We start from the raw sequence: 57671 nt of genomic DNA on the forward strand, positions 1-57671 counted from the left end.
ACCTTCCGATACGGCTACCTTGTTACGACTTCACCCCAATCATCTGCCCCACCTTCGGCGGCTGGCTCCCGTAAGGGTTACCTCACCGACTTCGGGTGTTGCAAACTCTCGTGGTGTGACGGGCGGTGTGTACAAGGCCCGGGAACGTATTCACCGCGGCATGCTGATCCGCGATTACTAGCGATTCCGGCTTCATGCAGGCGAGTTGCAGCCTGCAATCCGAACTGAGAATGGTTTTTTGGGATTGGCTCCACCTCGCGGTTTCGCGACCCTTTGTACCATCCATTGTAGCACGTGTGTAGCCCAGGTCATAAGGGGCATGATGATTTGACGTCATCCCCACCTTCCTCCGGTTTGTCACCGGCAGTCACCTTAGAGTGCCCAACTGAATGCTGGCAACTAAGGTCAAGGGTTGCGCTCGTTGCGGGACTTAACCCAACATCTCACGACACGAGCTGACGACAACCATGCACCACCTGTCACTCCGTCCCCCGAAGGGGAACCCTCTATCTCTAGAGGTAGCGAAGGATGTCAAGACCTGGTAAGGTTCTTCGCGTTGCTTCGAATTAAACCACATGCTCCACCGCTTGTGCGGGCCCCCGTCAATTCCTTTGAGTTTCAGCCTTGCGGCCGTACTCCCCAGGCGGAGTGCTTAATGCGTTAGCTGCAGCACTAAAGGGTGGAAGCCCTCTAACACTTAGCACTCATCGTTTACGGCGTGGACTACCAGGGTATCTAATCCTGTTCGCTCCCCACGCTTTCGCGCCTCAGCGTCAGTTACAGACCAGAGAGCCGCCTTCGCCACTGGTGTTCCTCCACATCTCTACGCATTTCACCGCTACACGTGGAATTCCGCTCTCCTCTTCTGCACTCAAGTCTCCCAGTTTCCAATGACCCTCCACGGTTGAGCCGTGGGCTTTCACATCAGACTTAAGAGACCGCCTGCGCGCGCTTTACGCCCAATAATTCCGGACAACGCTTGCCACCTACGTATTACCGCGGCTGCTGGCACGTAGTTAGCCGTGGCTTTCTGGTCAGGTACCGTCAAGGTACCGCCCTGTTCGAACGGTACTTGTTCTTCCCTGACAACAGAGCTTTACGATCCGAAGACCTTCTTCGCTCACGCGGCGTTGCTCCGTCAGACTTTCGTCCATTGCGGAAGATTCCCTACTGCTGCCTCCCGTAGGAGTCTGGGCCGTGTCTCAGTCCCAGTGTGGCCGATCACCCTCTCAGGTCGGCTACGCATCGTCGCCTTGGTGAGCCGTTACCTCACCAACTAGCTAATGCGCCGCGGGCCCATCTGCAAGCGGCAGCTTGCGCCGCCTTTCAACCTTCCTTCATGCGAAGGAAGATATTATCCGGTATTAGCCCCGGTTTCCCGGAGTTATCCCCGTCTTGCAGGCAGGTTGCCCACGTGTTACTCACCCGTCCGCCGCTAACTTTCAAAAAGCAAGCTTCTTGAAAGTCCGCTCGACTTGCATGTATTAGGCACGCCGCCAGCGTTCGTCCTGAGCCAGGATCAAACTCTCCAAAAAGAAATTTGACTTGGCTTGTTTCAATTGAAACATTGGTTTACGCTTCGTTTTGTTCAGTTTTCAAGGAGCCATCTATTGTATTGGAGCGGGTGATGGGAATCGAACCCACGACAACAGCTTGGAAGGCTGTGGTTTTACCACTAAACTACACCCGCATCTCCAAATCGGGAAGACAGGATTCGAACCTGCGACCCCATGGTCCCAAACCATGTGCTCTACCAAGCTGAGCTACTTCCCGATGCGACATTTTTTAATTGTACATGGCGCGCCCAAGAGGAGTCGAACCCCTAACCTTCTGATCCGTAGTCAGACGCTCTATCCAATTGAGCTATGGGCGCATTTGCCGATGCGGTCGAGAGGACTCGAACCTCCACGGGGTCGCCCCCACTAGGCCCTCAACCTAGCGCGTCTGCCATTCCGCCACGACCGCATTTTAAAGAACGTTTCTTATTATACTATTTTTTTAGAATAAGTCAATAATTTTTTTGGTGCGGGTGAAGGGATTCGAACCCCCACGCCCGAAGGCGCCAGATCCTAAGTCTGGTGCGTCTGCCAATTCCGCCACACCCGCAAAATGTGAGCCATGGAGGATTCGAACCTCCGACCCTCTGATTAAAAGTCAGATGCTCTACCGACTGAGCTAATGGCTCATTTAGAAGTTGGCTGGGCTAGCTGGATTCGAACCAGCGCATCACGGAGTCAAAGTCCGTTGCCTTACCGCTTGGCTATAGCCCAACAAACAATGGCGGTCCCGACGGGAATCGAACCCGCGATCTCCTGCGTGACAGGCAGGCGTGATAACCGCTACACTACGGGACCGTAGATAGCAACAGCCAGTCCAACTGTTGCCGATTATAGATGGAAGTGACCCGTACGGGATTCGAACCCGTGTTACCGCCGTGAAAGGGCGGTGTCTTAACCACTTGACCAACGGGCCACGGTGGCGGAGAAGGCGGGATTCGAACCCGCGCGCCACATATTTGTGACCTAACGGTTTAGCAAACCGTCCTCTTCAGCCACTTGAGTACTTCTCCTTCATAAAGTGGCTCCGCAGGTAGGATTCGAACCTACGACCGATCGGTTAACAGCCGATTGCTCTACCACTGAGCTACTGCGGAACAATTGAAATAACTTATTAGCTTGTCGACTCTTCATATTATAATGACCTATATTTAACAAGTCAAGCATAAAATGAAAAATTTTTTTATTACCATGTTCTTCAAATGGGCATTCTATTTAGGATCCCACCATCACTTTGCAACAAATTTTATGTAGGTTCCATTACACCCTGTCACTTACTGTCTCCATTCCCGCCTCAGGTTATTTCAAAATAACAAAAATGATATAAAAAACTTTTGAACAGTCAATGGAAAGTCGTCTTCTGTTTAATGCCTTACAAAATGACTTTCCATTAAAGAGAGTCGCCCTTTACATTTTCCGCAAACAAATTTCTTAGTATCCATCCTTCTCATACGCTTGAAAATTTGTTTGCACGATTGACATTGATAAATATATTGTTTTGTCGAGCGCTTTTTCTGAACAGTGGTCAAGGTGGAACAAAAACGAGGCGCTTTCACGCGATGCATTAATTCTTTAAAATCCCTGTCACGATGACGGTAGCCTTTCCCCTCTAGATGTAAATGATAATGGCAAAGCTCGTGCTTTATAATTCCTATTAATTCTTCTAAGCCATACTCTTCATAATGCTTCTTATTCACCTCTATATTGTGAGAATTCAACAAATACCTTCCGCCGGTAGTTCTAAGCCTCGGGTTAAAAAGCGCTTTATGAGTAAATGCTTTACCAAACCATTGTTGCGAAATAGTCTCTACTAGAGACTGCAATTCTTTGTTATCCAACCTCAACACCCCTCTGGAAACTTGACAAACCTATTCAGCATACTTATTAGTATCCGGATTTTTCTTTTGATTTTAAGCTTGGCATATTCTGTCACAACATCCGGCGCCTTCGTTTGATCGCTTCATACAAACTGTATTTCGTGCCACTCGGTAAAAAAACGTGCTCATCCTTCGACCGCAAAAGAATCCTGTGCTTATGGCATCAAGAAAGCCGCAGCACCCGCCTTCAAAGCTAGAGTCCTGCGGCCCGTTTAGACGGTTGATTATCAACACTGGGAGGGTTTGATATGCCTAATTGGCTAAAAAATCAAATGCGAATGGCGTTTTTGCAAAAAGACCGAAGCCAAATCAAGTTATTGAACCAATGCTGGTTTTTTTACACGGAAAGAGAATTGAAGCAAAACGTAAAACCGCTCAAGTCAGTATAGACTGATGACATCCCACACTGCGATAATGCACTCTGGTGCATGTCTACTCATTAGGAGCAATCATCGTTAATGAAACTCTTCCTTTATTTAAGTCAACCTGATCGACCCAGACAGTGACCAAGTCGCCCACTGACACTACATCGAGAGGATGTTTCACAAACTCTTTTTTCATTTTGGAAATATGAACAAGTCCATCTTCTTTCACTCCGATGTCCACAAAAGCTCCAAAATCTACTACATTGCGAACCGTTCCCTCGAGCTCCATGCCCGGTTTGAGGTCTTCCATTTTCAAAATATCTTTCTTTAAAAGCGGTTTAGGCAGTTCATCACGAGGATCTCTTTCCGGTTGAATAAGAGCATCGACAATGTCTTTCAGAGTCAGTTCACCGATGCCTAACGATTCAGCTGCATCTTTAATGGAAAGCCGTTCCAACGCTTCCCGCAATTCAGACGTGCCAAGATCAGCTGTCGTAAATCCTAGTTTTTCAAGCAATTGGCGGACTTGCGGATAGCTTTCCGGATGAATAGGAGTCCGGTCCAATGGCTCTTCCCCATCTAAAATTCTTAAAAAGCCAATAGACTGTTCAAACGTTTTTGCTCCTAACCTCGGAATGTCTTTTAGCTGCATCCGATTAGTAAACCGGCCATTTTCATTTCTATACTTCACAATATTGTTGGCAACGGATTTAGAAAGTCCAGAAACATATTGAAGCAAAGAGGCTGAAGCCGTGTTGACATTTACCCCCACTGAATTCACAACCGTCTCCACCACAAAATTAAGGGATTCCTGCAATTTTTTCTGTGAAACATCGTGCTGATATTGTCCTACGCCAATGGATTTCGGGTCGATTTTGACTAGTTCCGCCAAAGGATCTTGAAGCCTTCTGGCAATCGATACGGCGCTTCTTTCCTCCACTTGAAGATCGGGAAACTCCTCGCGTGCCAAATCAGAAGCAGAGTAAACACTCGCGCCGGCCTCGTTTACAATGAGGTAAAAAATATCTTTTTCCATATTTTTTAAAATGTCTGCCACAAATTGTTCTGTTTCCCGAGAAGCCGTTCCATTGCCAATGGCTACTACTTCAATTGGAAAACGTTCCAAGAGATCAATAAAAAGGCGTTTCGCTTCTTCTTTCTTTGCTTTCGGAGGATGGGGATAAATCACTCCGATATGAAGCACTTTTCCCGTTTCATCGACTACGGCCAGTTTGCATCCCGTACGATAAGCCGGATCCACTCCAAGAACGGTTTTTCCTTTTAAAGGTGGTTGCATTAACAACCTTTTCAGATTTTCTGAAAAAATATGGATCGCCCTGTCTTCCGCTTTTTCCGTCAATTGATTGCGAATTTCCCTCTCAATAGAAGGTTGTATGAGCCGTTTGTAGCTGTCTTCCAGCGCTTCTTGAACAAAACGGGCAGATATGCTTTCCTTATTTTGAATGACCTTTTTCTGTAAAAAGCGTAAAATGTTTTCCGCATCTGTTTGAATTGACACCCGCAAAATCTCTTCTTTTTCTCCGCGGTTCACGGCCAATACACGGTGGGAAGCTGCTTTAATGACCGGTTCTTCATATTCGTAGTACATTTCATAAACCTTTTTTTCATCTTTTTCCGCATCTTTCACCGTACACTTTAACGTTCCATTTCGAAATGTTTCTTTTCGAATCCAGTCTCTTATAGAAGCATCATCCGAGATCATTTCCGCAATAATGTCTTTGGCACCCTGGATGACTTCTTCTATCGAGAAAAGTTCTTTTTCGTCTGATAAATAGTTCGTTGCTTCTTCTTCAACAGACCCCGTCACCGGGAAACTTAGCAGCCAAAGAGCGAAAGGTTCCAGGCCTTTTTCCTTGGCAATGGTCGCTTTTGTCCGTCTTTTTTGTTTATACGGGCGGTAATAGTCTTCTACCTCTTGCAGTTTATCAGCAGCTAAAATCTTTTGCTGCAATTCTTCCGTCAGCTTGCCTTGTCCTTCAATGCTGCGCAAAACTTCTTCTTTTCGTTTCTCCAAGTTCTGAAGGTAGTCCCATCTTTCCATAATCGAACGAATTTGAACTTCGTCGAGCGCTCCGGTTGCTTCTTTTCGGTAACGAGCGATAAACGGGACTGTATTGCCCTCTTCCAACATGGAAATAACCGTTTGTACTTGTTTCCATTTTAGTGATTGTTCTTCAGCTATCTTTTTTAGTAAATTCATTTCTCTGTCAGTCGATTGTTCAATCATATTCGTTCCGTTCAAAACGGAGTTCACTCCTTTTCCTAAACTTCTAGAAAAAGCAAAAAAGTCTTCCAAATGGAGAATCGAGGAAGTCCTTTTCAATCGATACACTATCGATGAGCAGCAAAAGCTTCTTCTTATCCGTTGAGTGATTAAGCTGCCCTCTAGTCGGATGATTCAACAACCCTCAGGTTGAGCTAATACATGCTCTCATAGACATTCGATTGATCATATATGTGTTCTCCCATTTTATCATAATTTCCTCTTTAGCAGATAAGGTGAGACGGAATGAGGAAGAAAGTAGGGGGTTGGTTGGGACTCTGGCAGCTCATTGATTCAATTTTTTCCAAAAAAAATGACGAGAGAACCCTTCTCGCCCGTGATCGCCATCGTCATTCTTTTTTAGAAAAAATCAACCAAACTGCTAATTCCTCTCAAAAAATACTTTCTTATCATTGGTTTCAAACGAAAAATTATGCTTTTTTGGTTTCACCAATCTCTATGTTCAAAAAAACTGTCTATGCCCAATTTTTTAAGAGATTGGGAAGCAGCAAATGACACACCAATTATGGATCGGTTTCATTTTTCCGAATTCATCGTTTCGGATCGAATGGCTTTTTTTAATTTTTGAACGGCGCGACGTTGAAGACGGGACACATGCATTTGGGAAATTCCCAGCTTTTCGCCTGCATCTTTTTGGCTCATATTTTTCAAATACGTATACTGTATAATTTTCCATTCTCTTTCGCTCAGCACAGGAAGAACCTTTTCCAAGTCGAGACGCTGATCCACTTTTTCATATCCTTTTTCCTCATTGCCCACCATATCAAGGAGTGTCATAGTGCCACCTTCAGAATCAGCTTCAATTGTACGATCTACGGATAACGTCTGGTAGCTTTTCCCCATTTCCATCGCTTCCAAAACTTCTTCTTCCGAGATATCCAAGTAATCAGCGATTTCCTTTATTTGCGGTGATCTTTGCATTTCACTTGTCAGTTTTTCGACTGTTGATTGAATTTTAGGGCTCAGCTCTTTAATTCTGCGGGGAACATGAACACTCCATGTCTTATCCCGCAAATATCGTTTGATCTCGCCGACAATAGTTGGTACCGCAAACGCTTCAAAGCTTTTGCCAAAAGATCGGTCATAGCGGCGGATGGCCCCTAAAAGCCCGATCATTCCAACTTGTACGATGTCCTCATGGTAAGATTTTCCCTTGGAATACTTTCGTGCAATCGATTCAACCAAATGATGATAATGCGTCACGATTTTTTCCTGCGATTCTTGGCATTTATGACGCTGAAACTCTTCGATCCATTTCATAACCTTTTGTTTAAAAGGACATTCATTAGGTTGAGATGGTTTTCGCATCCCTCTCCACCTGCTCTCTTTTAAGGTATTTTGTCATAAAGACGGATACCCCTTCTTGGTGATGGATTTTCACATCATCCATAAGCGTTTCAATCAAATATAATCCTAATCCTCCTTCACGAAAAAATTCTCCTTCCCTTTGTTCAAGATGGCACATCTCCTTTTTCAAATCAGATGATTGGAAACTTTGACCTCTATAGGCCACCATTAATTCCAATCGATCATGATATAGAGAAAATCCAATGACCATTTCTCCTTTTCCTTGTTTTTGGTACGCATACGGTATTGCATTGAGAATCGCTTCGCTGACAACAATTTTCAAGTCCTCAATAGCCTCATACATAAAACCCATTCGACTTGCGATCCCAGATAGCGTTAAACGGATTACTCCTATATACTCCGGCTTGGCAGGTATTTTCATCTCGATATAATCAAAAGGCTGCCCCATGACACTCCATCCTCTGCTTTCTTGTTAAATGTTCAAGATATCCACAAAATCTGATGATGTCAAATCATCTATTGAATCGTTCTGTAAGCCCCATTCAATAAAATTTCTTATGAATCTGCCATTTGTAAAAAGAATAACAAATACTTCGAGGTATGTACTATTCAATTATTTCAAGTCGAACCAATCCACAACTACCTAATTCTCCTTTTCCTCCGCATAAGAATCGTAATTTTCTTAACTCATGGAAAACGCAATCTTTTCTTAATCGCTGCTCTTTTTCCATACCGTTCTTTATTCGGCTATATCTCATAGGTTTAGATATTAAAATGATCGAAGTACAATGAATGGTATAACTGGTTGCCAAGGTAGACGCCTGTCTCAATAAAAAACCAAAAACCGAATTGGAGAATTTCTATCAGTTAGTCCTATAACCCGTGTTAGGCAGCTGCAAAACTGGGTGTTTAAAAGGCTGTATCTATTGCGGCCCAACTTGCGTACTATTTGATGAAATGTAATGATGAGGCACACAGCATACGGGGGTAAAAATAAAAACCTTGATATTAATCCCCTAATTGTTAAGAGATCAAGTTTTTTGCTTTTTTTCCGTCTAAAAACCACATAAACAATCTAAAAAATACTACAAAAAACAAAGATTGTATCATGTTTTCAGTCCAATTGAATGTATGATTTTCAACATAATCAAAAATAACTAAAACAAAATATAATACGATGGATAATATGAAATTCTTATAAAAGACGTTCATATCATTCCTCCTTGAAGTGTTTAAAAACGAAAAACCATTTCTCTCCCACCCTAAAATTCCAACACAAATAGAGAATCCCCCATTCCATTCCATTTTACCTCAAATTTTCTATATTTTCAGATAATTACATCCGCTTATAAACATAAAACGAGTCATTTTAGTACTATTGAAAGTTTGCTGATTTCTGTCATGTAAACCACTTTAGTCAATCATAAACTATTCTCAGTCATATTTCTAATTTTCAGAATAACGGTTTTCCTTTTTCAAACAAGGCTGACTGAAATGCGTGCATCGGGTAAATAGATCAAAACAAACGGAAGTAAAAGGCGGGTTCATGTTGAATGCTATCCTTGCAAATCCGCAGAGTATGCTTTGCTTGACGGCAATCACACACCTACACGAAGGTTAAGGTGAAGATTTTTGAAGCAGATAGGCAGTCCAAAGAAAAAATCTTTTTTCTCTAAAGATAAGAGCCAATTTATTAAAGTAGACTTTCCGACAAATAAACGGCTTTTTTTGCATTTACACGCAACCGCAAACGTTTTTAAATGTGAGTAAATAACAACGCCCCTTTAGACAACCAAGGAGCGTTCATTTAAAAGTCTATTAGACCTAAACTGATTTGCAAGGCTTCGTCCACTTTTTCCATCATTTCTTCATCTAAATGGGAAATTTTATCCGTTAAGCGTTGTTTGTCAATTGTGCGTATTTGTTCCAGCAAGATAACGGAATCCCGCTCAAAACCATATCGCTTTGCGTCAATTTCTACGTGTGTAGGCAGTTTGGCTTTTTGGATTTGCGCTGTGATAGCAGCAACAATTACAGTGGGACTAAACCGGTTCCCTATGTCGTTTTGAAGGACTAGTACTGGACGCACTCCGCCTTGCTCCGAGCCGACAACAGGGGAAAGGTCTGCAAAATACACATCACCACGCTTAACAATCAAAGGATTAGCCCCCACTTACTAATCGTTCTACCGTATTCTCTGCCTCATATTCCGCTTGAATAGCCTCGGAGGCAATAGCAAGATTGATTTTTGCCATTTCCATATAGCCTCGTCTCATCGTTTCCCTTATTTGACGCTTTTTGCGTTCTCGAAGATACGCTTTTGTGGCGCGATAAATAAATTCATTGCGATTCACATTTTCCTGCTCAGCAAATCCGTCTAATTCGTTTAAAAATTGCTGCGGCAATCGAATTAAGATTTCTGTCGTTGTGCTGGATTCAGACACGAACTACACCTCCACCGTTCACTGCAATAACCGTCTCTTTACACTACCAAATCCATGATACCATCAATTGAGTCGCCCGAAAAGATAAATTATGAATTCTTCACCTATTATCGTCATAAAAACACGAAAATTATGCATTTATATTGACAAAGAAAAAAATTCACTGCTTACATTTTCCGGTGAGAAGACAAAAGCGGGTTGGAAACGTCCACAATCTTTCCGGATTCTATATAGACACGGGGAACGCGATGGGAAATCATACAACCAATTTCATAATGAATCGTTTCAAGCTTTGCCGCAATTTCATCCATCGTGATTTCATCCCGGCCTTGTTTACCGATCAAAACGACTTCCGTTCCTACGGGCACTTCCTCATCTAAGCGGATCATGCATTGATCCATGCAAATTCGGCCTACGATAGGAGCTCTTTTCCCGCCAACCAGCACTTCTTGGCCTTGAAGCTTGCGAATCCAGCCGTCTGCATAGCCGATTGGCAAAGTAGCGATCCATTCATCTTCCTTTGCTTCATATACACCCCCGTAGCTGATTCTTTCTCCCTTCTTCACCTTTTTCACATGAACAATTTTTGTATGCAGAGATAATGCCGGTTTTAATTCAAAAGGAAGAAGGGATTGGATGTCGGCAGAAGGCGACAGCCCATACATCGAAATTCCATAGCGAACGAGATTAAAAGCATGAGATGTTTCTTTAAACCTTAAAGTAGCTGCACTATTCGCGCAATGAATATATTTTGGTTTTTGTTTCAGAAGTTGCACCATCACTTGAAATTTTTCAAATTGTTTCCGGAAATAATCTGTATCTACTTCGTCGGCTGTCGCAAAATGAGTGAAAATCCCTTCTAATCGAAAGGCAGAGGAACGCATAATTCGTTTTTCCAATGCTTTCAACTCTTTTTCGGTCCTTACACCAATTCGGCCCATTCCCGTATCTACTTTCATATGCACATTTAACGAGGAGCCATTCAAAAATGGTTCCGCTCTTTCCAACCATTCTTCCTGAAACACTGTCAACGATATACGATGATCTGCTGCCAACTTGGCGTCTTCCGGCCTGGAAGCTCCTAATACTAAAATCGGCACTTCGATTCCGCTGTTCCTTAATTTCAAAGCTTCATCTAAAAAGGCCACAGCCAAACCTTTGGCTCCCGCCTTTATAGCGGTGTTGGCAACTTGAACATCACCGTGACCGTATGCATTGGCTTTTACCACAGCAAATAAATCCGTTGTAGACGGCAAAAGTTGCAAAGCCTCTTTTACATTATAAGCAATGTGATCCAAATTAATTTCAACCCATGTATCCCTGTAAAACTGAGATGTATCCACTCATGACCCTTCTTTCCACTAAACTCCCCTTCATTATGACAAATATTGTCGAATTTTTAAATGCAAAAAAAGAACTGGCCTAAAAGTAAAATGACTTTTGAGCCAGCCTTTTCTGTATCATATGAGTTTCCGTTGTTTAAATAGGGTAAAATTACCAATTAAAAAAGTATTCCCTCTTATTTTTCGGGATTTCCTTGCATGGAACTCGCAATTCTGATCATTTCTTGCTTCGTGAGGTTCTTCGATGCCAACGTATAGTCAACCCCTTGATACGTCCAAGAGAGCGAGTGATCCGTTATGGACCCGATGGCAAAGCCTAGATCCGCCACTTCACCATCCAAATCAATTGGTTCGGAAGCCTCAACAGCGTGAGCTTTTTCTTGAACAATCGTAAACGATTTTTTCCCGCCATAGGTAAGAACAACCCGTTTCCCATTATCAGATGACAACTCATTTTCTTCCACCAGCTTTGTTCCTTCTAAATCAGCAAGAGGATATTGAACGGAAAAATCTTGATCACCCGAGTTTGCAGCAACCGGTACTTCAAGCTGAGCTCCTGTCATATTCTTTTTCATATCAAAGGACGACGAATCAAAATTGGCATGTAGATCCAAATTTTTGAATTTGACGGTGACTAATGGATTGTGGTCGGTGTCCATTACTTTTACGGAGACAGGTGTTAAGTCTTTTTTGTTAAAAACGATTTCTTGGTAAGGAAGGATTTGCTTGTTTTGATAGCGGGTTTTGGTTTCAAATACATAGTGGTTTTTCGTTTCTTTAAAATTCGCCTCTTTATCTTCTAAAATGTCTTTCACTAACGACTCATATAAGTATGCTTGACTGCTGTTCTTAGGCCAATCACTTTGGAATCGAAAGCTTTTATTAAGGGCAGGAGTTAATACGTACACACCGGTATCATTTCGCAAAATCATTTGGCTCTGGTCTCTTTTGGCCGCCTTTAGTTCTACCCGGTAATATTGATGTTCTTTATTCCATACTTCCACATTATACGTTTGTTTTTCTTCTCCCACTTTTAAGGTCATTTGCGCTTCTGCTTTATACCCTTTTAATTTGCCGATTTTTTCATTTAGATCGGAAACAACCTCCTCTTTTGTCTTAGAACCGCAGGCAGCGAGAACAATCATTGTCAATAAGCCAATGAATAAGAGCGCCACATTCTTTTTCATTCTTTTCACTTCCCCTTTGTCTCATTTAAACATGAAAGGGAGAGAGAAGATGTTCAATAACCTAAGATGAACAGGCACTTATGCCTCTTTCGTCCAGCGCTGTTGCCTGCAATCTCGGCTTTTCGATCTTGTCTCTCCTGCTGTTATCCAATATATGAGACAACCATAGGGAATATGTACTTTAAAAATCTTTTCCCATTTTTTCGATGATCACTTGAGCAGCAGCAAATTCCCGGCTATGCGTAATAGTTAAATGAACTCCTTCTTTAAAAGGCTTGACGATCATCGGTTTTCCGTTCTCATTATATTGAATTTCGATGTCGTGAAACGTCAACTCTTTTCCGATTCCCGTTCCGTAGGCCTTGGAAAAAGCTTCTTTTGCCGCAAATCGCCCTGCCAAATATTCAGCTTGCCGTTTTGGCGATAAAGATTGAAATATATTCATTTCATTTGCAGTCAGTATTCTACATGGAAATTTCGGTTGACGACGAATCAGCGTTTCAATCCTTTCCATTTCCACAATATCTAAACCAATGCCAATAATCATCACAGTTCGTCCCTTCTAAATGATTTCCGGCCGCATATAAATGGAGGTAGCATGTGGGAATCTTGCACCGAAATGCTTTTGGAACGCAGGATCGAAAAGCATTTCGTTGTTGCCCCAACTTCATCATTCCCTTAACCAGAGGTGAAGTCCATGTTTCAGCGCGGTGAACGAATGGCAGATTTTATCCGTTATTATCCTTGCGTTTCCACATTAGCCGGTATTCAGACTCTACTTTATTTGGCGACATGGATTCCTTTTTTCCCTGCTGTCGCTTTCTACCAATCTTTTTCCGGAACCAATATCGCGATTGCGAATGGAGAATGGTGGCGACTCATTTCCTCCATTTTCATTCATAGAGGATTCTCCCATTTTTTCTTCAACACGATCACACTGGTTTTATTCGCTCCTCCTTTAGAGATCATGTTAAAAAAAATCAAGTTTTTATTACTCTACTTATTATCCGGGATTTTCGCAAATGCCGCCACCTTTCTATTTATGCCTTTAACCTACACTCATATCGGTTCAAGCGGAGCCATTTTCGGGTTATTCGGGTCCTTTGCCGCTTTCTTGCTGGTAAAGCCCCCTTTGCTAGCCGATCATCATCAAAAAATCATTTTTCCGGTTGTACTCATCGCTCTATTGATGACGTTTATTCAAACCGAAGTGAATATCGTTTCCCACCTGGCAGGTTTTGCTTGCGGATTCTTCATGGGCATCCTGTATCGAAAGAAACTCCTTGTTGAATGATCATCCTATTAAGAACGACAATGGCGGAAAGCAACCAGCCGTTTTCGCATTTCTCGCTCCAGATATTTGCAAACAAAAAAGCATAGGAATTCCTATGCTTTTGGAACGGATTTTCTTCGGCTCACGCGCGATCTTTGATTTTTGCGTTGATTTCCTTGTGTTTTATTAAAAGAACGTCTGCTCTCTTTTTTCATTGGCAGCGGCCCTTCCTCCGTAATATGGACAGGAGTGCGGTTCGGTTCTTTTGTAAGGAGTTTAAGGGCAGCGGCCACCACTTGACTTGGCGGGAACTGTGCCAGCAACTCGTTCGCTAATTCTTGATAGTCCTCTAAATTTTCATTATTTAAGCATGTCTCAATTTCATTCACGGCTGCTTTTTGTTGTCCGATGAGCGCTTCCGTCCATGTCGGCGGCTGCATCGGCGTCATCCGTTTTTTCGTCGTTCGTTCTACTTCTCTTAAATAGCCCATTTCCCTAGGGGATACGAACGTAATGGCAATTCCTTCTTTTCCGGCTCGTCCGGTCCTGCCAATACGGTGAACATAGCTTTCCGGATCTTGCGGAATATCATAGTTATAAACATGAGTAACCCCGGAAATATCCAATCCCCGTGCCGCAACGTCGGTCGCCACAAGAACATCGACTTTTCCTTCTTTAAACTTTTTCAGGACGTTCAAGCGTTTCATTTGGCTTAGGTCCCCGTGAATCCCTTCAGCAGAATACCCGCGCAAAGTAAGCGCCCTTGTCAATTCATCCACTCTACGCTTCGTTCTGCCGAATACAATCGCAAGCTCAGGAGATTGTACGTCCAGAAGCCGGGAAAGAACGTCAAATTTTTCTCTTTCTTGAATCTTGATAAAATATTGTTCAATTTGCGGAACCGTCATTTCTTTTGCTTTCACTTGAACTAATTCCGGATTTTTCATAAATTTTTCGGCAATAGCACGGATCGGTTCCGGCATTGTTGCAGAAAAAAGAAGGGTTTGCCGCTCTTTCGGCATATGGGAAAGGATGGTTTCAATATCTTGAATAAAACCCATATTGAGCATTTCATCCGCTTCGTCAAGAACGAGCGTATGAAGATGGTCTAATTTTAATGTCTGTCTATTGATGTGATCAAGAATTCTTCCCGGAGTCCCCACAATCACATGCGGCTGTTTTTTCAAAGCGCGGATTTGTCTTTGAATATCTTGGCCGCCGTACACTGCAAGAATGCGCACCCGTTTATGATAGCCGATCTTATATAATTCCTCTGATACTTGGATGGCCAATTCCCGTGTAGGGGCTATGATCATTCCTTGAATATGATGATTTTTCGTATCGATTTTTTCCATTAACGGAATACCGAAAGCGGCGGTTTTCCCTGTACCCGTTTGAGCTTGTCCGATCAAATCCTTTCCGTCTAAGCTTTTTGGAATCGTGGCCGCTTGGATCGGAGTCGCCTCCTCGAAACCCAGTTGGTCAATCGATTTCAATAGAGCTGGACTCAAACCTAATTCTACAAATTTTGTCAATTCTCTCTTCTCCTTCTTAAACCTAAATAAATGTTTGTTACACAATATGCAGTTTTTTTCGTCTTACTTTTCAAAAAGGCCTTCATTGTTTCACGATAAATTCCTTTTATTTATATTTTTCCTTTTGATGAAAATGATATGGATGAGAACAGTCAATCAAGAAAAAATATGGAAGTTTCAATCACATGAAACGGTCTTAAAATTAGTTTTTCAAAAAAACATGAATAAAACACCTTAAACAAAAAAATACTCTTCCCACTGAAGAGCGATATTTAGCGTCACTTTTATCCGCTAACTCAGTTTCCTACACACGGATACGAGTAAAGATATCGAAAAGCAATGAGCTTGAACTTTCCATTATAGTCTAGAAGTACACAATCGCTAACCCTCTTAATGGTAGAAATGAAAGGAGGCCTCCGGTTGGTATGCCGACTCCTTTGGCGGATTGATATGAAAGATGAATAACAAAGTGAAACTCCCACTAGCGGCAGCCTTTTTCGCTGAAACAATCGGCCTTTTGCGGGCAACTGACGTGCAACTACATTTTATGCCTGGCCTCATGGGCAGGGGCTGCCCATGAAAGCGTAATAAACAATTTACGGTAATCGTACCATTTCATTGAATAAAATTCAATTCCATCATCCTGATAACTTTATCCTTCTTAGTGGAAAAAAGCAAGGACTTTATTCCGTAAAGCAAATAAAAGCGTTCCGTTTTCATCGAAAAACAGCATTACGCTTGTAAAAGATGGACGACCTCTTCCAATTTCATACCTCGTGATGCCTTCACTAAAATCAGTTCATTTCCCGTTAACAAGGATTTCAGCTTTTCCACGAGTTTCTCTTTTTCCACAAAAGCGAAAACGCGGTGTTCCGGCAATACGGTTTTCGCACCTTTCGCAATATATTGGCCTAATGCACCAATGGTGAACACATAGTCAATAGCATGTGGATTGATTTCTTTTCCAATCTCTTCATGGTATTGCTTTTCTTTCGGACCGAGTTCAAGCATATCGCCCAGAACCAAAATTTTCCGTTCGTAGCCTTGAAGTTCGGAAACCAAATCAATCGCTGCTCTTACCGAGGTAGGACTTGCATTATATGCATCATTGATAATTTTTTCTCCTTTGCTTCCCTCTACAAGCTCCAATCTCATTTTAGTTAATTCGATCTTTTTTAAGCCGTCTTCAATCTCATCGTAAGAGATCCCCAATTCACGAGCAACGAGAATAGCAGCCAATGCATTAAACACATTATGCTTACCGAGCACTGAAAGAAAGAATTCTCGTTCCGGTTCTGTATTAATGGAAAACCGGCTTCCCTCATTGGTCTGACGGATTTTCGTCGGGTATAAATCATTTTTTGCCGATTCCCCAAACGTTTTCACCGTCAAATGAGGCGTATTTTGGACTAGTTGCTCCAAAAGCGGTTCATCGCCGTGGTAAACAAGCACACCATTTTTGTCTAAGCCGTTAATAATTTCAAATTTTGCTTCTGCGATCGCTTCTCTTGAACCTAAATCTAACAGATGAGCTTCTCCAATATTGGTAATAACGGCTATATCCGGTCGAGCCATCCGCGTCAAAAAATCAATTTCCCCTTTTGAACTCATTCCCATCTCTAAAATCGCTGCTTCTGTATCTTGTTTTAAGGAAAGCAGCGTCAAAGGCAATCCGATATGATTATTGTAGTTTCCTTCCGTTTTTTGAACGCGGTATCGACTCGACAAAAGGCTGCTGATGATATCCTTTGTAGTCGTTTTTCCGTTGCTTCCGGTTACACCTACCACTTTGATCGACAGTTCATCACGATATGCTTTGGCAAGACGTTGGAGCGCTTCCAATGTATCGTCCACCATAATGATCGGGAAATGTTCCGGTGGATTGGGAACATCTTTTTGCCAAAGGGAAGCAGCTGCCCCATTTTGAAACGCTGTTTCGACGTAACGGTGCCCATCCGTATGGTCTCCCTTTAAAGGGACAAACAAATTCCCTTTTTCGATTTTTCGGGAATCAATACTCACTCCTTGAATCACAATGTCTTTATGGGAAAGTTCATATGGTGCTCCCATCATTTCAGCAACTTGTTGAATCGTTTTGACAATCATTTCCCTTCACCTTTTCTTCCTCGGAATAAACAGACGCGGCATTTTGAAAAACCGCGTCCACTCTATGAAACTGTGTATTTGATCTTTTAAACGGTGTATTTGATCTTTTGTTTTTCCTCATGCCTTTTTATGGCCAAATCAATTAATGTTTCAATCAGCTGAGGGTAATCTAAACCGCTATGTTTCCAAAGAAGCGGAAACATGCTGACGGGGGTAAATCCCGGCATCGTATTGACCTCATTAATCAGAACTCGGCCGTCTTCTGTCAAAAAGAAATCGGCACGAACCAGTCCGGAACAATCTAAAGCTTGGAAAGCTTTGATCGCTATTTGCTCCATCTCTGCCTTAACTTTCTCAGAAATTTCTGCCGGTATAATCAATTGCGTACTATTATCTTGATATTTCGCTTTATAATCATAAAATTCCTTTTTAGGAACGATTTCTCCCGGTACGGAACATTTCGGATCATCGTTCCCGAGCACTCCCATTTCTATTTCTCTCGCTTTTACTCCCTGTTCCACAATGATTTTACGGTCATATTGAAAAGCTTCCTTAAAGGCCTTTTCCAATTCATCTCGATTGGAACATTTGTTAATTCCCACGCTGGAACCGAGGTTGGCCGGTTTCACAAAACAAGGATAGCCGATTTCTTTTTCCGTTAATTCGTATGTTACTTCTTGATTTTTTTCCCAATGGCTGCGCGTAAACCAAACATAATCGACTTGGGCAAGGCCTGCTTCTGCAAATATATGTTTCATGATCACTTTGTCCATTCCCGCCGCCGAGGCTAAGACTCCATTTCCGACATAAGGAATGTTTAAAAGTTCAAGCATCCCTTGAACTGTGCCGTCTTCACCATTTGGTCCGTGCAAAAGCGGGAAGACCACATCAAACTCTTCACCGCCTTCCAGGAAAGCCGCTAACGGATGAGTGGATTCTTGGTTTTGAGGCGAAAACTGCAAATCTTCCACGCTTTCTGCCGGTCTTTCCAATTTCGGTCCTTTAATCCATTGTCCTTCTTTATTTATATGAACCGGATACACGTCGAATTTTTCCAAATCCAACGCTTCCGTCACCGCTTTGGCTGTCTGAAGGGAAACTTCATGTTCCGCTGATTTCCCGCCATATAATAAACAAACTTTCGTTTTCATCACGAACCTCCAATATTGTTGATTTTCATTAAGAAAAATCATTCTATTCCTGTTCATTGAATAACATTTCTATTTTATCATTTCTTTACATGCCGGAAAAACGTTTCTTCATATGATTATATGCAATCACACTATGAAATTTTAAGAAAATCTGGATAATACATGGCTTTTCGTTCTTTATTCAAGATTTCCTGTTTACTAAAGAAAGGCAGAAAGGTTCCATTTGGAATGGTCAGCCTCACTTTCCTGAAATGGTCATAGTCTGGAAAAAATTTCTTTAAAAGCTCCCCATTGCTTTTTCCACAAGAAACCGGAAATCAAGGGTCAATCCGAAAATAGATTAGAAAGTGGAGATCGTTTTTATTCTTATATTCGCATTATAAAAACGCCAGCCTTAAAAAGAACAGCCCATGAATGCAAAAATAATGGAAACAAATAAGCCTTTTGATTTTTTTATCATTGACAAAATATAACCTTGACGTTAACGTTAAATGTAAATTGATGCCATATTGGATGAATACATGATTTTTTACAAGGAATAAACGGCAAAAAACGATCTTGGGCAACATCATTCCAGCGCCGGAAAGGACGTGAAAAAAGAAGCTGTTTGTTTTTCGGCAAAAAAGGAGGCTTGTTTTTTCCCGCATGCGTTTCGTTTCAAAAAACGATGGAACAAGCAAGTGCAAACGTCTGGCCACTCTCAATGAAAAACGAGCGAGCGAACGAGTGAATCGACCTAAAAACGAGCCTGATTTTGTTTGGTCCATCGTTTTAAACCAATACAGAAAGGAAGGATTTTTCATGGAAGAAAGAAACTTTGCACGCGCGCGATTGATTACCGTATTTGCGTCATTTTTAGCGTTTATGGGGATAGGAGTTGTGGACCCGATCCTGCCGGTTATTGCCGAGCAAATCGGGGCTTCTCATTGGCAAGTAGAAATGCTGTTTACCGCCTATATTTTCATCATGTCCGTTATGATGATTCCCGCTGGCATTTTGGCCAGCCGCGCCGGAGATAAAAGGCTTATGGTTGCTGGTCTTATCGTGGTAACGATTTTTTCATTGTTATGCGGACTTTCCCAAAATATCCCGGAATTGTCCATTTTCCGAGGCGGCTGGGGACTTGGCAATTCGATGTTTTTCGCTACCGCTATGACATTATTAATCGCTCTGTCCGACGATGCCCAAAAAGCGGTTGGTTTATATGAGGCCGCCATCGGTTTAGGTATGGCCGGCGGTCCTTTAGTGGGCGGTCTGCTTGGGGATTTTTCCTGGCGGTTTCCTTTCATTGCGACCGGCATTTTGATTTTTACTGCATTTTTGCTTGTGGCGTTCTTTGTATTTGAACCGTCGTCTAAACAAACGCGTAAACCGGCCGGATTGAAAGACCTTAAAAACTTGTTTACGTTCCCGCCTTTTTTGATTGCCTCGCTTTCGGGAATGCTCTATTATTATGGATTTTTCGTTGTTCTGGCTTATACGCCGCTTACTCTTGGACTTTCAGCCATTCAAATCGGCTTGGTGTTTTGTGGATGGGGGCTTTTCCTTGCATACGGATCTGCCGGTTTAGCTCACAAATTAGAAGAAAAATATTCTCCAAAACAAATTTTGCCGTTTAGTTTACTTGTTTTTGCAATGTTAGTCGGGGCCTTATTCTTTGTGCATTCCAGCATCGCATTGATTACCATCGTCATCGTCTCCGGTTTAGCATGCGGGTTAAACAACGCCTTGTTTACAAGCTACGTGGTGGAAGTATCTCCTTATGAACGTGGGGTTACATCCGGTACTTACAATTGCATCCGCTGGATCGGGGCAGCCGTTGCTCCTGTGTTGTCAGGATATCTAGGAGAATCCATTTCTGCCCACACGCCATTTATCATTGCCTGTACCCTTGCGATTATTTCCATCTTGTTAATGATGATTAAGCCAAAGCAAGCAAAAGTTTCTGTCCGCAAAACCATCGCCAAATAATAAAGTTCGCTCAGAAAATTGCTTAAACTTGTATACGAATTCCAAGCCGAAAAAGGACTTGCCATAAAAGCCTCTTACAGTCTTCGTAAGAGGCTTTTACACTCATTTAGGAAAACGCATATTTTTCCGTCAGAAAATACTAGCAGTTCAGATCTTTTTTCGTCTTAAGGAGAATTCGGAGCTCTTCTCTTTCCAGTATTGGCTTTCACCATTCTATTGCTCTACTGTCTTGGTCAAAACATCATTTGGCCATGGTGGTTCACAAAGATCGCAAGCCAAGTGCTGCTTAACCTTCGCCTGGTATACAGAGTTCCTTCGTTTGTTTTGTCGGCTTCTCTATTTAAATAAAGCGCTCCATTCCCGCATTTTTTTATCATAGACCAGCTGCCCGTCCGGAGTCTCTCCCGTTTTATCCAAATAGTCATCCACCATTTCATCCATATTGATATAATCCCCTATTACCCAAACGGGAATTTCAATTTTATGTCGAGTTTGATTCGCTCTAGATATGGAGATGACCATGCCTTCTTTCATCTTGTCTTTGAAGGAAGCGATCACATCCCTCGGAACCGAAGGAAATTCTCTCCCTCTTTTCAGATTAAACAGCCCCTTTTCTCCTCTTATATGGCTCATTTTCAAAGCAATCACATGTCCGAGCATATAATAAAAATCGGTTAAAAATCGATAATAGGTTTTATTGAACCAGCCATCATCATGGGATAAATATACGTAGCGGTTATTCAGTTTGCTGTAAAAAGGATCGCTTAAATGCTGTTTGCTGTGCCCTAAATAAAGGAGCTCGGCGATTTCCTGCCCCTCCAATTCATTCAGCCCGTCCGTGTCTTCAAAGTCAAGCCAGCAAAAGTCGCCATATTCATACACATCTTCTTTCAGCAGCCGATCCAAATTGTCTTTTTCCACATAATCTAAAAGAGTGTGCATGTTAAAATCGCTGTAGTCAAAGTTATGCTTCAAAAGCAAAACATTATTCAGTTCCTTGGGGAGACATTTTACAAACTCGCGGAACTCAATTCCATATGACATCGTATATTGATGAACCGCATTTAAATGAATATAAATAAGCTCCTTCATAATCCCATGATTTCTCAATCTTATGACCTCCGAATCTTCCCAATCTCCTTTTTCCATCCGATACACATATTCTCATTACTATTTTAGCAAAATTAGGTGAAAAGACGTATGATAAAATATGATTGAAGCAATAAAAATTCGTTCTGTCATTAGATTTATTCTATTTCTATTGTGATTTGGAATATAGGCCATTCTTCCTCCGCATTTCATCACGCCGGAGAACAGAAAGAGCCGGGAATTCCAAAACATACGACTCCATTTTTTATGTTTCGATTTATAATAAGGACTTAGCCCATTAAAGGAGGGAATGACGGTGATTCAAAATTTGACAGAAGATCAAATGACGCTTCTTGTCATTAAAGCCTTAAAAGAAGGGAAAAAAACAGACTTTCAAAAGCTTTTGGAAGAATTGCATCCCTACGATATGGCTACGATCTATAAAAATTTACCGGAAAAACATAAACTGCGTTTTCTTTTACAGCTAAACATTCCCGTCCTAACCGATATGATTCAAGAGCTGGGTCATGAAGAACAGCTTGAAGTTTTGAAAAAGCTCGGGAGAGAAAAATCACGAAAGGTCTTAGACGATATGGACAACGACGACCTTGCGTCCTTGCTCGACGACATGTCTCCCGAAAGAATCAAATCGTTTTTGTCCGGAATGAAAAAAGAAGAGTCCACCATCATTAAAAACATGATGAATTATCCTTCTGAAACGGCCGGCCGTCTCATGACGAACCGTTTCGTATGGATTCGCAATTATTATACGGTGAGAGAAGCCGTAGATAAGTTAAAGACGTTTGCAGAATATGCTGAAACCATCAACTATTTATACGTAATTGATGAAAACCGAAAACTGGTGGGCGTTGTTTCCTACCGCGATCTTCTTCTCGCTGATATAAACGCCAAAATCAAGGATATCATGTATGAGCGTGTCATTTCAGTATCCGTTCTAACCGACCAAGAAGAAATTGCCAGGCTCATTGAACGTTACGACTTTTTGGCGATACCGGTTGTCGACGAAGAAGGGGTTTTGCAAGGAATCGTCACGTTCGACGACATTATCGACGTTGTCATACAAGAAGCGAATGAAGACATCGAAAAACTTTCCGCTTCAGGGAAAGCGATCGATTTTGATACAAAAGCGCCTGTAGCGGCCTTTCGACGGCTTCCATGGCTGATCTTGCTGCTGTTTATCGGCCTCGTTTCCGGAAGCATCATTTCAGGATTCCAAGCAACATTGCAAAAAGTAGTCGCTTTAGCTTTTTTCATGCCTATGATTGCAGGCATGACCGGAAATACAGGAACACAATCATTGGCAGTGGTGGTGAGGGGCCTTGCTTCTAAAGACATTAATATGAAAACAGCTTTAAAATTAGTCGGACGTGAATTCGTTGTCGGCGTCATTATCGGTGCGATTTGTTCTGTTCTTTTGTTTGCGATCGCTTTTTTCTGGCAAGGAAGCGCCATTCTCGGATTGGTGGTCAGCCTCTCCATTCTTCTCACGCTCATCATTGGAACTTTGGCCGGAACGGTGATCCCTCTGATCTTGTACAAATTAAAAGTTGACCCGGCAGTAGCATCCGGTCCGCTGATTACGACCATTAACGATATTTTTTCACTTCTCATTTATTTTACGATCGCTTCCTGGTTCCTGGATCGGTTAATTTAAACAGGTGTGAAAGTTTGCTATTTGGGAAAGATAAAGAGAACCTATATATAGAGCTCTCGTTACTCTATATTTTTCCATTAATCGATGAAGTTTACCAATTTGGTGCTCTCACTGCTGATCTAAATCGGAATTATGATACAATAGGACAATAGATATAGACATGAAAATTATTATAGGAGGTGTGGAAGGCTATTTTCAAAAAGAGCCGATCTTCCCTTTGTTAATGGCTTCCGTTGAATCGGAACGCTAAGATTCAAGAGGTGGATCGCCCTCAGGAACTAGCCTCACGCTTTGATTACCGTCAAAATCATAGCTATTCTTGCGCTCATCGCTTTCGCAGCGTTTTTCGTAGTAGCAGAATTTTCCATCGTAAAAGTGCGATCCTCTAGAATTGATCAACTCGTATCAGAAGGAAACAACAAAGCAGTGGCCGTAAAACGAATTATTACCCATATGGATTCCTATTTATCCGCCACTCAATTAGGGATTACCATTACCTCTTTAGGACTTGGTTGGCTTGGAGAGCCTACAGTAAAGGCTCTCATCCATCCATTGTTCCGCGCGATGCATTTGCCAAACAACATCGCTCATGTACTTTCGTTTTTGATTTCTTTTTCCGTTATCACGTTTTTGAGCGTGGTTTTAGGAGAACTTGCTCCTAAATCGGTAGCCATTCAAAAAGCCGAAGCGATTACGCTGGCGATTGCAAAGCCATTGATTGGTTTTTATCGGTTGATGTTCCCTTTTATATGGGTATTAAATCAGTCTGCACGGCTTGTTACTCATTTATTTGGTTTAAAGCCTGCGACGGAAACCGACATCGCTCACTCTGAAGAAGAATTGCGGATCATTTTGTCAGAAAGCTATAAAAGCGGTGAAATCAACCAATCGGAGTACCGATATGTCAATAAAATTTTTGAATTCGACAACCGCCTGGCAAAAGAAATTATGGTGCCGCGGATGGAAATTGTCAGTTTTGATCAATCCGATACGTTAGAGGATATTTTAGAAACGCTTTTAGCGGAAAAGTATACCCGATATCCGATTACGGACGGAGACAAAGATAACATTATCGGCATGATTAACATGAAGGAAGTATTGACAGACTGTGTGTCTAATTTAAACAATAAGAAAAAGCCGCTTATACACTATGTCAAGCCGATCATCCGCGTCATAGAAACGATCCCTGTTCAGAGCCTTTTGGTAAAAATGCAAAAGGAAAGGACGCATATGGCCGTCCTTCTGGATGAATACGGCGGCACTGCCGGAATTGTAACGGTTGAAGATATCCTGGAAGAAATCGTAGGCGAAATTCGGGACGAGTTTGATACAGACGAGGTTCCTCTTATCCGCAAAATTGGAGATAACCATTACCTCTTAGATGCCAAAGTGCTGATCGAAGACGTGAACGATCTTCTCGGAACCGCTTTGGACGAAGAAGATGTTGATACTATCGGAGGATGGCTCCTCACACAAAAATATGATTTAGCCGAAGGAGATATTATTGAATATCTTCCGTACCAATTTAAGATTGCAGAAATGGACGGACACCATATTTTGTATGTAGAAATTTCTAAAGTCAGCACCACTCCCTCAAGGGTTTAACTTTTCATCAGACTTTAAGCATCCATGCCTCCCCATCCTTTCAAAGGCGAAGATGCTTAAAGTCGCTCATTTCACCAGTCTCCTCTCTCCAATGAGTTCATAGGCGATAATCTCCTGTTTTCAAAAAGACGCCAATACTTTTTTAGATAAAAGTGTATAAATCTTGAAAACCATCTTAAGATGACTTAGAATAAAACCATTTTCCCCGCCATAAAATAGGGAAATAAAGCCTCCAATTGACGGGAGTTCAAGTATTTTTTATAATATTGTTAATTTAAACACGAATTTGGGGTGATAAAATGGGACATTGATGCTTTTTTTCTTGACGTCCGTTCACCTGTTTCTTTCGACTTAAGAACTATTTGTTATTCACAATAAAGAAAAAATATAACAATAAAGCCATTCAAATACTTTAGGAGGTGACTCCTTACTCGCCGTCTCAGCGAGATAAGGAAATTTATTTGGACATATTTAGTCTGGTTCTTGTCGTTATGTTAATTGCAATAACGGCGTTTTTCGTAGCTTCTGAATTTGCCATTGTAAAGATTAGAAGCTCGCGGATCGACCAATTGATTGAGGAAGGCAGCAAACGAGCCGTTGCCGCCAAAACTCTCATTACGCACCTGGATGAATATTTGTCGGCTTGCCAATTGGGAATTACGATTACCGCACTTGGGCTTGGATGGTTAGGCGAACCTGCTGTAGGCCGCATGCTTCACCCGATATTTGAAAGCATGAATTTAGCCGATTCCGTTCAACACATTTTGTCAGTGGGAATTGCTTTTGCCTTGATTACCTTCATCCACGTAGTGGTAGGAGAATTAGCGCCAAAGTCATTCGCCATTCAAAAAGCAGAAGCTATCACTCTATTTGTGGCGCAGCCGCTCATTTGGTTTTATCGGATCATGTTCCCATTTATATGGTTGTTAAACGGTTCATCCCGACTCGTAACGAGAATCTTTGGTTTAAATCCGACATCGGAAAGTGAACTGGCCCATTCGGAAGAAGAACTGCGCATTCTTCTTTCTGAAAGCTATAAAAGCGGCGAAATTAACCAGTCCGAATATAAATATGTCAACAACATTTTTGAATTCGGTGATCGAATTGCAAAAGAGATAATGGTTCCCCGTACCGAAATCATTTCTCTTTCCAAAGATGAAACAATAGAATCCTTTATAAAGACCGTCAAAGAAGAAAAATTTACCCGTTACCCTATTATTGATGGGGATAAAGACCACATTATCGGATTAGTAAACTTAAAAGAAATCCTTACAGATTACGTGCAAAACCAAGAAAACATCCAACAAACGCTCGAATCCTATGTCCGCCCCATTATAAGAGTGATCGATACCATTCCTATTCATGATTTGTTAATCAAAATGCAAAAGGAACAAATCCATATGGCCGTTTTAATGGATGAGTACGGAGGAACGGCGGGTTTGGTTACGGTAGAAGATATTCTTGAGGAAATTGTCGGCGAAATTCGCGACGAATTTGATTTGGATGAAGTTCCCTTGATTCGGAAGATCAACGAGCATCATTTTATATTGGATGCGAAGGTGCTGGTCAGCGAAGTAAATGATCTGCTTGGACTGGAAATTGAAGAGGAAGACGTCGACACGATTGGCGGCTGGGTTTTAACGAAAAACTATGATGCCAGCCAAGGGGATGTTATTTTTTATGAAAACTATGAATTTCGTATTTTAGATATGGAGGATCACCATATCAAATATATTGAAGTTCTAAAAAAAGAATCACCTGAAGAGCAAATAGCACCGACCAAACAAATTTCGCTCGCGGAAAATGAAGCCATCTCTTAACGAAAAAGGCGCCAGGAATTCATCCCGGCGCCTTTTTCACGATTCTTACGGTGTCTTTACCCTGAATTCTCAGACAACGAATGACCTTCAACATCCATTCAATCATAAGGTGGATTTTTTTATACGCGCATACTAAACTATGTAAACACCTTTACAACTTTACAATTCCTCTGATATCTTTATATCCTTGTAGAGCTCGGAACAAATCCAAGCGAGACTTCGTTTTCGTTACTTTAACGCCCAAACTGGAAAGCTTGTTGATTACTCTTGCGATCCGCTCACTGTCCTTCACCACAACAGACACCTCTTCATTTTGAAGTTTATACTTTTTCTACGAATCAAACGGCAAACAGTTTCATCTTTTTTTTGAAAAAATATTGACCTTTATCTCCTCTTCTTAACAGCCCATCATCCCTCCCCCATCCTTGCATTTAAAGCGGCGGTCCTCTTGCAAACCATGATAGTACAGTTTCCTTAATAAATTCTTATCATTTAATGAAAAATCATCGAATCCTTTCCTAAACAAAAAGAAAAATAAGGTATCGTTATAGCAAACAAAGGAATATACTGATAAAATATGCTAAGTATAAAGTGTCCCCTTCTTTATACAAGATGGCTGCTGCTATTTCCATTTAAAACAGGGATGAAGAATAACCAATTCAATAGCTGGAAGTTGGCGGGGATGAATATGGAAATATTGGCAATTTTATTAATTCTCTTGTTTCTTCTGAATATCCTTTTTGCTGGCGTCATTATTTTCTTGGAAAGGAAGGAACCAAGCGCTACGTGGGGATGGCTGTTAGTATTGTTTTTTATCCCTCTCGTAGGATTTATTCTGTACTTAATCTTTGGACAAAATTTAACAAGACGCCGATTGTTTGATTGGGATGATATTAAAAAAATCGGGATAGAAAAAATGATTGACCAGCAAATCGCTGCTTTAAAAGAAGACCGATTTGATTTTTGCGATCCACATGCCGCAAAAAACCGCGATTTAATTTACATGCATCTTATCAACAATGACGCGGTGCTCACTCAAGACAACGATATAGACATATTTGTTGACGGCCAAGAAAAATTTGAGGCATTACTAAAAGACATCGCCAAAGCAAAAGACCACATTCATCTTCAATATTACATTTTCCGTGCCGATCACATCGGAAAACAGCTGATTCAGCTTTTAACAAAAAAAGCGAAAGAAGGAGTCGAAGTTAGAATTCTTTATGATGCAATGGGGTCTAGGCGGTTGTCGAAAAGATCATTCCGTCATTTAATAGCCGCCGGAGGCCGAGTGGAAGTGTTTTTCCCGTCCCGCATACCTTTAATTAATTTACGATTAAATTACCGCAATCATAGAAAATTGGTCATTATCGATGGGAAAATTGGGTATGTCGGCGGGTTTAACGTGGGGGATGAATACTTAGGATTGAATCCCAAATTTGGCTACTGGCGTGACACACATTTACGAATTACCGGAAAAGCAGTTCATGCGATTCAAACACGCTTCATCCTGGATTGGAATCAAGCGGCGCCGACACGCTACGATATCCAATATTCAGACCGGTATTTTCCGGAATCCCGTCCGGCCGGACAAATCCCCATTCAAATCGTGACAAGCGGTCCTGATTCGGAATGGGAAGCCATTAAAAACGGCTATATCAAAATGATTTCCAATGCCGAAAAATCAATCTACATTCAGACTCCTTATTTTATTCCTGATGCCAGTTTACTCGACGCTCTTAGAATCGCCGCTTTGTCTGGCAAAGACATTCGCATCATGATTCCTAACAAACCTGACCATATTTTTGTTTATTGGGCGACCCTTTCTTATATCGGGGAGCTATTGAAAGTTGGAGCAAAAGTCTACATTTACGAAAATGGCTTTATTCATGCTAAAACGATTATCGTAGACGAAAAGATCAGCTCCGTTGGAACAGCGAACATTGACGTCCGAAGTTTCCGGTTAAATTTCGAAGTCAATGCCTTTATTTATCATGAAGAAACAGCTCAAAACCTATCGGAATTTTTCAAGCAAGATTTAACGAAATGCCAAGAATTAACGATTGATCGTTATCAATTACGTCCTCTCAGAATTCGCTTTAAAGAATCGATTTCGCGCCTGCTCTCACCAATTTTATAAGGCTGTTGTTTTCTGTTGTCGTCCGCTTCCATCTCTGCCGTGTTTGGCCTATTTGATAAAAAAATAAAGATAGCAATCTCATCTCAATTTCTATATAATGGGAATAACGATTGATCGGGAGGGGCGACATTGAAACGGGCCGACATTGAATATGCCATAAAAGAAATCAAGATGGATTATATCCGTATTCAAGGCGATATAGAAAAACTGGAATCTACAGGCCAAAGCGTCTCCAATGCGGAAAAGATGTTAAAACAAATGGAAGACCAGCTTAAATATTTGAATGAACAGTTGTTAAAATGCGAAGAATGACAAAAAGTTGACCCCTAGTGGAGTCAACTTTTTTATTTCGACGATTTTAATACATCGTGGTCGACATAGCGCTCGCCGTTCATCTCGCTCAAGACATTAATCGCCACATTGGCTCCGTCGCCTGCAGTGATAATTGTATGAACGCTTGTCCCTGCCGCAACTCCGGCTGCCCAGACACCTTCCATGCTAGTCCGCCCTTGACCGTCCGTCTCAATGATCTGTTTGACGCGTGGTTCCGTTCCTGCTTTCACCTTTAATCCAAGCGTTTCGGCAATCTTCGTCAGCATTCCGGTAGCAATAATCAATTGTTTCGCTTCGTAGCGGCCTTTCTCTGTCACAATTTCAAAACCATTGTCTGTTTTCTTCACGTCTGTTACTTCCGCTTCCACCCATTCCGCACCAAATTTTTCTGATTGTTTTCGACCGATTTCTACTAAATCCGGTCCCGTTATTTCCGCAACACCGTAATGGTTTTCAATCCACGCTCTTTTGGTTACACTTTTCCCGTTATCAATAACCAACGTCCTTTTTCCGGCTTTGCTGGTAAAAAGAGCAGCACTTCCGCCGGCAGGGCCTCCGCCGATAATGGCAATTTCAAACATGTTTTCATCCCCTTTTCCTTTCATTCCTCCATTTTTATTATGACATTGCCGGTGGTATTTTTCAAAATTTCTAAACTTTTCATCCGAACGAAAACGATTCCGTTTTTTTTCGGGAAAATGGGTGTGGAATGTTTTGTTTGCAGTCGAAAATTCCATACTAATGAAATAAACACTTATGGACTTTTTCTATCATCAATCGCTTACTTTTACGGAAATCAACGAGAAGATGATGGAGCCAAGCAGCACAAAATCGTTGGTTATACATGTTTCACCAATGCTTTCTCCAAACATGATCCCTTGCTGTCAGAGCCAATATTTATGACAAAAATCGTTCTACAGCAAGTTGGATGGTCCACACTGAATAATCATTCTATTGTACTTTTTGGAAAAGTTTGTGTATGTTCAAAGTAGACCTTGTATTTCTTACAGAAGAAAGGTGAATACGCATTGGATAGGATATGGACTTCCATGATCATCATTTTATTGCTCATTTTCATGAACGGAATTTTGTCCATGATGGAAACGGCCATTGTCGCTTTACGCAAATCGGAATTGGAAGAAAAAGCGAAATCAGGTGCAAAAAAAGCGAAGAGGGCCTTTCGGATAGCAAAAGAACCAAATCAGCTGTTATCTTCGATTCAAATTTGTCTGACCTTGATTGAGATGACGATTGGCGCCATCAGCAGCATATCTATTGCTAAAGAGCTTTCTCGCTGGCTTTTCGCCGTTTTCCCGTCTATGCCATATATCGATCTCATCAGTTATGTTCTCGTGATCGTTTTGATTGCATTGCTGACCATTATTTTTGGAGAAATGGTTCCGAAAAGAGTCGCATTAAATCATCCTGAAAAAACGGCCATTGCTCTTGCCAACGGAATGTATTGGCTAGCACTAATAACCAAACCGATTGTGCGCTGTTTTACTTTTCTGTCTCGTTTTGTTCTAAAGATGTTTCACATTCAATTGATGCCGACCCGTTCGGTTACGGAAGAGGAAATTCGGCACATGATTGAACAAGGTGTATCAAGCGGAATCGTAGAAGAAGTAGAACATGAAATTGTGGAGCAAGTATTTAATTTAGGCGATTTGCGTTTAAATGATATTTTTACGCCCCGCACTCAGTTGACTTGGATCGACTTGGAAGATCCGTTAGAAATCAATTTGAGAAAAATCATTGAAGGAGGCCATTCCATTTATCCGGCAGGAAACGGAGATTTAGATAACTTTGCCGGAATGATCCACACGAAAGATTTGCTCACTCAAAGCTTGAGCCAAGAACCGATTGATTTACATAGCATATTAAGGCCCGCTCTTTTCCTCCCAGAGCCAATGAAAGTGTATCATGCCTTGGAAGCGATGAAAAAAGAAGGCCGCAACGAGGCGATCGTCATTGATGAATACGGAGGAATTGAAGGGCTGATCACTCTCCATGACATTATGGAGGAACTGATTGGGGATATTCCCGGGGAAGACGACCCCGATGAACCGAAAATTATAGAACGGGATGACCATACTTGGCTTGCTGACGGGCTTGTCAGCATAGAAGATTTTAAACGGTATTTTGATATCGAAGAGCTTCCTGATATTGAATCCAAAATCTCCTATCATACGATCGGCGGCTTTATGATTCTTTATTTAGGAAAAATTCCCGCCGTCAAAGATAAAATCGATATTGAACATTTGACACTGGAAGTCATCGATATGGACGATGTCCGTGTAGATAAAATTTTAATCACGAAAAAAACGGACGAACCGGATCATCAAACGGAAGATTTTTCATAAGTCATATAGAGAAAGGTTCTGCCTTTGGGTCAGGACCTCTTTATGTATACATAGACACGATGAAGTCCTGTTTTTTAAAAAATAGAAAAATTCCGCACAAAATGAATTGTATTTTCAAATGCATAGGAGTAGTATTTTTATTATGGAAAGAATTTTGAAGAGTGGTTGAATAGGTGGGATATACGTTGAGCCAAGCAGCTATCATTGCATTGAGCATCTTTATCATTACCTATATTTTTATTATTCTAGAAAAATTTCATCGAACCATTGTTGCTATAATCGGTGGATTGTTGATGATTGTATTTGGCGTATTGACACAGGAGCAGGCCATTGATCATATTGATTTTAATACGATCGGATTGTTGATTGGCATGATGGTCATAGTATCGATTGCCTCAGAGACAGGCTTGTTCCATTACATTGCCATTTGGTCGGCCAAAAAAGTGAAGGCAGATCCAATCAAATTGCTTATTATCCTTTCCTTAATTACAGCTTTCGGTTCCGCATTCTTGGACAATGTGACAACGGTGCTTTTAATCGTGCCGATGACTTTCAACATTACGAACCGCTTGAAAATCAACCCGGTTCCTTATTTATTAGGAGAAGTGTTCGCTTCCAACATCGGCGGAACCGCCACATTAATCGGCGATCCGCCGAACATGATGATCGGAAGCGCCGTTAAGGAATTAACCTTTCTGTCCTTTATGAATAACTTGGCCCCCGTCTGTTTCCTTGTGTTGCTCGTTACGATCGCCATTCTCGCCTTTTTGTTTCGAAAACAGCTCACCACCTCGGCAGTTCTCAAAGAAAAGCTGCTCGCTTTGGATGAAAAAAAAGAAATAACCAATGCAGTACTTTTGAAAAAATGTTTGTCCGTCCTGCTTATCACGATTGTCGGCTTTTTTTTCCATCCGCTTCTGCATGTTGAAACAGCCGTGATCGCTCTGTTAGGAGCTTTCATACTGTTGTTATGGACGGGAGGAGAATATTTGGAATCAGCTTTGAAAAAGGTGGAGTGGACAACCCTTTTCTTCTTTATAGGACTGTTTGTCATTGTGGGCGGGCTGGTCGAAACAGGACTTATTTCCGCACTCGGCAAAAAGGCGATAGAAATAACCGACGGGAATGTGACGATCGCATCGTTTTTGATTTTATGGCTAAGCGCGATTGTTTCGGCGTTTGTCGATAATATTCCTTTCGTTTCCACCATGATCCCGCTTGTCCAAACGATGGGCGATTTGGGAATTAAGAATCTCGAACCGCTGTGGTGGAGTTTATCTCTTGGTGCCTGTCTTGGCGGAAATGGTACGTTGATCGGCGCCAGCGCCAACTTAATCGTAGCCGGTCTTGCCGCCCAACTAGGCGTCAAAATCACCTTCACTTCGTTTTTAAAAATCGGATTTCCGCTTATGCTTATTTCGATTCTTATCTCAAGCGTCTATATTTATCTTCGTTATTTATGGTAGACCGAAAGAGAAGCCGGCACATCTTTTCCTATCAAAACAGGAGGGTTCTGTTGTCCCTTTTGATGTCGTTGAAAGACAAGAGCCCCGGCCTCTACCAATAGATTCAAAGGCGCAGGGCTCTGCCATTGGAATGGAATCGGTTTAAGGCTAAGCTTTCATCCGCATCCGTTCGGGGAGGGTTTGAATCGAATGGATAACGTCATCCAGCTTCGTCTCCACACGATACAACAGATAAAATGTCACCACGATCGGAAACCCTACATCTTGGATGAATGAAAGTAATTGTTCCATTTTCCCCCTCCTATTCTTCGTCAATGTTCGGAAAGAATGATCCCGCATGAACCTATCATACGGGATCATTCATCATGGATGGACCGGAAATTACTCAAGTGAATAGTCAGTAGTATTACGTTCTACCAACCGCGCACCTTGGATTCCAACCAATGAACCGTTTGGCGTTTGGAAAATGTTAGCCGCGATGATGCTGGTCATGGCCATTTTCATCTCTGCAGGACTGAGCGTTTCTTTCGGACTGTCCACCGTAATGGACGCTGTTTTCCCAAGTTCCGTTTTAAACTGCAGTTCAAGCGTTTTAGCCATATTTCTCCCCTCCTTCATTCATTACAAAATGTCCGACTGATCACTGCGTTCGACTCTCACAAGCGGCTTATCCGACAACGAACCTAAAGCATTGGCAGCTTGGCTCAACTGATCCGGTGTCGCTTCCAACCGGATGTTGGAAAAAGTCTTCGCTTTATAAACCGGCTTTCCTTTTTCATCCAAACCATAATCGAACACCAACCGCAAACTCGATGCTTTCAAATTAGCTTCTGCCATGTTCTCCCCTCCTTTCACTCCTTATATAGAAAAAAATGACCGGACAAGACACCGTGCAAGTAACTCTATCTCTCTAAAACTCTGAAAACTCAAAACGCGGCATATGCACTCTTCTGTTTAAACCCCTTGTCAAGAAAAGATTTTTCAGTCATACTAAAAAATAGAAAATGGAATAACGTAACCACAATCAGCGGAAAGTTGAATCTTGCGCTGATAGGTCCAAGATGAGAATTTGTAGGGGAGCCGGTAGTGCCGGCTGAGAAAGCATCCGCTAGATGCTGACCCTTCGAACCTGATCTGGTTGATGCCAGCGTAGGGAACATATTCTCAAACAGGCGGTTTTTTCTTGTTTGAAAATATGGCGTTCGGGATCAACCCGGACGCTTTTCTTTTGTTCCCATTTGCCTCCATGAAAAGATTGACTTTTGCCTGATTGCGGTTCAACATCTTAAAAAATAGATTAGGAGGAACAAAAATGAAAAAATGGCTTCTTGCTCTGTCGGCTGTTTTTCTTCTTGCCGGCTGTGGCCAACAAGGGGGAAAAGATCAAACAGCCAAAGACACGAAAGATGTAAAAAAAGTGTCTGTTGTACTTGACTGGACGCCCAACACCAACCACACCGGTCTTTACGTGGCGAAAGAAAAAGGATTTTTCCAAAAGCACGGTCTTGATGTCACGATTTTGCAGCCGGGAGAAAGCGGACCGAATCAACTGGTAGCTTCCGGAAAAGCTCAATTTGGGATCAGCTCGCAAGAAGAGGTAACACAAGCGCGTGCACAAGGGATTCCGCTCGTATCCATCGCAGCTGTGATCCAGCATAATACATCCGGATTTGCTTCTCCTGTAGCAAAGCATATCCAATCACCGAAAGACTTTGAAGGAAAAACATACGGCAGCTGGGGATCTCCTGTTGAAAAAGCGGTTATACAATCGATCATGCAGCTGCAAAAAGCTGATGTTAACAAAGTGAAATTTCTCAATATCGGTAATACCGACTTTTTAACCGCTGTAAAACGGGATGTTGACTTTGCCTGGATTTTTTACGGATGGGAAGGAATCGACGCCGAATTAAAAGGGGAAAAACTCAACATGTTGTATTTGAAGGATTTTTCCAAAAAACTAGATTACTACACCCCTGTCATCATCACGAACGAAAAACTGATTCAAACCCAGCCCGATATCGCCAAAAAATTTATGGCTGCTGTTTCTGAAGGCTATACGTATGCCATCGACCATCCAAAAGAAGCGGCCAATTTGTTGTTAAAAGGAGCTCCCGATTTGGATAAAAAGCTCGTCATGAAAAGCCAAGAATGGCTTTCCCCAAGATATCAAGATGATGCTCCACGCTGGGGAGAGCAAAAGAAAGAAGTTTGGGAAAACTACGCTGATTGGATGTACGACCATCACGTATTAGACAAGCGAATTGACGTCCAAAAAGCCTTCACAAATCAATTCTTGCCGAATGCAAAAGGAGGAGAAAAATGAGCAATTCATTAGTCAGTATTCAAATCATTCCCCATACCAAAAATGGAGAAGACGTGATCCCCTATGTGGATGAAGCGATAGAAGTGATAGCCAACTCAGGAGTGAAATATGAAGTCCATCCGCTGGAAACGACAATGGAAGGAAACTTGGAAGATTTACTTCCCATTATTCAAAAAATGAATGAAAAAATGGTGGAAGCAGGATGTCCAAGCGTCATTTCACAGGTGAAGATTTTATTTCGGCCAGATGGGATTACCATGGATGAATTGACGGAGAAATATCGATGAAACGCATTTTTTCAAAGGGAGGTCGCTCTGTTGCGATCTTCCTCCTTTTCTTAGCTGTCTGGGAAACGATAGCCCGGCTCGTGAATATTCCCAACTGGCTGCTGCCCGCCCCTTCCGCCATTGTCAAAACTGGAGTGAAAGTTTTTCCGGATTTTCTTCCGCATTTTATCGCTACTGTAAAACTATCGTTAACCGGCTATTTGATCGGCTGCGGGTTTGGCTTTTTAGCTGCCGTTTGTCTTCATTTGCTGCCAAAACTTAAGGAAGCGGTATATCCGTTTCTGATTTTGTCTCAAAATATCCCGATCATTGTATTGGCGCCTTTGCTCGTAATTTGGTTCGGGTTTGGAATTCTTCCGAAAATCATTATTATTACACTCTTTTGCTTCTTCCCCGTGGCCGTCGCTGCTCTGGACGGTTTTAGGCAAGTGCCGCATGAGCTGAGGTATTATATGGAAATGGCCGGTGCTACGAAATCGCAATTATTTTTAAAACTGGAGCTTCCCGGAAGCCTTCCGTCCATTTTTTCCGGATTAAAAATTTCCGCTGCCTACAGCGTAATGGGAGCAGTAGTTTCGGAATGGATCGGCGCTCAAGAAGGGATCGGCGTCTTCATGACGATTGCTTCCTCCTCTTTTCAAACGGAAAAAGTGTTTGTCGCGATATTTGTTATTATGGCATTGAGCCTCCTCTTCTTTCTTGCCATCGTCCTGTTGGAAAAGAGGCTGATGAAATGGCAGCCGAAAGGAGACGATAAAAGATGACCCACTTGGAAGTGAAACATGTATATAAAAGCTTTGAAGACAAGCCGGTTATCCAGGATCTCTCCTTTTCCCTCCAAAAAGGGGAATTTGTATCCATATTAGGGCCCTCGGGAAGCGGGAAAAGCACTCTCTTTCATTTAATCGGAGGCATTATCGTGCCAGACAGCGGAGAGATTGTGTTGGACGGAAAAAACATCACCGGTCAAAAAGGACACGTAAGCTTTATGCCTCAACATCCTTCTCTCCTTCCATGGAGAAACTTGCTGGATAATGTGCTTCTTGGACAAGAGCTGACAGGAAAAAGAGAGGTAGAAAAAGCTAGAAGCATGCTGGCGGCAGCCGGTCTTGAAGGCCACGAGAAATCCTACCCCCATCAACTATCCGGTGGAATGCAGCAAAGAGCTTCTTTTTTGCGCGCTTTGATCAGTCCGCAATCGCTTATGTGTTTAGACGAACCCTTTTCGGCTTTAGATGAATTTACGCGCTTGGAAATGCAAAAGTGGTTGATGTCGATTTGGGAGCAATACCGAAGAACGGTTTTGTTTATCACTCATAATATTGAAGAAGCGCTTTTTTTATCGGACCGAATTCTGATATTTTCCGAACGGCCGGCACGGATACTGGCAGATATATCCGTGCCATTTTCAAGACCGCGTCAGCCATCGCTTTTTTTGGAAAGTGAATTTTTTGATTGGAAAAGAAACATTTATGAAATTCTTCGAGGCGAAAAGACGACCGGATTTTGAGATCTCGATGGACGGAGAGTCCTTTCATAAAAGTGCCGAGCATTGCTATCCAAACGAGGACAGCCTGTATGGCTGTTCTCGTTTTTTTAAAACCATGGTGAATGGCCGCTTTTGATGGAAGAGTCAAATCAAATTTTTCCAATTATTTCGATACAGGTCATGGTGAAAACGAATTTCCTCGCCTTTTGATCTATCTATCCAAAGAACTATTTTCCTAATATTACATAATATGGAACTGTTATAGAACAGAAGCAAAAAAACTTGAAAAAATGAAAAATTTATCTGGAAGAAAAGAAGCAAAAAAGTTAGAATATATTTAAAATTGAATATTTAAATTATTTTCTTTCTACAGGGAGGTACTTCTATGAAAAACGGAATTATTTCTATTATCATTTGGACGGCTGTTTCCATTTTAGGCGCATCGGCGCTAGCCATTCTCGCGCTGGCCAATAATGAAACCGTTTCCGCCGCTTGGATAGTAGTAGCCGCAGTATCCTGCTACGCCGTAGCTTATCGTTTTTACAGTAAATTTATTGCCAATAAAATCTTTGCGCTGAATGATCAGCGGGCAACTCCTGCTGAAATTCACAACGATGGAAAAGATTTTGTTCCGACCAACAAGTGGGTGCTGTTTGGCCACCATTTTGCAGCTATTGCAGGGGCCGGTCCTCTTGTAGGTCCAATTTTGGCAGCTCAAATGGGATATTTGCCGGGGATGCTTTGGATTATTATCGGTGTCGTGCTCGGTGGAGCTGTCCAAGATGCCGTGATTTTGATGGGGTCCATGCGTCGTGACGGAAAATCGCTTGGACAAATTGCCAAAGAAGAGGTAGGTCCTTTTGGGGGGCTAATTGCTTCTATTGGCGTTATTGCCATTATGATCATTCTCATCGCCGTTCTGGCATTAGTTGTCGTGAAATCGCTTGTCAATTCCCCTTGGGGAGTCTTCACTATTGCTTCCACGATTCCAATCGCCATTTTGATGGGTCTCTACATGCGCTTCATCCGTCCGGGACGAGTGCTGGAAGGATCGCTGCTCGGAATCGTTCTGTTAATGTTGGCGCTTTGGGGCGGTCAGTTTGTGGCTGAGTCTCCTGTTTTAGCCAAAATGTTTACGTTTACAGCGCCTCAACTTGCCATCATGATTGGGATTTACGGTTTTATCGCTTCCATTTTGCCTGTATGGCTGCTGTTGGCGCCACGGGACTATTTGAGTTCTTTCCTGAAAATCGGAGTCATCGTACTGTTGGCTGTCGGTATCATTGTCGTTCTTCCTGATTTGCAAATGCCAAAGGTGTCCCGTTTTATTGACGGCTCAGGTCCGGTCTTTGCCGGTAATTTGTTCCCGTTCTTATTTATTACCATCGCCTGCGGGGCGGTTTCCGGATTTCACGCTCTCGTTGCTTCGGGAACGACGCCTAAAATGATTGAAAAGGAATCCCATGCACGCACCATCGGATACGGAGCCATGCTGATGGAATCAGGGGTCGCCATTATGGCCTTGATCGCCGCCTGCGCTATCCATCCGGGACTATATTTTGCCATGAACGCTCCGGCTTCGGTGATCGGAACTGACGCTGCTCACGCCGCATCTGTCATCTCTTCATGGGGATTCCAAATCACCCCCGATGAAATTACGAATGCGGCTAAAGAAATTGGAGAAGCGACGATTATGTCTCGTACCGGAGGAGCGCCGACGCTGGCCGTGGGAATGGCCGAAATTTTTACGAATTTCCTTTCAGGGGCTAAAGCATTCTGGTATCACTTTGCCATTCTGTTTGAATCGGTTTTCATTTTAACGACCATTGACGCAGGAACGAGAATCGGTCGTTTCATGCTGCAAGATTTTATCGGCAACTTTTATAAACCGTTCGGGCGAACTGATCATTATTTGTACAATATCATTGCATCCGCACTGATTACGCTCTGTTGGGCTTACATTACGTATCAAGGAGCGATCGACCCATTCGGAGGAATCAACTCGCTTTGGGCGCTGTTTGGAATTTCCAACCAAATGCTTGCTGCGATCGCGCTGGCCGTGGGAACTACGTTAATTATTAAAATGGGCAAAGCCAAATACAGCTGGGTCACAATCGTGCCTTTCGTTTTCTTGTGCGTCACCACATTGGTTGCTGCCTTCATGAAGCTGTTCTCATCTGTACCGGCTATCGGCTTTTTGGCGCACGCAAAAATTTATCAAAAAGCCATTGACGCAGGTCAAGTACTGGCACCTGCCCCCAATATGGATGTCATGAAGCAGATTGTATTTAACGACCGGCTAGATGCTGTCATTACAGCAATCTTTATCGCTATCGTCATTCTATTGATTCTTGATTCCATCCGGGTATGGTACAGCATTATCATCAAAAAGCAAAAGATTGAATTGAGAGAAGCTCCGTTTGTTCAATCCAAATATTCGAACACTTCGATCGGAGGTTAACATTTTGGAAAAAGTAAGGACATGGATCAAAAAAACAAGATGCAACATCAAAACGATTTTTGGACTTCCTAACTACGAATTGTACTTGGAGCATCACCAAAAGGCGCATCCTGACAAACCGATAATGTCTGAAAAAGAATATTATCTGTTTGCCTTGAAAGAACGATATGAAAGCGGCAAAGTGAATCGCTGCTGCTGACTTGTTTAGAAAGGACCCCGTTGCCGATACAAAGCGGTGAACTGCACCCCAATTGTTGGACACAACGAACAATTGGAGGTGTAGTTCAGCGGACGGGGCCCTCTTTTTTATTCTATTAACTGCAAGAAATCTTCGACGTCTTGAATGCAGAGGCGGATCCCCTTTTCCCAAAATTCTTCTTTTGTCGGATCTTCTCCTAAATGCTTTTTGATTAAATCTTCGACTTTCATAACCGCTGTATCACGAAGCAGAGCGATATATTTTTCTTCATACTCCGCCCCTTCTTCCAAAGCCCTCGCGTAAATGTTTAAGGCCAATAAATAGCCAAAAGTATACGGAAAATTGTAAAAAGGTACATACGTTAAATAAAAATGAAGCTTGGAAGCCCAAAAATGCGGATGGGTCACACCGAGAGCGCCGCCGAACGCTTCCTGCTGCGCCTCCTCCATCAAAGCATTTAATCTTTCCGCGGATACGACTCCTTTTTGGCGTTCTTCATAAAAGCGAGTTTCAAACAGAAAGCGAGCATGTATATTCATGAGCAGGGAAACGCTGCGCTGAACTTTATCTTCCAGCAAAGCGATTTTTTCTTGTTTCGTTTCCGCTTCTTGCAAGGCGGCATCAGAGACAATCATTTCGGCAAGAGTAGAAGCTGTTTCTGCTACATTCATGGCATACTGGCGATTTAAAATATTGAGCGGCCGCAGGACATCGGAGTGAAAAGCATGCCCCAATTCATGAGCAAGGGTCGCTACACTTTCAAGAGTGCCAGAATACGTCATAAAAATGCGCGATTCTTCCGTTTTCGGGAAAGTGGTGCAAAATCCTCCCGGACGTTTTCCGGGTCGATCTTCCGCTTCAATCCAAGAAGACTCCAATGCGTGCTTGGCAAATGCCGAAAGCTTCGGTCCGAATTTCGCAAAATGGCGAATGATAAAAGCGGCCCCTTCAGAATAAGATCGTTTCTCTGCTGCAGAAGCAATGGGCGCTTCAAGGTCATACCAAGCGATCTTTTCCTCCCCAAGAAGCTCCGCTTTCCGACGCAAGTAGCGGACAAATGGTTCTTTATGTTTCGCAATGGCCTTCCACATCGCATCGAGTGTTGCTTTCGACATGCGATTCCCCTCTAAAGGCTCTTTCAGGAACGACTCCCATCCTCTTTTTCGATAAACATTTAAACGAAATCCGGCCAAATGATTCAAAATATCGGCGAATAATCCTTCTTTTTCTTCCCATGCTTTTTCCAGCTTTTCAAACGCTTCTTTTCTGAGGCTGCGGTCCGGCTCAGAAAACAGATTATTGGCCTGGCCGATCGAAAGCGTCTTTCCCCCCACTGTCACTTGCATGCCGCCGACCATTGAATCGTACATCTGTCCCCAGCCATGATAGCCGTCAACCGCGAGGGCCTCGATTAAAGCCTCTTCTTTTGTTGAAAGCTTTTCACGGGCTTCTTCGCGCCATTCATTCAGCACAAATTCGATTTCTTTTAAAGATTCGTCTTGAACCAACTGTGCCCAAACATCCTCTTTTGTTTGGCTGAGAATCTGCTGAAACAACACAAAGCTTGTTTGGTACTCGGCAGCAAGGGATGTTAGTTCGTTTCGCAAAGCTCCGGCTTTCGGATCGGATGTATTTTCAGCTTCCAAGCAGCTGATAAAAGACTCCGCTTCCTCCAAATCCACCAATATACTTTTGATAGATTCTATGTATTTTAGAAAGGCAGTTTTCTCGCTTTCATTCACTGATTTCAACGGTTGACCGTTAGAAACCATATCAGAAAATATGTTCACTTTCCCTTTTAAGTCGTCTAAAAATCGATGAAAATCAGGCGATTCACTTCCGCCCGGAAATATAGAGTTCAAATCCCATACATCAGAATAAGATGTATTTGTCATTGCCTATCCTCCTCTTAGTCAATCCACATTCTTTATTATTATTCGCCTTTTTTGAAAAAAATTCCTCTCTTGTGCTCAAAAATGGATGCACTTTCCAATGGATACATTCAACCGTTCATAAAGCAATTAAACAGCAGATGGCCGTGCATCCGTTTCGTCAGAAGAATCGCTCAAATTCATTCCGGAGACACTTTATCCATCATCAAAAAAAAGGATCTTCCAGCTCTGCGGTTCATGATATCCACAGCGATGGAAGATCGATCAAATCTCAGTATCTTTTCATTTGAGAAAAAAGAGTTCTCATTCATCACTGATCGTTCACGAATTCTCTTGAAAACTGATACGATCATCCTCAAGTTTGGCATAAAAAGTCTTCAACATCCTTTTAAATCCCATTGCGGCTATTCAGTATAGAGAAAATTTCCGGTAAAAAAAGAGGCCTAGCTGCCCAATGGCGCTAGACCTCCTTTCGAATCAGCGATTTTATGCGTGGTCGATCTGCTCAGAAGTGACGGACTTTTTACGTTTGAAAAAACGTTTTCTTCTCAATTTGCTCATCCACTCATAGACGATTGGAACAATGAGCAATGTCAGCAACGTCGAACTTGTCAATCCGCCAATGACGGTGACGCCGAGATCTTTAGAGATCAATCCGCTTCCTTCCATACCGATCGCGAGAGGAATTAATGCACCAATCGTAGCGATTGCTGTCATTAAAATCGGACGGATACGAGTGGCGCCCGCCTCCAGCAGCGCTTCCCTGGTGCTGAGACCTTCCCGTTCTTTATGAATCACTCGGTCAATCAAAACAATGGCGTTCGTTACTACAATTCCGATCAGCATCAGCGCACCTATCATTGTTGAAACGCTGATGGTTTGTCCCGCAATGAACAATGCCACTAAAGCGCCAATGATCGCAAATGGCAGCGAGAATAAAATCACAAACGGCGCCCAACCTTGACCAAAAGTGATCACAAGAACAAGATATACAATCGCAATTGCCGCAGCCATTGCCAATCCAAGCTTCGTAAACGAATCTTTTACATCCTCTGTCACCCCGCCCATTGAAATATCAACGCTTGACGGGTGATGAATTTGATCAAGTCTCTTTTGCAGATTCATGGAAGCTTTAGAAATATCGTCCTCTTTCACTTTTCCGCTCACCTGAACAGAATAACGTCCATCTCGGCGCGTGACCGTATCGGATGTTTTTCCTTCTTTCACATTGACGAGTTGTTTGATTGGAACGTCCATTCCAAGCGGTGATTGTACTGTTTGATTCGTTAAATCTTGAACAGATTGATAGTTTTTCTTGTTGTTTTCCACATAAACATTGAGCTCTTGACCCTTTTCTTTAACAGTGGTTAAAGCCGGCTGATCGCTCTGTTGATTCAGAGCTATCGCAATTTGGCTGGCTGTCAGCCCTAATTGACTTAATTTCTGTTGGTTTACTGCGAGCACATATTCATCGTACGTTTTAGCCGTACTTGCCTCCACGTCTTTAAAATCCCCTTGCTCTTTCATTTTCTTTTCTATTTGATCAACTACAGGGGTAATCTCTTTCATATCATTTCCGTAAACATACACCGTTACTTCATTATTGCCTGCGCTCGCTGAGAAATCTTGGGTGCTCCATTCCCCTTTTCCACCTAAAGTTTGCAGGTGTTTAATCACTCGATCCGGTTCTTTATCAAAATTTTTTGTGTCTTTGTCGTATTGAACAAAGAAAATGGCACTGTTGCTTTGTCCCGGATTCATCGGATTATCGCTGCCCACTGAAAACTGAACGATTTCCGCTCCTTTTCGACCGCGTAAATAATCCTCTGCCTTAAGCGACACTTTTTTGACGTCTGCAAACGTCTCGCCCGGAGCCGGCGTGTATGTGGCCACCACCATTTTGTCCCCCATATTCGGAAGGAAGCTGACACCGATGGCCGGGATCAAGCATAAACTTCCGATCAACAGTAAAATGGCTACTGCCGATGAAATAAACTTATGATTTAACACCCAATTTAATACCCGTTTATAGAAGGACGATAATTTATTAGGTTGTCCTGACTTTAGCTGTTCTGGACGATGAATCCCTTTTTTAAACAATATGCTCGCCATCATTGGCACGATGGTAATGGCAACCAGCAAAGAAGCCAGCAGCGAGAACACGATCGCCAATGCAAAAGGCAAAAACAGCTCGCCAATCATTCCTTTAACAAGAGCGAGAGGCAGAAATACCGCAATCGTAACAATGGTGGATGACATGATAGGAATAAACATCTCTTTCGTTGCTTCCCGGATTAGCTCTTTTCCTTTCAATATTTCTTCTTTTAAGGACATTCTCCGGTAAATATTTTCAATGACAACGATCGAATCATCCACTACCCGTCCAATGGCTACCGTCATCGCCCCAAGAGTCATCATGTTGAGTGTGATATTCATTTGTTTCAAAACAAACAAAGAGATGACTAGAGACAACGGGATGGAAATAACGGCAATGAGCGTCGATTTAATATTTCGCAAGAATAAAAGAATTATAAGCACCGCAAATACTGCCCCGAAAACAGCTTTATTGAGCATTGTATGCACAGATTCTTCTATAGGCTTAGCCTGATCCATTGCCGTAATAACGTGAAGATCTTTGTTTTTCCCTTTGATTTCATTCATTTTATCTTTAACGGCATTCGCCACATCCACCGTATTGGCATCAGCCGCTTTCACAATTTCCAGTCCGATCGACTCTTTCCCGTTTGTGCGGGAAAAAGATTCCGCTTTTCCGACTAGCTTGATATCAGCTATATCCGATAATTTCACGGTCGGAATACCGGCCGACGAAACATTTCCTTGCTGCGGTCCTCGGACGGCGGTTGACTGTTGCCCGGCGCCTTGTAATCCACCTTGAGATGAACCCGGCTGCACTTGGGAAGATTGTCCGGTTCCCATAGATGCTCCTGCCGATAGTCCAATCGGAATTTCCATGTTTTTTAAATCTTTAATGGTGGAAATATTTCCGTCTACTTTGACCGATTTTTCGCTGTTATGAAACGTATATAATCCTAAAGGAAGAGAGACATTGGAGCCTTTAATAAAGTTTTGAACGGATTCTTCATCCAAACCGTACTTTTTCAGTTTTTCCTGATTAAAGTCGATTTGGACTTCATTTACTTGTTGTCCGCTTATTTGCACATTCGCGACTCCGTCGATTCTTTCAAGCTTCGGCACAATATCTTCTTGTACTTTTTTCGTTAATTGCGACAACGATTCTTTGTCACTCGATAAGCTTAACGAAAGAATAGGAATTTCATTGATGCTCAGCTTTTTGATGTCAGGTTTTTTGACGCCATCAGGAAGCTGCACATCAGAAAGGGCTTGTTCCGCCTCTCTCTTAGCATCATCCATATTTTTCTCATATGTATACTCCACTTGGACAGAAGATGCATTTGCGAAGGAAGAAGAACTGACAACGTTCACCCCGTCTAAATTTTGAAGTGCTTGCTCGATCGGCTTTGTTACTTTGTCAGCCACTTCTTCAGGGGTTGCACCTGGATAAGCGGTCGTTACCGTTAGAATAGGCGTATTAATATTCGGAATTGTTTCTAATTTCATCGTTAGTCCGGCATACAGACCTGCTACCGTCACGATGATGGTCATGAGCCAAACTGCCAATTTGTTCTTTAACACAAAGTGAATAATTTTGTTCATCGATTCTTCCCCTTTATTAGGATAATATATGATCCATTATTCATATTAACACTATCATAATTGGATTAGTGTCTATTCGTCAACGAATAGAAAGGAAGAATTAGGAATAATTCCTTAAGATTAAAATGAAACCATTTTCATTTTAATTTCCATATATTTGAAATAAAACTGTATGAATGGCAGGCCTCATTTGATCTCTATTGATCTGTCACTTTTCGATTCTTCCATTCACGATTAAGGATGTTTAAAGGAATGTTTTGGTTGTTTTGTTACTTTTATTACATTTATATTGCAATTTTGTAAAAAGATAAATATAATAAAAATCGTTAGAGTACATTATTTCCTAAGGAGGTTGAATATAACGATGGTTCCAGTTCTTTCAAAATCTAAATGGGCGTTTTCTCTTGCAGCCGCTTTGACTCTGGCCGTATCTTTCCTTTTGGCGCCTCTGTCAAGCAAAGCAGAAGCTGCAGCTCCTGTAAAAGGGGATAAAGTTGCCGCTTACGCCAAAACACTGGTTGGAAAACCTTATAAATACGGTGGTACAAGCGAAAAAGGATTTGATGCATCCGGTTTTGTACAATATGTTTACTTAAAATCAGCAAATGTGAAATTACCGCGCACAGTGGCCGATCAATTTAAACAAGGACAAAAAGTAGACTATAATCACCTCCAGCCTGGCGATCTTGTATTCTTCAAACTGGACGGCAAAAAAGTTTCTTTCGTTGGAATTTATTTAGGTAATAGTCAATTTATCGCCGCAACGAGCAAAGGCGTAAAAATCCAACCCCTCGGAGCAAAATATTGGAAACCGTATTTTGCATCCGGAGCTAGAATACTTTCACAAAAATAAACAAACAGGGACCGGAATCACACATCCGGTCCCTGTTTGTTTATGACAAAACGTTCAAACCAAAAGCAAGATGAACATCCAACCAACTCAACCAAAACTTCTATACATTAATACTTTAATGCACCATGGGGGTCAGGCCCCTTTATCATTCAAAATAACTATATGGTATAACAAACTCAGGGATCCCTTCAGCGAATGAAGTATATTCATATAAGGAGAAGTAAACTCCAACTCCTTTATTTGTTAAATAAAAGCGATCTGTTTCAGGGTCAATTGAGTCAAAGTTTTCAAAATAATACGGGTCAGTCAATTGTCGTTGATATATTTTTTTCCTTATTTCATTATTAATAACACTTACATAATCAGATGAATTGCCAAAGTACTCTTTTAAAGTATGGTATTGTTTTCCGGAACTTGTCTCAAAGTTATAGCTAGTATAATCGTATAACCCATGAGCTCCTCCCATATAAGAATAATCATTGAACTTAATACTAATAAACTGGGAATCACTTCTCATCACTTCATAAGTCATGTTATATGTATAATATTTTGAAAAAGGGTCATCCGAGTAATCTTGCTTCGATTTTTGAACTTCTTGATAGGCTTGTTTCCCTTGCAATCCTTTTTGATAAAGTGCGTTATTAATCTTTTCCTCAGCCGTACTTCCAATTCCTTTGACTATTGGATAGTACACATCCGGAGCAATTCTTTTTGGAAAAATAATGATCTTTGGTCGAAAGTTTTCATTTAGTACTCTTGCTAAAAATACAGCAAAATGGGACCTAGTTATTGGCTGACTACCTTTAAACGTTAAATCTGTGTAACCGATTGCAATACCATTTGTAGATAAAATACTAATAAACTTTGCGCTCCAATTACTAGGATTAACATCTTTATAATTAACATCTTGCTCAAATTTTAGGTGAAAAGCATTTACTAGTACTTTTGCCATTTCAGCGCGAGTTAGTGATTTGTTTGGATAAAACTTTCTGCTTTTACTGAAAATACCTTCATCAACCGCTGTAGCAATTTCTTTATAGGCAGGATAATTTTTTGGTACATCTTGAAAACCTGGATTAGGACGATTTCTCATATCTAGTTTTAACGCACGAACAATCATTGTTGCGGCTTGAGAACGAGTGACTTTCTCATTAATTCCAAAATTGCCGTTTTTATATCCTTTGATGATACCAGTATTCGCCAAATATTCAATCTCTTTTTTTGCCCAATAATTATTTGGAACATCTAAATACTGTGTGCTCGCATGAACTTGTATATTGGGCAAATACAAATTACCTATAAGTAAGAAAAAAACGAAAAATACTAGGAATCTTTTTTTCACATCCAGCTCCCCTTCATAGTAAAATTAGTACATTTTTAATAGTTATAATTCACTATATATCATTTAATAACTGCCAGTTCAACCGAAAATTTAAAAATTTTTAATTTTATAATTAAACTTTTATCTTAAACTTTTATAATTAAAATAAATAAAGAGAATGTTTCCAATAATTCCTGTCCTTCTCTCACTCTTGTCCATGTCATGAATCAATTTTTTTGTAGCATATTTTTTTAGTAATAGTAATGTCAATGAATATGCTCTTATTTAAAAAGGAGTTTGTCTTTTAATCGTAATCATTATTTTTTCCCACCCTGTTTCTCTACTGAATATATAATTATTTGCAGCCTCATCATCACTAATGTTGCATAAACAAACCATATTAGCCTCGGTGAATCGAAACCAACAAGAAATGAAGTTACCACTGAGACAAGTTCAGAAATGAGTAGTTAGTGGATCAACTCTCTAATCTTCACTAGAAACACTTTAACATTCCAAACGAAACAAACCTTCTTGTTAGAAAAGAGTACAGTCTTTCTATCCATCTATTTATTTTTTACTTTGTAACTTCTTCGACAGTAAGAACTTTACCTTGTTTTTCATACTCCTCAATGTAACAAGCTTCTATGAAGTTCATCTCCCTCAGATCAGAAACTTACGCTCACTTCCTTTAAATATTTGTTACGGACACTACACATCGATGGTATCCTCACCATATTTGACTGCACTTTTACCAACCACAAACAAACAGGGACCGGAATCACACATCCGGTCCCTGTTTGTTTATGACAAAACGTTCAAACCAAAAGCAAGATGAACATCCAACCAACTCAACCAAAACTTCTATACATTAATACTTTAATGCACCATGAGGGTCTGGCCCCTTTAATTGAGTGCGGCGCAGCCTGTGTCTCCTGTTCGTATTTTGATGGCGTCGGCCAATTCGTAGATGAAAATTTTTCCATCGCCTGGTTTGCCGGTATTCAAAACACTTCTGGCTGTATCTACGACTTGTTGGACAGGCACCTCGCATACGACAATTTCTACTTTAATTCGTTCGTGCATGTCAACTTCTTTTTTCTTGCCGCGGTACAGCTCGGTAAACCCTTTTTGAAATCCGCACCCAAGCGCATTGGTTACGGTAATGCCGCTGACGCCTATTTTGGCCAAAGCCTGTCTCAATTCGTCAAATTTGGTAGGACGGGTAATGATTTCGATTTTCGTCAATACATCACTCATAACAAACACCACACCCCTATAAAAATTAGTCGTGATACGCCTTTTCACCGTGAATGGTAATATCCAGCCCAACCGTTTCTTCTTCCTCGTTCACTCGAATCGGCAAGACCAATCCGATTGCCTTAATAATGATAAAAGAAACAAGTGCAACAAATACATATGTCGCGCCAATGGCTACAAGCTGCTTCCAAAGCAAGCTGGCACCGCCGTAAAACAATCCGTTGACCCCCGCAGAGTTGACAGAAACGGTGGAAAACAAACCGGTAGCAATTCCTCCCCAAGTACCGCCGATTCCGTGTAAGCCGAATGCATCAAGAGCATCGTCATAGCCTAACTTTGCTTTTAAGTAAGAAACTCCCCAGAAACAAAGGGCTCCTCCAACAAGTCCTATGATGATGGAAGCGAACGGTGTTACGAATCCGCAAGCGGGCGTGATGGCTACGAGTCCAGCAATGGCGCCAGAAACGGCTCCAAGCATCGTCGGCTTTTTATTCACCAGCCATTCCACTACTACCCATCCAATAATACCGGCAGCTGCCGCTGTATTCGTATTAATAAAAGCGATCATTGCTACATCGTTAAGGGTCAAAGCACTGCCGACATTAAAACCGTACCAGCCAAGCCAAACGAGCGCTCCCCCCATAATGGTAAGCGGCAAATTATGCGGTGTCGTATTCTGCGCATCTTTACGTTTGCCTAATACAATAGCCAGCACAAGGCCTGTGACGCCTGAAGAAATATGAACGACATTCCCGCCGGCGAAATCAAGAACACCTAATTCGCGAAGCCAACCGCCGACGCCCCACACCCAATGAGCGACAGGCGAATAAACGAACAAAGACCATAAAGTAATGAATATAAGATAAGAAGAGAAGCGCATCCTTTCCGCAAAAGCCCCTGTAATAATCGCTACTGTCAAAATGGCAAACGTGAGCTGAAACATCATAAAAAGATTATGTGGAATATCAGAACTATAATCCGGGTTCGGCTTAAAAGAGACTCCTTTCAGACCCGCCCAATCTAAATTTCCGATAAGAGCATTTCCGCCAGTGGAAAAAGCAAGTGAATAACCCGCTATAATCCAAATTATCGAAACAATGGCGATAGAGCTGAAACTTTGCATCGTTGTACTTAAAACATTCTTGCTTTTCACCATTCCGCCGTAAAATAATGCAATTCCAGGTGTCATAATCCAAACAAGAAGCGTAGCAAGAAACATAAATGCAGAAGTGGCGATATCCATTTCCCATCTCCCCTTTTTATTATGTTATATTTTCTATCATATTATGTCTGTATTATTATCATAATACGTTATTCCTATTGAATCAAGACTATAAATTGAAAAAAATCCGAAAAATCTGTATTCAAATCAGTCACATCGTTAGCTTTTCTTACATAAAATAAATCCTATGTGTGTTGCGACCTTCAATACTGCTTCTTTTTACCTAGCGACCATCCCAAAAAACAAGAAAGAACTATATGAACAATCTTCAAAAACCGCCTTTTATTTTGGACAAAAAAAGAACCCTTCCCAATGAAGGGAAGAGTTCTCTTTTATCGAGCATTACGGCTGTTTCCAGAATTAGGATTAAGCCCTTGAAACTGGCGCATGAGTTTTTGGCGGGATTCTTTATTTCGAAGCAAATAGGCAGCTCCCAGAGCCAACGTTGTCCACGCTAATTTCTTCATCTTATCACTCCCCATTTTCCGTGTTCTATCTTATACTCTTCCCGCCGCAGAAGTTTTTTAATCGATCGTTCGCAAATAAGAAACAACTGCCTCATGGCGCCAGAGTCAGTGATCTTTCTCCGGGATTTTCCGAAAAAAGTATTTTCCGTTCCAGAGACCAGCTTACAAGCGAGCTTTGCCTCAACGCTTACTTTCTTTATTCTGTCTCAACTCAGTTCACGATGTGTTTCTTTTTGGCCAAATAGCCTCCCAAAACGGCAAACAGATAAGAAAAAAGCAAACTGCGAATAAAGACTCCAAACAAATGAAATCCTAAAGAAAAATGAAAGGACTGTTCTAAATTATTATCAGATGAAAAGAAAGTGGTTCCTACAGTCCAATTAGAAATTCCGGCCAAACAAAGCATAAAAAAACTGTAAGTCAAACTAAAAACTGCGATTTCCTTAAAGGATAATCCATTTTTCATCGTCAGCCGATAGCCGGCGAAAAGACACAAGAAAATGGGGATTAAAACCGCAAGTTTTAAATAAATGGGAGGATCCAGTAAATTCATCAAATCCGCATCCGATGGAAGGAATTCCGGATGTGAGCTATTTAAACCAGAAAACAAGGAATATGTAAGTTTCCCCTCGCTGTCTTCCCATTTCCAATGATTAGTGAGCGGTGATAAATGCAATAAGTTCCAAATGAACGCCCCTAGCTGCGTTCCGACTAATGTGGCAAACATAGACGTATTTTCCGTCATTTTATCCATACCAGAGACATCTAAAAGGAGCGCTAAATTTTCCTTCCACTTGTTTACTTGGATCAAAACAACGATAACGGTGACCGCCATCACACTGACGAGTCCGCGAATAAACGTTGAAAACCCTTGGTGAATGGCATGTCCAAATGATACATTCCCGATTAAATGGCTGGTAAAATGGCGGTAATCTCGGGCAAATAACATGCCGATCAAACTAAAGATCGCTGCTATGAAGCCACCCGTAAAAAAGCATTGAATAAATGAATAAGAAGTATGAAAGTCCAAATGAATTTTATAATATTGACTTGCAAAAGATCGATCAAATGAAAAACCGCTAAAAAGAGAAAACACGCTTAAAAATATACCGTAAATCAATCCAATGGCTGCAGCTGTATAGATTTGCTCATAAAAGCTATCAGTCCGTTGCTTCCGTCCCTTGAAAACCCCGATGCAAAACGAGGAAAAAATCGGAATAAAAATCAATAATAAAAACAAAGTATCAATATGTAATGTTCCCTTCATTGAACCTGTGTCTCCATAACCTGCAGATCCATTGACGCTAAAGTGAAAGGTAGGCTCCACCAAATGAGTAAACATCACGACATCGGTCAATCCTATTGGATGACTTAATGGATATAAATCGGTGTTTACTTCACGAGAAAGATCCTCTACAAAATTAAAATATTGATTGTTTTCGCTTATGTTTTGGATCAGGTCATCAAACTTGTGCTGCTCAAAAAGAAATAACGCAGCATTAAGAATTAACATGAGTATAAAAGCGCTAATAGACGGAATAAAGGCTTTTTTTAAATACGAAAATTGAAAAGCAGGAAATCCCAATGAAACAGCAGGTTTTATTTGCTTTTCCCGTTCAGCACCCTTATAAAGAAATAACTCCTTGCCGCAGGATTGGCAATAATTGTCCGTTTCCGCCACTTTTTCACCGCAATTCGAACAATAGACACTTTCATTTTTCGGCGTTAGCAGTTGATACGCTCTTCCATCTCCCGCTAAATACGCACCATCTTGCCAACAGTAATTACTGGAATCACTATTTTCCGCACCACATGATCTACAATACATTGCTCCACCTCCTGTCAATGCATTTTTGTCCCACAACATTTGCAAAATTGGGCGGATACAGGAACTTGTTCACCACACAAAGAGCAAGCCACTGTTTCGGTCTCTTTTACGTCTTCTTCCCGAACTACCTTCGCACCGCAGGAGCCGCAAAACTTGTCCAAAGGGGTCACTTGAGCCCCGCATTGCCGGCAAACATTATCAGATCCAAACTTTTGATTCAGTCTTTGTAATTCTTGTTTGGCCCTATAAATGGTTTGATCAAGCCCAGCAATCTCAGCTATTCTCTCACTCCACTCTTTATGCTCCCATTCGCCGGATCTCATTTTTCTATAAACCTCTTCCCCTAGCTGGAGAATAAAATCTGCCCGCTTGGCTCCGGCTTCTTCGATCACTTTTTTGTGCTGGAGGATTTCCTGGGTCAATAGGACCTTCTGCTTACCTTGCTCAAGACCACCTTTGATCTTAAACAAACCCCCTCCAATTCTAGTTTGCAATTCGCCCATTTCCATACCTCCTTATGGTCAGATATTACAAATTTATCATATAGATCCATTATTGTATATAACTATAGGCTTATGAATCTGGATAAATATAACTTCATTTCCAGAAAACATTGTGAACTTTATCTTGTTCAAGTAATATATTAATAGTCCGATTGTCATGGTTTATTTTAAAAAGGAGGGGGCTTATTTGGAAATTTATTGCAAGCAATGCGGCCAAAAATTAAAGCAAGGGCAAGGATTCTGCACTCATTGTGGCGCCGCAGTAGAAAACTCTGAGCCTGTCGGGCCGGAAACACCAAGCCCGAGCCGTAGATTGAAATCATTTTCAGGAAAAGGAATTTCTAAGAAAAGCAAAATCATTTTGTCCATATCTGTGATTGTATTGGCAGCCGCTTTTTTTGCTTACAAAATAGCGGAATCGAACCATAAACCGTCCAAATTAGTGGAACATTTCAATAAAACAGTCGAACAGGGAAATGCCAAAGAACTTGCCAACCTGTTCAATTCAGGCCAAACAGAAATGAAAGTTGACGAAGAGGGAGCCAAACAATTCATTCAGTATTTAAAGAAAAATCCGGACGAGTATACGAGCATGATCAAAAAACTGAGGAATGATGCTCGTCTTTTGGAAAACGGGGTCGAAGTTGTGAAACCAGAAGACGAACCATTTGTCAGCATCGAAAAATCAGATAAAAAATGGAATCTGATTGACCAATACAAAATTGTTCCTCATCCGTTTTTTATTAAAGTAACGGTTAACCGAAATCATTCTCTTTTATACATTGACAACAAAAAAATGAGTTACATCGAAAAAGATAAAGAACGAACTTTCGGCCCCTTCCTGCCTTCGGAACATACGGTCAAAGCTTTTTATGAGGGAAAATACGCCAATGTTTCCGACAAAAAAGAACTCGATCCGAAAACGGATGCAACCGATCATAATTTATACGCTGATCTGGATCTGACAGGGGATCACGTCACGATATATTCTGACTATGATGGTGCTGTTGTTTATGTGAACGGAAAAAGCACCGGCAAGCGAGTGGGAGATATAGATGAGTTCGGCCCCGTGGAAACGGATGGTTCAACGAAAATTTCCGCAAAATTAAAATTGCCTGCCGGAACGTTCAAAAGCAATGAAGTGGCCATTCATGAACCTGATCAAGAAGTAGATCTCCATTTCGACAATCTTCCTCTCGCTGAAGATGGAGACGATATGGATAGCTTTACGGATAGTACAAATACTGCTAATGAGCTGGAAGACGTTTTAATGTCCCATTATGCGTGTATTTCCAGCCACGAATATGAAAAAGCCTTTGATTTGTTTTCCGCTAGACAGAAACAAAAAAGAAACTATGATGATTGGGTAAACGGAATAAAGGACAATTATCAAAACGATGTTGATTCTTTTTCAGTCGTCTATTTGGACAACAATCGGGCAACCGTCTCCTTCCACCTTACTTCATACGATTCCAAAGAAACAGGTACACTGAAACAAGAGTGGGAGGGAACATGGGGCATGGTGAAAGAAGGAGATCAATGGAAGTTAGACTCTCCTGCCATTAAAAAAATAAACTCAGAGGTTATAGAATAATGCAAAAGAAAAAGACTCTTTATATTCTTTGCCTCGTCATCGCAGCTGCATGTGCACTGGCTGTTTGGCATTTTCAATCTGTTCCCAACCCGGCTAAACTGGCCTCTGAAACAAACGAACAAAACAACAAAGAAAAGCGAGTTGATCAAGAACAAGAGCGGCTGAAAACAGCGAATGCCCAAATGGAGGCCAAGAAAAAAATCGATAAAATTCAAGACCCGAACGAAAAGGTCGAACAGCTGGTCAAAGCCATGACATTAGAACAAAAAGTGGGACAACTGCTGATGGTAGGGTTTAAAAACCCTGTTCCAAACAAGAAAATTGCCGATCTGATTGAACACAAATATATCGGCGGTGTTATCTATTATGATCGAAACATGAAATCGGCAAAACAAACAGCGGAATTGTCCAATTCGTTGCAGCAGTCTGCTCTTAAATCCAATCCTTTTTCCATTCCATTAATGATTGGAGTGGACCAAGAAGGCGGGGATATTCTGCGCATGAGAAATCAAGTATCGCCTATTCCTTCCCAACAGGAATTAGGAAAATACGCTTCACCACAAGAAGTTTATTCGATCGCTAAACTCAATGGCGAAGAATTAGCGTCTATGGGTATTTCAATCAATTTCGCTCCCGTTTTGGATTTGTCGGCGAAAGATAGCCGCTCGCTTGGCAGCCAGCCCGAAGACGTTTATGAAAAAGGAACAATGGTGTTAAAAGGATTAAACGATTCCCATATTACCGGCGTCTTAAAACACTTTCCGGGAAACGGGCGCAGTTCAATCGATCCGCATATTGATACGTCAAGCGTTAAAGCCAATCAACTCGACTTGGAAAACTCGGATATTTACCCATTTAAAAGGATCATCCAGGAAACGGATCCGCAAAACTTCTTTGTTATGGTGACACACTTAAAATATCCTGCCTACGACGCAAAAAAACCGGCAAGCTTATCGTCGATTATTATTCAAAAGCTGTTGAGAAACAAGCTTGGATACAAAGGAATCGTCGTCACCGATGATTTAGAAATGGGCGCAGTCAATAAATACTACTCATACAAAGACTTAGGAAAAGATGCCTTAAATGCCGGAGCAGATCTTCTCCTTGTCTGTCATGAGTATGAGCACCAATTGGAAGTGTATAACGGGATTATAGAGGCGGTTCACAAGGGAGAAGTGAAGCCATCACGAATTGACGAGGCCGTCAAGCGAATACTGCTATTTAAGCTTTCCACCGTTGACCAACCAATAGTGGATGCGAATAAAGCAGATCAAATAGTCGGCAGCCAACAACATGCCCTTATCATTCAACAATACAAACAAAATCACGGATTGTCTGAAGAAAAAACAAAACAACAATAGCCAAGAACAAAAAGGAGAACCATTATCCTTTTAATGGTGTCATTCCTTATTGGTTGTAGCCATAATAATTATATGAAGTTTTCCGGAAATAGCGATCACTGGGAAGATCAATACTCGGCGACCATAGATAGCCATAGTGAAAACGGAAAATATATTTTCCATTATAAAAACGGAGATGATACGACGATTTTTAAGAATCTTAAAATTATCGTTAACGACGAGGAACCTTCTTTGAACGATGAGGAGCATAAGGGGACCACCATTCAAATCCCCTCCAGCTGCAATGGTTGTACAGTAAAGGACAATGAACCAATCGAGGTGACCATTAGCTGGAACAGGAATAACAAAGAAACTTTTTATCTTAAACCGGATCATTAAGAAATGTTAATCTCAAAGGATGGTCGCAGTCTTTCGTTTGAAAGGATAAGAAAGATTTTTTTAATTGCTGCGGGTTTTGGAAGTTAAAATTGATCGGCCCGAAAACTCTTAATCGGGTTATCGGTCTTGATGTTGCAAGCGGTCCCCGCGTTGACAGGGACCGCTTTGTTATTTCCATATCATCCAATCTTAAAGGGCTTTTAAATACACCGATTCATATTTTTTCGCTGCGGAGATATGGGAGTATTCCGACTCGATTTTTTGACGGGCTTTGGCTGCGAATTCCTCTCCTTTTTCAGGATGTTGGAATAAGTAAACAATAGACTCGACTAGTTCTTTGATGTTTTTCTCCTCCACGAGCAAGCCGTCTTCTTGGTGGTTGACAATTTCTTTTAAACCGCCAACCGCGCTGGCGATAAGAGGAGAGCCGGATCCCATCGCCTCTAAAGCAGAAATGGAAGTAGCCTCTTCTACCCCTGCAGAGTGGACGCTAGGAACTAATACGACATCAGAAAGGGCATAAAACTCCTTAATTTGATCGTGCGGAATGGCTCCCAAAAAGACAACATGATCGTTGAGACGGTTTTCTTCCACAATCTCTTTCAATTCATCCAACGCTTCTCCGCTGCCGGCATAAATCAGCTTGGTTTGAGGAAATTCTTTCAATACTTCTGGAAGCGCCAGAGCCGGGTAGATCACTCCATTTTTTCTGGTCAACCGGCGAGGCACAAATAAAACACGGTCATCCGCCGACAAACCATATTTCTTTCTATATTCTTGTTTTTTCTCTTTATTCGGCTTAAATTGATGGATATCGATGAAATTCCGCACCGCCGTGGCATCGATCCCGGAAACTTCTTTCACATACTCCTTCAAGCGCTGATCAACCGTGATGACCTTTCTCGCACCTCGATAGGCTTGTACTTCAATATCTTTCATGTATTCTTCTTCCGCGCTGTTTTCCAGCAACGATCCTTTACTGATGGACTCAAACGTCATATAACCGTGAACAGTAGCCACTGTCGGGATTCCGGTCGCCAATGCGGCTAATACAGTGAAAGGATCTTGGGCATTGATGAGGTCATATCCTTTCTGTTTGTTGGCTTCGATCAACCCATAAAGAAACTTTCTCCTCATCTTGTGCGACCATACAATGCCTTTTCCTTTTTTGAACTTATTTAATATGAAGCTTGGTCCTTGTGCCAGCGCTTTCCGCTTCCATGCAGGCACGTCCGAAAAAGAAAGGATATCCACTTGATGGCCGAGCTCCTCAAGTCCCGCTTTCAATGTCGTCACATGAGTGGACAACCCTCCCGCATGAGGATAATCATAAGCCGTGGCGAGTAAAATTTTCATGATTTGCCTCCTCTTATTTATCAATAAAATGAATCTTTCATTCCATCGTTTCTCAGCTATCGCACGGGTGACCCTTTATGACTGTGCTTTCATGCTTTTTCCTTCTTCTTGCTTGCACAAAAAGGTCATTCATCGTGTCTACGTGATACATCATTAGGAGCAGCACTTTCTTTATCCACGTTACCCCTATATCACCTTTCTCTCTTGTAGGCGGATATAAACAAACGAGTGCACGTCTGAAAGAAAAACCGAATACTCAAAAAGCGCCGGCC

Annotated in this window: 47 protein-coding genes, 11 tRNA genes, 1 rRNA gene and 1 riboswitch (1 of these 60 running past the window's edge); of the genes, 20 read left to right on the plus strand and 39 right to left on the minus strand. The window is 41.7% G+C overall.

The genetic code is table 11. From position 1 onward, the window contains the following. The 13 genes from NST81_RS15830 to NST81_RS15890 form a co-directional block, all read right to left on the minus strand. Positions 1–1535, minus strand: a 16S ribosomal RNA gene (locus NST81_RS15830); it reaches 20 nt to the left of the window's first position. 81 nt (positions 1536–1616) lie between these two features. Continuing rightward, positions 1617–1690, minus strand: a tRNA-Gly gene (locus tag NST81_RS15835). Positions 1691–1699: 9 nt separating this feature from the next. Then, positions 1700–1773, minus strand: a tRNA-Pro gene (locus NST81_RS15840). Positions 1774–1796: 23 nt separating this feature from the next. Further along, positions 1797–1873, minus strand: a tRNA-Arg gene (locus NST81_RS15845). A gap of 9 nt (positions 1874–1882) precedes the next feature. Beyond that, positions 1883–1965 (minus strand) — tRNA-Leu (locus NST81_RS15850). A 56-nt stretch (positions 1966–2021) separates the two neighbouring features. After that, positions 2022–2106 (minus strand) — tRNA-Leu (locus NST81_RS15855). 6 nt (positions 2107–2112) lie between these two features. Continuing rightward, positions 2113–2185 (minus strand) — tRNA-Lys (locus tag NST81_RS15860). A 10-nt stretch (positions 2186–2195) separates the two neighbouring features. Beyond that, a tRNA-Gln gene (locus tag NST81_RS15865) sits at positions 2196–2270 on the minus strand. Between the two features lie 8 nt (positions 2271–2278). Next, positions 2279–2354, minus strand: a tRNA-Asp gene (locus NST81_RS15870). 46 nt (positions 2355–2400) lie between these two features. After that, positions 2401–2472: transfer RNA gene (locus tag NST81_RS15875), tRNA-Glu, on the minus strand. A gap of 4 nt (positions 2473–2476) precedes the next feature. Next, positions 2477–2569: transfer RNA gene (locus NST81_RS15880), tRNA-Ser, on the minus strand. Between the two features lie 9 nt (positions 2570–2578). Beyond that, positions 2579–2653, minus strand: a tRNA-Asn gene (locus NST81_RS15885). A gap of 267 nt (positions 2654–2920) precedes the next feature. Beyond that, positions 2921–3394, minus strand: coding sequence for a SprT family protein (locus tag NST81_RS15890; RefSeq protein ID WP_341030243.1), 474 nt, complete (start codon positions 3392–3394; stop codon positions 2921–2923). A 287-nt stretch (positions 3395–3681) separates the two neighbouring features. Here NST81_RS15890 and cmpA point away from each other — a divergent pair, with 287 nt between their 5' ends. Continuing rightward, complete coding sequence (gene cmpA / locus NST81_RS15895; RefSeq protein WP_147542788.1) at positions 3682–3822, plus strand: cortex morphogenetic protein CmpA; 141 nt, start codon at positions 3682–3684, stop codon at positions 3820–3822. 43 nt (positions 3823–3865) lie between these two features. On the opposite strand, the gene NST81_RS15900 is transcribed toward cmpA, so the two are convergent. From NST81_RS15900 to acpS, 8 genes are all read right to left on the minus strand, one after another. Continuing rightward, a complete protein-coding gene (locus NST81_RS15900; protein WP_445662351.1) occupies positions 3866–6019 on the minus strand; it encodes a Tex family protein in 2154 nt (717 codons plus the stop codon). A gap of 600 nt (positions 6020–6619) precedes the next feature. Beyond that, positions 6620–7411 carry an RNA polymerase sigma factor SigB gene (gene sigB, locus NST81_RS15905; RefSeq protein WP_327798250.1) on the minus strand — a complete coding sequence of 264 codons (792 nt, stop codon included), beginning with the start codon at positions 7409–7411 and terminating at the stop codon, positions 6620–6622. Then, positions 7389–7859: an anti-sigma B factor RsbW gene (gene rsbW / locus NST81_RS15910; protein ID WP_328201931.1), complete on the minus strand. Its 471-nt coding sequence runs from the start codon at positions 7857–7859 to the stop codon at positions 7389–7391. The genes sigB and rsbW overlap by 23 nt, the downstream gene beginning before the upstream one ends. Before the next feature lie 1359 nt (positions 7860–9218). Beyond that, positions 9219–9569 (minus strand): type II toxin-antitoxin system endoribonuclease NdoA, encoded by a 351-nt coding sequence (gene ndoA / locus NST81_RS15915; RefSeq protein WP_004439372.1) that lies wholly within the window; start codon positions 9567–9569, stop codon positions 9219–9221. 4 nt (positions 9570–9573) lie between these two features. Beyond that, on the minus strand, positions 9574–9855 hold the full coding sequence (locus NST81_RS15920) for a CopG family ribbon-helix-helix protein (protein ID WP_004439375.1): 282 nt from the start codon (positions 9853–9855) through the stop codon (positions 9574–9576). A gap of 167 nt (positions 9856–10022) precedes the next feature. Next, a complete protein-coding gene (gene alr / locus NST81_RS15925) occupies positions 10023–11198 on the minus strand; it encodes an alanine racemase (protein ID WP_328201928.1) in 1176 nt (391 codons plus the stop codon). A 176-nt stretch (positions 11199–11374) separates the two neighbouring features. Continuing rightward, the gene (locus NST81_RS15930; RefSeq protein WP_004439380.1) at positions 11375–12385 is read right to left on the minus strand and encodes a LolA family protein; all 1011 of its coding nucleotides are present in this window, start codon (positions 12383–12385) and stop codon (positions 11375–11377) included. 181 nt (positions 12386–12566) lie between these two features. Further along, on the minus strand, positions 12567–12932 hold the full coding sequence (gene acpS, locus NST81_RS15935) for a holo-ACP synthase (protein WP_004439383.1): 366 nt from the start codon (positions 12930–12932) through the stop codon (positions 12567–12569). A gap of 150 nt (positions 12933–13082) precedes the next feature. Here acpS and NST81_RS15940 point away from each other — a divergent pair, with 150 nt between their 5' ends. Then, positions 13083–13679: a rhomboid family intramembrane serine protease gene (locus NST81_RS15940; protein ID WP_004439386.1), complete on the plus strand. Its 597-nt coding sequence runs from the start codon at positions 13083–13085 to the stop codon at positions 13677–13679. Between the two features lie 92 nt (positions 13680–13771). On the opposite strand, the gene NST81_RS15945 is transcribed toward NST81_RS15940, so the two are convergent. From NST81_RS15945 to NST81_RS15955, 3 genes are all read right to left on the minus strand, one after another. Further along, on the minus strand, positions 13772–15193 hold the full coding sequence (locus NST81_RS15945; RefSeq protein WP_004439389.1) for a DEAD/DEAH box helicase: 1422 nt from the start codon (positions 15191–15193) through the stop codon (positions 13772–13774). Positions 15194–15925: 732 nt separating this feature from the next. Next, on the minus strand, positions 15926–17299 hold the full coding sequence (locus NST81_RS15950; protein WP_341030247.1) for a UDP-N-acetylmuramoyl-tripeptide--D-alanyl-D-alanine ligase: 1374 nt from the start codon (positions 17297–17299) through the stop codon (positions 15926–15928). Positions 17300–17385: 86 nt separating this feature from the next. Further along, entirely contained in the window at positions 17386–18450 is a 1065-nt protein-coding gene (locus tag NST81_RS15955) for a D-alanine--D-alanine ligase (RefSeq protein WP_341030250.1), read from the minus strand. Positions 18451–19251: 801 nt separating this feature from the next. On the opposite strand from NST81_RS15955, the gene NST81_RS15960 reads away from it, so the two are divergent. Beyond that, the gene (locus NST81_RS15960; RefSeq protein WP_048624551.1) at positions 19252–20421 is read left to right on the plus strand and encodes an MFS transporter; all 1170 of its coding nucleotides are present in this window, start codon (positions 19252–19254) and stop codon (positions 20419–20421) included. 336 nt (positions 20422–20757) lie between these two features. Here NST81_RS15960 and NST81_RS15965 read toward each other — a convergent pair whose 3' ends face one another. After that, positions 20758–21531 carry a hypothetical protein gene (locus NST81_RS15965; protein ID WP_004439400.1) on the minus strand — a complete coding sequence of 258 codons (774 nt, stop codon included), beginning with the start codon at positions 21529–21531 and terminating at the stop codon, positions 20758–20760. A 295-nt stretch (positions 21532–21826) separates the two neighbouring features. Here NST81_RS15965 and mgtE point away from each other — a divergent pair, with 295 nt between their 5' ends. From mgtE to NST81_RS15980, 3 genes are all read left to right on the plus strand, one after another. Next, a complete protein-coding gene (mgtE, locus tag NST81_RS15970; RefSeq protein WP_048624159.1) occupies positions 21827–23185 on the plus strand; it encodes a magnesium transporter in 1359 nt (452 codons plus the stop codon). Between the two features lie 291 nt (positions 23186–23476). Continuing rightward, positions 23477–24790, plus strand: coding sequence for a hemolysin family protein (locus NST81_RS15975; protein WP_341030255.1), 1314 nt, complete (start codon positions 23477–23479; stop codon positions 24788–24790). A 461-nt stretch (positions 24791–25251) separates the two neighbouring features. Continuing rightward, positions 25252–26610, plus strand: a complete 1359-nt coding sequence (locus NST81_RS15980; protein ID WP_327798241.1) for a hemolysin family protein — start codon at positions 25252–25254, stop codon at positions 26608–26610. 151 nt (positions 26611–26761) lie between these two features. Here NST81_RS15980 and NST81_RS15985 read toward each other — a convergent pair whose 3' ends face one another. Beyond that, positions 26762–26905: an Lmo0850 family protein gene (locus tag NST81_RS15985; protein ID WP_156179267.1), complete on the minus strand. Its 144-nt coding sequence runs from the start codon at positions 26903–26905 to the stop codon at positions 26762–26764. A gap of 393 nt (positions 26906–27298) precedes the next feature. Between NST81_RS15985 and cls the strand changes: the two genes are divergently transcribed. Together cls and NST81_RS15995 are read left to right on the plus strand one after the other, a co-directional pair. After that, on the plus strand, positions 27299–28750 hold the full coding sequence (gene cls, locus NST81_RS15990; RefSeq protein ID WP_341030510.1) for a cardiolipin synthase: 1452 nt from the start codon (positions 27299–27301) through the stop codon (positions 28748–28750). A 129-nt stretch (positions 28751–28879) separates the two neighbouring features. Beyond that, on the plus strand, positions 28880–29062 hold the full coding sequence (locus tag NST81_RS15995) for an SE1832 family protein (RefSeq protein WP_004439417.1): 183 nt from the start codon (positions 28880–28882) through the stop codon (positions 29060–29062). A gap of 32 nt (positions 29063–29094) precedes the next feature. Here NST81_RS15995 and NST81_RS16000 read toward each other — a convergent pair whose 3' ends face one another. Further along, positions 29095–29664 carry an FAD-dependent oxidoreductase gene (locus tag NST81_RS16000; protein WP_004439420.1) on the minus strand — a complete coding sequence of 190 codons (570 nt, stop codon included), beginning with the start codon at positions 29662–29664 and terminating at the stop codon, positions 29095–29097. Positions 29665–30111: 447 nt separating this feature from the next. On the opposite strand from NST81_RS16000, the gene NST81_RS16005 reads away from it, so the two are divergent. Both NST81_RS16005 and NST81_RS16010 read left to right on the plus strand, forming a co-directional pair. Next, a complete protein-coding gene (locus NST81_RS16005) occupies positions 30112–31446 on the plus strand; it encodes a hemolysin family protein (RefSeq protein WP_341030259.1) in 1335 nt (444 codons plus the stop codon). 185 nt (positions 31447–31631) lie between these two features. Further along, complete coding sequence (locus NST81_RS16010; protein ID WP_341030262.1) at positions 31632–32912, plus strand: ArsB/NhaD family transporter; 1281 nt, start codon at positions 31632–31634, stop codon at positions 32910–32912. 147 nt (positions 32913–33059) lie between these two features. Here the strand turns inward: NST81_RS16010 and NST81_RS16015 are convergent, their stop codons facing one another. The 3 genes from NST81_RS16015 to NST81_RS16025 form a co-directional block, all read right to left on the minus strand. Continuing rightward, positions 33060–33203, minus strand: coding sequence for a YvrJ family protein (locus NST81_RS16015; RefSeq protein ID WP_004439428.1), 144 nt, complete (start codon positions 33201–33203; stop codon positions 33060–33062). 90 nt (positions 33204–33293) lie between these two features. Then, positions 33294–33512: a DUF2922 domain-containing protein gene (locus tag NST81_RS16020; protein WP_004439431.1), complete on the minus strand. Its 219-nt coding sequence runs from the start codon at positions 33510–33512 to the stop codon at positions 33294–33296. A 21-nt stretch (positions 33513–33533) separates the two neighbouring features. Beyond that, the gene (locus NST81_RS16025) at positions 33534–33749 is read right to left on the minus strand and encodes a DUF1659 domain-containing protein (RefSeq protein WP_004439433.1); all 216 of its coding nucleotides are present in this window, start codon (positions 33747–33749) and stop codon (positions 33534–33536) included. 226 nt (positions 33750–33975) lie between these two features. Further along, positions 33976–34085: riboswitch (TPP riboswitch) on the plus strand. Positions 34086–34224: 139 nt separating this feature from the next. Between NST81_RS16025 and NST81_RS16030 the strand changes: the two genes are divergently transcribed. The 6 genes from NST81_RS16030 to NST81_RS16055 all read left to right on the plus strand — a co-directional run bounded on the left by NST81_RS16030 (position 34225) and on the right by NST81_RS16055 (position 39671). Then, positions 34225–35235: an ABC transporter substrate-binding protein gene (locus NST81_RS16030; protein WP_048624164.1), complete on the plus strand. Its 1011-nt coding sequence runs from the start codon at positions 34225–34227 to the stop codon at positions 35233–35235. Further along, a complete protein-coding gene (locus NST81_RS16035) occupies positions 35232–35522 on the plus strand; it encodes an MTH1187 family thiamine-binding protein (protein WP_048624165.1) in 291 nt (96 codons plus the stop codon). Before NST81_RS16030 ends, NST81_RS16035 begins: the two co-directional genes overlap by 4 nt. Beyond that, positions 35519–36286, plus strand: a complete 768-nt coding sequence (locus NST81_RS16040) for an ABC transporter permease (RefSeq protein WP_048624166.1) — start codon at positions 35519–35521, stop codon at positions 36284–36286. The genes NST81_RS16035 and NST81_RS16040 overlap by 4 nt, the downstream gene beginning before the upstream one ends. Further along, positions 36283–37032 (plus strand): ABC transporter ATP-binding protein, encoded by a 750-nt coding sequence (locus NST81_RS16045; protein WP_048624167.1) that lies wholly within the window; start codon positions 36283–36285, stop codon positions 37030–37032. Before NST81_RS16040 ends, NST81_RS16045 begins: the two co-directional genes overlap by 4 nt. A 364-nt stretch (positions 37033–37396) precedes the next feature. After that, on the plus strand, positions 37397–39472 hold the full coding sequence (locus NST81_RS16050; RefSeq protein ID WP_341030267.1) for a carbon starvation CstA family protein: 2076 nt from the start codon (positions 37397–37399) through the stop codon (positions 39470–39472). A 4-nt stretch (positions 39473–39476) separates the two neighbouring features. Continuing rightward, entirely contained in the window at positions 39477–39671 is a 195-nt protein-coding gene (locus NST81_RS16055; protein ID WP_004439467.1) for a YbdD/YjiX family protein, read from the plus strand. Positions 39672–39778: 107 nt separating this feature from the next. On the opposite strand, the gene NST81_RS16060 is transcribed toward NST81_RS16055, so the two are convergent. Beyond that, entirely contained in the window at positions 39779–41566 is a 1788-nt protein-coding gene (locus NST81_RS16060) for a M3 family oligoendopeptidase (RefSeq protein ID WP_341030269.1), read from the minus strand. Between the two features lie 483 nt (positions 41567–42049). Continuing rightward, positions 42050–45259, minus strand: coding sequence for an efflux RND transporter permease subunit (locus tag NST81_RS16065; protein ID WP_341030271.1), 3210 nt, complete (start codon positions 45257–45259; stop codon positions 42050–42052). Between the two features lie 364 nt (positions 45260–45623). Between NST81_RS16065 and NST81_RS16070 the strand changes: the two genes are divergently transcribed. Beyond that, positions 45624–46112 (plus strand): C40 family peptidase, encoded by a 489-nt coding sequence (locus tag NST81_RS16070; RefSeq protein WP_004439475.1) that lies wholly within the window; start codon positions 45624–45626, stop codon positions 46110–46112. 145 nt (positions 46113–46257) lie between these two features. Here NST81_RS16070 and NST81_RS16075 read toward each other — a convergent pair whose 3' ends face one another. The 6 genes from NST81_RS16075 to NST81_RS16100 form a co-directional block, all read right to left on the minus strand. Further along, entirely contained in the window at positions 46258–47454 is a 1197-nt protein-coding gene (locus NST81_RS16075) for an S-layer homology domain-containing protein (protein ID WP_341030273.1), read from the minus strand. Positions 47455–48336: 882 nt separating this feature from the next. Beyond that, positions 48337–48690: a P-II family nitrogen regulator gene (locus NST81_RS16080; RefSeq protein ID WP_328203383.1), complete on the minus strand. Its 354-nt coding sequence runs from the start codon at positions 48688–48690 to the stop codon at positions 48337–48339. 25 nt (positions 48691–48715) lie between these two features. After that, on the minus strand, positions 48716–49933 hold the full coding sequence (locus NST81_RS16085) for an ammonium transporter (protein ID WP_270584257.1): 1218 nt from the start codon (positions 49931–49933) through the stop codon (positions 48716–48718). A gap of 311 nt (positions 49934–50244) precedes the next feature. Continuing rightward, positions 50245–50379, minus strand: coding sequence for a hypothetical protein (locus tag NST81_RS16090; RefSeq protein ID WP_004439483.1), 135 nt, complete (start codon positions 50377–50379; stop codon positions 50245–50247). Between the two features lie 211 nt (positions 50380–50590). Next, positions 50591–52207, minus strand: a complete 1617-nt coding sequence (locus NST81_RS16095; RefSeq protein WP_341030275.1) for a zinc ribbon domain-containing protein — start codon at positions 52205–52207, stop codon at positions 50591–50593. Positions 52208–52221: 14 nt separating this feature from the next. Beyond that, positions 52222–52710, minus strand: a complete 489-nt coding sequence (locus NST81_RS16100; RefSeq protein ID WP_048624175.1) for a zinc ribbon domain-containing protein — start codon at positions 52708–52710, stop codon at positions 52222–52224. 187 nt (positions 52711–52897) lie between these two features. Here NST81_RS16100 and NST81_RS16105 point away from each other — a divergent pair, with 187 nt between their 5' ends. The 3 genes from NST81_RS16105 (at position 52898) to NST81_RS16115 (ending at position 56043) form a co-directional block, all read left to right on the plus strand. Further along, positions 52898–54304: a zinc ribbon domain-containing protein gene (locus NST81_RS16105; RefSeq protein WP_341030278.1), complete on the plus strand. Its 1407-nt coding sequence runs from the start codon at positions 52898–52900 to the stop codon at positions 54302–54304. Beyond that, the gene (locus tag NST81_RS16110; protein WP_048624177.1) at positions 54304–55665 is read left to right on the plus strand and encodes a glycoside hydrolase family 3 protein; all 1362 of its coding nucleotides are present in this window, start codon (positions 54304–54306) and stop codon (positions 55663–55665) included. Before NST81_RS16105 ends, NST81_RS16110 begins: the two co-directional genes overlap by 1 nt. A gap of 72 nt (positions 55666–55737) precedes the next feature. Next, positions 55738–56043: a hypothetical protein gene (locus NST81_RS16115; RefSeq protein ID WP_341030280.1), complete on the plus strand. Its 306-nt coding sequence runs from the start codon at positions 55738–55740 to the stop codon at positions 56041–56043. A gap of 189 nt (positions 56044–56232) precedes the next feature. On the opposite strand, the gene NST81_RS16120 is transcribed toward NST81_RS16115, so the two are convergent. Continuing rightward, positions 56233–57399, minus strand: a complete 1167-nt coding sequence (locus NST81_RS16120) for a glycosyltransferase family 4 protein (protein ID WP_048624179.1) — start codon at positions 57397–57399, stop codon at positions 56233–56235. Positions 57400–57671 lie beyond the last annotated feature (272 nt).

The organism is Bacillus sp. FSL W8-0223, assembly GCF_038006805.1.
Taxonomy (GTDB): domain Bacteria; phylum Bacillota; class Bacilli; order Bacillales; family DSM-4216; genus Bacillus_O; species Bacillus_O smithii.

Coding starts and splice junctions, on each gene's coding strand:
- cmpA (WP_147542788.1), top strand. CDS start 3,682: ATGCCTAATTGGCTAAAAAATCAAATGCGAATGGCGTTTTTGCAAAAA.
- NST81_RS15900 (WP_445662351.1), bottom strand. CDS start 6,019: ATGAATTTACTAAAAAAGATAGCTGAAGAACAATCACTAAAATGGAAA.
- sigB (WP_327798250.1), bottom strand. CDS start 7,411: ATGCGAAAACCATCTCAACCTAATGAATGTCCTTTTAAACAAAAGGTT.
- rsbW (WP_328201931.1), bottom strand. CDS start 7,859: ATGGGGCAGCCTTTTGATTATATCGAGATGAAAATACCTGCCAAGCCG.
- NST81_RS15930 (WP_004439380.1), bottom strand. CDS start 12,385: ATGAAAAAGAATGTGGCGCTCTTATTCATTGGCTTATTGACAATGATT.
- acpS (WP_004439383.1), bottom strand. CDS start 12,932: ATGATTATTGGCATTGGTTTAGATATTGTGGAAATGGAAAGGATTGAA.
- NST81_RS15940 (WP_004439386.1), top strand. CDS start 13,083: ATGTTTCAGCGCGGTGAACGAATGGCAGATTTTATCCGTTATTATCCT.
- NST81_RS15950 (WP_341030247.1), bottom strand. CDS start 17,299: ATGATTGTCAAAACGATTCAACAAGTTGCTGAAATGATGGGAGCACCA.
- NST81_RS15955 (WP_341030250.1), bottom strand. CDS start 18,450: ATGAAAACGAAAGTTTGTTTATTATATGGCGGGAAATCAGCGGAACAT.
- NST81_RS15960 (WP_048624551.1), top strand. CDS start 19,252: ATGGAAGAAAGAAACTTTGCACGCGCGCGATTGATTACCGTATTTGCG.
- cls (WP_341030510.1), top strand. CDS start 27,299: ATGGAAATATTGGCAATTTTATTAATTCTCTTGTTTCTTCTGAATATC.
- NST81_RS16000 (WP_004439420.1), bottom strand. CDS start 29,664: ATGTTTGAAATTGCCATTATCGGCGGAGGCCCTGCCGGCGGAAGTGCT.
- NST81_RS16015 (WP_004439428.1), bottom strand. CDS start 33,203: ATGGAACAATTACTTTCATTCATCCAAGATGTAGGGTTTCCGATCGTG.
- NST81_RS16020 (WP_004439431.1), bottom strand. CDS start 33,512: ATGGCTAAAACGCTTGAACTGCAGTTTAAAACGGAACTTGGGAAAACA.
- NST81_RS16025 (WP_004439433.1), bottom strand. CDS start 33,749: ATGGCAGAAGCTAATTTGAAAGCATCGAGTTTGCGGTTGGTGTTCGAT.
- NST81_RS16030 (WP_048624164.1), top strand. CDS start 34,225: ATGAAAAAATGGCTTCTTGCTCTGTCGGCTGTTTTTCTTCTTGCCGGC.
- NST81_RS16035 (WP_048624165.1), top strand. CDS start 35,232: ATGAGCAATTCATTAGTCAGTATTCAAATCATTCCCCATACCAAAAAT.
- NST81_RS16040 (WP_048624166.1), top strand. CDS start 35,519: ATGAAACGCATTTTTTCAAAGGGAGGTCGCTCTGTTGCGATCTTCCTC.
- NST81_RS16045 (WP_048624167.1), top strand. CDS start 36,283: ATGACCCACTTGGAAGTGAAACATGTATATAAAAGCTTTGAAGACAAG.
- NST81_RS16050 (WP_341030267.1), top strand. CDS start 37,397: ATGAAAAACGGAATTATTTCTATTATCATTTGGACGGCTGTTTCCATT.
- NST81_RS16060 (WP_341030269.1), bottom strand. CDS start 41,566: ATGACAAATACATCTTATTCTGATGTATGGGATTTGAACTCTATATTT.
- NST81_RS16065 (WP_341030271.1), bottom strand. CDS start 45,259: ATGAACAAAATTATTCACTTTGTGTTAAAGAACAAATTGGCAGTTTGG.
- NST81_RS16070 (WP_004439475.1), top strand. CDS start 45,624: ATGGTTCCAGTTCTTTCAAAATCTAAATGGGCGTTTTCTCTTGCAGCC.
- NST81_RS16080 (WP_328203383.1), bottom strand. CDS start 48,690: ATGAGTGATGTATTGACGAAAATCGAAATCATTACCCGTCCTACCAAA.
- NST81_RS16085 (WP_270584257.1), bottom strand. CDS start 49,933: ATGGATATCGCCACTTCTGCATTTATGTTTCTTGCTACGCTTCTTGTT.
- NST81_RS16090 (WP_004439483.1), bottom strand. CDS start 50,379: ATGAAGAAATTAGCGTGGACAACGTTGGCTCTGGGAGCTGCCTATTTG.
- NST81_RS16095 (WP_341030275.1), bottom strand. CDS start 52,207: ATGTATTGTAGATCATGTGGTGCGGAAAATAGTGATTCCAGTAATTAC.
- NST81_RS16100 (WP_048624175.1), bottom strand. CDS start 52,710: ATGGGCGAATTGCAAACTAGAATTGGAGGGGGTTTGTTTAAGATCAAA.
- NST81_RS16110 (WP_048624177.1), top strand. CDS start 54,304: ATGCAAAAGAAAAAGACTCTTTATATTCTTTGCCTCGTCATCGCAGCT.
- NST81_RS16115 (WP_341030280.1), top strand. CDS start 55,738: ATGAAGTTTTCCGGAAATAGCGATCACTGGGAAGATCAATACTCGGCG.
- NST81_RS16120 (WP_048624179.1), bottom strand. CDS start 57,399: ATGAAAATTTTACTCGCCACGGCTTATGATTATCCTCATGCGGGAGGG.